We start from the raw sequence: 57,671 nt of genomic DNA, 5'->3' as shown, positions 1-57,671 counted from the left end.
GCTTTCTCACCCTCACCCTTTTGAGCCATTGGGTAGCCATCAAAGGTGGTAGTAATGGAAGAGGGGGTACCGGGAATATTGAGCAGCACAGCGGGTACCATCCCGCCAGATATACCGCCCACATAGAGGCCAAGCAGCAGCGCTAAGCCATGATGTAAACCAAGGGCGTAAGTCAGCGGCAGGCAAACAGCGACTGCCATGGTGGCGGTCATGCCGGGGATAGCACCGAAGATGATGCCGACCAGAGCACCGAACCCGGCGAGTAAAAAGAAGGTTATATCGAGAAGGGAGAGGAATTCCATGGTGGCACTCGCTCCGGTCACGGTAAGGTGATAGTGAACAGCTTGGCGAGAACGAACCAGGCCAGACTAGGGGCGACGATGGCATTGACCACGACGATGGTAAGCGCCTTTTTCGTCCAGTCATGCAGATAGAGCAGTGACATCAGGAGAACGAAAACCATCGAAACCAGCAGGAAGCCATAGCCTGTGTAAGGGAACATATCGCCCACCACGGCCATGAAGTAAAAATACGCTGCGATCAAAACGAGCGTGCCAAAGAAGCGGAAATTATCCCTGGCCTCACCCAAAATGGGCATGGTGCGCTCTCCCCGTTTCACAGATGCCATGAAGGGAGCTACCTTCGTCACCAGAATCAGGGCAAACAGACCTGCCATGATCCAATGGATAATCCTCGGGAAGAACAGGTGGGAGGTCTCGAAATCGATAGAGACACTGAGCAGACTTGAAAGACCTGATTCCATAACAGCTCCGGGCATTAGCAGCAGATACCCTGCTGACTATTGTTCTTTCTATAGCGGTTCTATAGCGACTCATGCATAGGTGAGACACCCGCCGCCCACGCAGCGAGTGTCATACCCGTTACTGGATGTTGCTGATGATTTCTTCGTAGCGAGCCATTTTATCGGCAAGATACTCAGAGGCTTCATCAGAAGGCTTGAAGTTGGGGATAAAGAAGGCGTTTTTCTGAATTTCCTGTATTTCACCCTCTTCGTAGATCTCCGCTAGCGCTTCATCGATTTGCTCAACAATCGCCGGATCCATGTCTTTGTTGTAGAGGAAGAAGAACTCCTTATCGAACGTGAAGCTCTCGTCGTCTCCCATGGTGACGTGCACGTTCGGCTCTACATACTCCAGCAACTGCTCACGAGATGTCTGCCCAAGCCCCTCTTCCGGCGCCTGTTCAATAGTGTCTTGACGGGCCGTTAACCAGACAAAACGCATTGCTTTCTGGTCATCTTCAGGTAACCGCGTGTACTGCTCGTTAGCCTGCACGGTGCCATTAATCACGTCGGCTTGACCGTCAAACAGTTGCTGGTTCTTGTCGGATTGGGAGCCGGTGTTAACAGCTACCAGGTTATCCTCCTGTCCGGGATGCTCAATGGCGATGGCATTCTTCAGCGCACTGAAACCAATCTCAGAGACGCCGCCCGGCTGGATCGCCACACGCACGGTCTCGCCACTGCCTACTGCAGCGATGATGTCGTCAAGGGTCTCGTAGGGCGAATCTTTAGGCACCAGATAGGCATTGCCGGGGTTGATAGCAAGGGTTGGGCCAACGGTATATTTCTCAAAAATATCGTCGTAACCTTCTACACCATACAGATGACCAAGGTAGGACTGATCGTGGAAGATCATCAACGTATTGCCGCGAGAGTCCCGGTCGAGGGTGCGAAAAGCAGAGCTTGCGCCTACCGCGTCCACCTTCATGTTGAGATCCAGCTTTTCAGCTAGTTGATCCACCACAATGGTAGAGTTTTGATAAGTGTCGCCGCCGGTGGACGTTGAGCCGATGACCACGCGAATATTACCCCGCAACGGGCCATCCTGGGCCATTGCCACACCAGCGCTGATGCTCAACGTTGCCATCAGCGCTGCGGATCCAACACTTGTCATTATTTTTTTAGAAACGATCATACTTTCACCTCTTTCGCTCGTTGTTAAATTGTTATAGCTCAGTGGTTTAATGACTTAGTGAGTTGGCGCTTTATTACTATTTAACGCGATCGATCAGCTTTTTAAGCTCCTGACATTCCGCCTGGGTTGGCATTGACAGCGGCGCGCGAACACTGCCGGCGGGACGGCCAACAATGTCAGCGCCTGCTTTGATCAGGCTAACGGCATAGCCCGCTTTTCGATCCCGGAGATCCACGAAGGGAATAAAAAAGTCGTTAGTGATCTGTTTGACGACCTCTTTATTGCCCTTACGCAGCTCCTTGTAGAATTTCACCGCCATTTCCGGCACAAAGTTGAACACGGCCGACGAGTAGGTGTTCACGCCAATGGAGACATAAGCCTCGGCAAAAATTTCAGCTGTAGGCACGCCGCCGATATAGACCAAACGGTCACCGACGGTTTTGACAATTTTGTTGAGCGCCTGAATATCGCCTTTGCCATCTTTTAGCCCCACCAAGTTAGGGCAATGGTCGGCCAACTGCTGAACCGAGGAGGCGTTTAAAATGCCGTTGCCGCGGTTGTAATAAATCACGTTGACGGCGGTGGCATCACAAATCTGACGGGCATACTCCACCAGGCCATCCTGCGGGCACTCGGTAAGGTACGGCGGCATCAGCAGAATGCCATCAGCGCCCGATTCTTCGGCCGCTTTTGCAAAGGCCTTTCCGGCTTCAACGCTTAAGCCCGCGCTGGCAATGACGGGCAAGCGACCGTCGATTACTTCGACAGCGACGCGAACAATCTCGCGATACTCATCGAGTGACAGGTTAAAAAACTCCCCCGTGCCACCCGCGACGAAGACCGCCGAGATCTCGTGGCTGATGAACCACTCAAGCCGCTTGCGGTAGCTCGCTTCATCGAAACGACCTTGGCTATCGAAATCCGTAATCGGGAACGATAGCAGGCCATCGCCGATGGCTTTTGTTACAGCTTCTCTTGAAAACGTCACTTTGCGCCCTCTTTTAAAATGTGTTGGTCACAGGGTGAGCAGTCACCATTCGTTAGCCAACGACCTTATGTCATACATCATACAACCTAAAAGATAAGTATCCAGCTCATAGGGTGCAAGCAGAACCATCAAAACTTAAACCAAAGTAGCAGCCAAGCTCTATAAACCTGTTGAAGGTTAAAGGGCTTTAACTAGTCCCCAGCGAGCTCACAAACAGAACGCCAGAGCATGTCATCAAGCATAATCGTCCCCTCTCCGTATCGCTTGTCGGCGGTCGATTCGCCCGGCCAGCGCACTCTACGCCCCGGCTCGGCAGGCGTAGTAGCGGCCAGATGCGTCTGGATACCTTCGACAATGCTATCGCAGGCTTCTCGACCACCGAGTTGTTCAGGGTCAAAGACCATAAACACCTGACTACAACCGCCGCCACTGCCGCGCTGAACCTTATCAATGGTATGGCTAGGGCGTCCTTGAGCAAGTAGTGCCGCCAACGCATCCAATAGAATCGCCAACCCAGAGCCTTTCCAGTACCCGGTCGGCAGCAAGCGACGCGTCGCAGCGATCGCCGCAGGATCACGGCTCAACGCTCCACGCTCATCAAAACCACCGTCAACGGGCAAATGCTCGCCCTTCAACTGAGTCGTCTGTAGCTTCCCATAGGAAAACTGAGACATCGCCATATCGAGCACCAGAGGCCCGGTGCTATGCGGTACGGCCATCACCAACGGATTATTGCCAATCGATTGGGAAGCACCGCCCCAGGCAGGCATGCAAGACTCGGTATTGGTCCACATAATCGTAGCGAACCCTTGCTCAACCGCATGCCAACCATAGCTTCCGCCACGCATCCAGTGGGTTGTATCACGTAACGCCACCAGCCCCATACCGTGTTCACGCGCCAGTGCAATGGCCCGTTCTGTGGCATGGAGTGCGTTGACCACGCCTATTCCAAACCCTCCATCCAGCACCTCAATCGCCCCCAGCCGCTGGACAAGGCTTGGCTTAGCGTCGATATCGACCCAGCCCTTCCCAACGTACTCAATGAAACGCGGAACCCGCCCGATGCCATGCGAATGCACGCCGTCGCGGGTACTTTCAGCATGGATTCGCGCGCAGGTCTCAGCATCAGCGGGCTTTAGCCCCGCCTTCAAGAGTGATTTTTCAATCGTACTGCGCAACGTCTCAAAATCGATGTTAGCCATCACTTACCTCCACCATTAAAAAAGCCCACTCCGCGAGTGGGCTTCAACACCCCAGCCGCCTCGAATGGCGGTCATAGACTTCAAGCAGCGCCAGACGCCGTGCTTTGCTGTCGAGTACGGTAGTTCTGCCACAGTGTCAGCGCCAGTAACCCTAAGGCAATAACTAAAAAGGTAACGCTGATGGGCCGGGTAAAAAACGGTGTCCAATCACCACCGAAGGTCTGCAGCCCCCGCCTCAGATTAGATTCCGCTATCGGCCCCAGAATTAAACCCAGTATTACCGGAGCGGTTCCAAAGCCATATCGGTTGAGAAAATAGCCGAGCAAACCAAAAGCCAGCATTATGTAGAGGTTAAACACATCCCCATCAACTCCGTAAACACCGATAAAACAGAAAACAATGATAGACGATATCAACTGTTTTCTTGGCACTAGCAGTACACGAACAAACAACTTTATACCTAAACACATGATGATAAGCATGAAGAAGTTAGCGACTAAGTACGCTAAAAATATCCCGTAAATAATGCCACTCTGGCTTTCAAATAGCATCGGTCCCGGCGTAACGCCTTGAATCATTAGACCACCCAATAGAACAGCCGTCGCGGCCTCGCCAGGGATGCCCAGCGCAAGCGTAGGAATTAACGCCCCACCCAGCAAAGCATTGTTCGCGCTCTCAACAGAGACAATGCCAGCACCATGACCCTTACCAAACTTTTCAGGTGCTTTAGAAAAGCGTCGTGCTTGGTCATAGGCCACCAGTGAGGCGATACTGCCCCCAGCGCCAGGCACTGGGCCCACGACAGATCCAGACACGATACCGACGAGAAGGGCGCGCCAATTGCGCAGCGTTTCAATAAACCGCGGGCGTGCAATATCGATCTTATGGGGGCTATTCTGAAGTTTATTGGAGGGGTCATATTCGAAGGCATCTTTCAGCACTTGTGACACAGCAAATAACCCAATCAGCGCCGGTAAAAGGTTAATCCCGGTCAATAAAGAAAGCTGTCCAAACGTAAAACGGTCGACCCCCGCAATAGGATCTGTACCGATGGTAGAACAGAAGAAACCTATTAGGCCTGCAATCAAACCTTTAAGGAGGGACTTGCCCGCAACAGAAGCAATAATGACTAGCCCGAAAATGCTCAGCGAGAAATACTCCGCAGCACCAAATCGCAATGCAAACTCAGCGATGGGGGGTGCGAGAAGACTTAACACCACCATACTGGCGACACCGCCAAAGAAAGAGGCAACAATGGCCAGCCCCAGGGCTCTCCCCGCTTCCCCTTTTTGAGCCATTGGAAAGCCATCGAACGTCGTCGCGACCGAGGATGGCGTCCCTGGAATATTCAACAAGATGGCGGGTATCGAGCCACTGGCACCGGCACCACACAGGGTACCCAGCAGCATACCAATACCCATCACAGGCGGCATTCCAAAGGTTACCGGCAACAACAGAGCTATCGCCATGGCCGATGTTAGGCCAGGCAGCACCCCCATGATGATGCCAAGAAAGGTTCCCCCAGCGATTGCCAGTAATGTTCCGAATTGAAAGACTAATCCCAAACCTTCCATATATCCCATCAGCATCACACTTCTCCTTCATCAATTCGGTAGCGGGATATTGAACAGTTCGGTAAATACATAATAAATAACCAATGACAATATGATCGAGAAAATTGCATAAGCTGCCAAGTTTCGCAGTTTACGACTATTGCTTAACTTCTGGAATTCACCACTAACTACAACAAGGAAAACGACATTAAAGAAGCAAAATAGCGCTGTGCTTACGAGATACCCCAGCCGCTCGAACAAATTGATATAAACAATAATCAAAGCCACGATGGTCAACCATTGCAAAATGCCTTTCTTTGAAGCAGTGGCATTAAGTGCTGTTTCGGCTTTCCGCACTCGCCTTGCAACAAGCCATTCGTAAGCATCACGTATTAAGCAAGGCACCGCACATACAAAAATCAAACCAGAGATCAACTTTGGAAAAGTAGCGGGGGTAAGCCCCCCCGCCATGCTGACTGCTGGCAGCGTAGTGGCCATATAAAACCCAATTGCCGATGCCACCACAAGAAACAGATCAAAGATCGGTTTACCTATATCCTTTACCATCAGTCATTAACTCCTCAATTCTCTTCAACTGCCAAATCTCCAGCACTTTCTTTCATCACTTCAGCAGATTCAGCGATAAACGCCTCTAGCTCATCTCCATACAGCGGTACAATATCCAAGCCCAGATTCGAGGCAGTCTCTTCGAAGGAGCCTTCCTCGACAATTTCTTTAATGGCGTTGATCCACGCTTCTTTAGCCTCTTCCGGTAGGCCATCAGGGCCCGCGATGCCGCGCCATACTGTCAGAGACAGGTCGTAGCCTTCCTCTTGGAAAGTAGGGACATCGGGCAGTGACTCGCTACGCTCTTCATAAGACATACCCAAGGCTTTCAGACGACCTGACGCTAACGCCGAGCGAAGTTCCGCTCCACCTAGCACCACGGCATCCACGTGCCCGCCCATAGCCGCGGAAATGGTCTCAGAACCGCCGGGATAGGGAATGAAGTTGAAATCGACTTCTGCGGTATCAGCAAATGCCACCGCCGCGATGTGAGCTGATGACCCTACACCCGAAACGCCAACTTGCACCGAGGTGCCTTCCTTCGCAGCCTCGACCATAGCGTCCAAGTCGGCGTATTCACTGTCTTCACCGACAGCGATGACATAGGGCTCTTCAAGAATCTTGGCGACAAAATCAAAATCTTCGTAGGTAAAGTCGACATTGCCCAACGCCTCCAAGGTCAGCAGTGCGTTACTGGCGGCAGCTAAGGTGTAGCCATCGGCATCTGATGCCTGAGCACGCGTCAGCCCCACAGCGCCGCCGCCGCCCGAGATATTGCGGATAACCAAGTTGGTATCGAGCTTTTCTTCCAGTAGCGGCTGTAGTGCGCGAACGAAGGTATCGTTACCGCCGCCGGCTGAGAAAGGCACGATCATGTCGATGTTTTTCTCAGGATATTCGGCAAATGCACCGCCGCTGGCCAGCATCGCTGACGCAATAGATAAATTGAGTACTAGTTTATTCATTGTAATGTCCTTATTTGTCACATTTAGGGGATTCGCTCAGCGCACCAACGCTGGCTTTTTCGGATCAAACTTCCAGTTATCTATCAAATACTGCATTGCCATTGCATCATCCCGAGCACCAGCAGGCAGTGAACGATAAAGCTCATTGGCCTTCTCGATTTGCACCATATCGATCTCTACGCCCAGCCCCGGCGCATCAGTGACGGCTACCTTGCCACCCGCAATCTCCGGCGGATTGCGAGTCAGGCGCGCGTCGCCCTCCTGCCATATCCAGTGGGTATCAAGCGCGGTGGTGCGCCCCACGGCGGCGGCCCCCACCTGGGCGAACATGGCCAAAGAAATATCAAAATGGTTGTTGGAGTGGGAGCCCCAGGTCATACCATGATCCTGGCAGAGCTGGGAGACACGTACGGCACCGGAAAGTGTCCAGAAGTGCGGGTCGGCTAATGGAATATCGACTGAGCGCAGCATCAGCGCGTGGGCCATTTCCCGCCAATTGGTGGCTACCATGTTGGTGGCGACAGGCAACCCGGTGGCATGGCGAAACTCAGCTAAAATCTCGCGACCGGAGAAACCTTGTTCCGCCCCACAAGGATCTTCGGCGTAGGCGATTACACCGTGAAGATCCTTGCATAATCGGATCGCCTCTTCGAGCGACCAGGCGCCGTTGGGGTCAATGGTCGTGCGCGCATCCGGAAACGCCTTGTGCAGCGCCGTGACGGCCGCTATTTCTTGCTCACCAGCCAGCGCCCCGCCTTTTAGCTTAAAGTCTTTAAAGCCGTAGCGATCATGCGCCGCCAGAGCGAGCTCAACAATGTGCTGAGGGGTCATGGCCGCCTCGTCGCGCAAACGGTACCAGTCGTGATCCAAGCCCTCGGTGCCCCGGCGGAAATCCAACGGCGTGGCGTGCCCATCGCCGATAAAGAACAAGTACCCCAGCACATCAACGCTGTCACGCTGCTTGCCGTTGCCTAGGAGTTCTGCCACCGGCACTCCCAGAAATTTCCCCATCAAATCAAGTAACGCAGCCTCAAGCGCGGCAACCGCATTGATACGCAGCTCGAAGGTCCAGGAGCCTTTACCGAAGTCTTCAAAATCGGCACTCCTGCCGGCATTGTGCAGCGAAGCAATCATGGAGCGCATTTTTCCAATTGATTGCCCAATTACCCGCTCTCGCGACTGCTCAAGAGACGTTTGAATCGTCTCACCACCGGGAGCTTCGCCCACCCCCACATTACCGTGGCTATCTTTGAGAATAACCAGGTTGCGGGTAAAATACGGCGAGTGCGCTCCACCGATATTGAGTAACATGCTATCGCGCCCTGCCACGGGAATGACCTGCATCTCGGTTATCGTGGGAGTGTCGTGGCTCGACATAAACAATTCTCCAGTAAGCAGCCTTAGCGCGTAGATCAGCATCCCGTTCATGACTACATAAATATTTTATGCAGCCTTATATGTCATACATCATACAAGCAAGAAGATAAGTAGCGTGGCTTTAAGACGCAAGCAGAAGAGGTGGAATTTAAACCAAAGTAGCACTCACCGGTTTGACTGCCAGCGATTTACGAACAATCTATTAAAAACCATAAGCCACTGATTTTAAATGTCTTTAAATTTCAACCACCCAGTCTGGCTTAAACAGCTCTGGCGTAAACTCATAAGGGTATCCACCGGGGTTAGCAATAATACGCGTTCCGTTAAGCAGAATATCCACGGGCTCGTGGACATGCCCATGCACCCATACATCCATCTTTCCCATAAGATGAGGCAAATTGGAGGCAAACGCGGGGGATAACGCGTCGCCCAGATATTGATCAGGAATACAGTCGTGTAGCGGGGCGTGGTGGCTAACTACCACTTTTGGGCCATCAAATGGCTGGGACAGTTCGCCTTCAAGCCAAGCGAGTGCTTCAGCGTGCACCTGCTGACTTGCCTGGGGTGTGAACGTTACCCCGGGCGAAGTTTGAACGATTTTAAAATCGGGCATGTAGCGTAGCGCCTTGGACTCCGTATCGGCGGGGTTTTGAGTTGGATCACCGGCGTATAACGCAAAATCAGTCCATAGCGTAGTGCCGTAAAAGCGTACGCCATTGAGGGTAACGGCACGATTATCCAGCAGTTCAATATCGAGCCGCTCGGCTTCGAGCGCCAGCTCCTCACGTAAAAGCGGTATGCAGGTACCGTAAAATTCATGGTTACCGGGCACATAGATAATAGGCGTGTCTGTAAACTGGTGGCGCGCCCAGGCAAGCCCTTCGCTCTTACGGTGAATATCCCCTGCCAGAACCACGACATCGGCCTCCACCTCAGGCAGCTCGCGGTCACCGTCAAAAAACTCCAGGTGCAGATCAGACAAAATACGCAAACGCATAGGGCTCTCCATAGCAAATCCCTAATTAAACTACCCTAACCAATCCTACTCAGCCTAAGACACTTTGTCGCACAACGACGGTGTTATACCAAGAAATGCTGCACCGCAACAAAAATAAGCTATAATGGAGGTGTAGTCCCAATAGGAGGACCGCACAATGACTTTTTTAATAACCCCCCCTGCACGCGATAATGAAGTTCTAGAGTTCTGGAGCTTGCATGCTCAATGGCATCGTGCCGCAGTCGAAGCGCTGAAAGCCTATTTAGGCTAATTCAGGTCTTTTGCACCCTTTTAGACCAAAGATAATCACCGAAGCCGGAATAATTTCCGGCTTTTTTATGACTATGAAAACCTTTTCCATTCAAAGACCTAATATCGTTATAACGCCATTTGTAAGCCACAGCTTACGGAAAATGGCAAATCACCTACATCGTTAGGACTAGCCCTTCGCAAATAAAGCTCTTAATATCTCACCACAGCTTCATTGCTGCTTTGCACAACACAAGCTGTGTACAACATGCGCTTTTTACGGCATGAGCTTTTACAACATCATTTTTACAACAAGGTCTCACCACATTCTCTGATCCCCTGAAAGAGGAATAAACGCCATGCAACACTTAGTCAACCCAGCACAAGCGTTAGCAGCTGATGTTATGGAAGTGTGGGCGAAACGCGCTTTGCAGCAGCGCGCGGCACTTGACGCCATTAAGGCTTATCTGCGTTAAACATATAGAACCCGCATGCTGCTTCAGCTCCATACAACGCCTCGTTTACAAGAGGCGTTTTTTTAGCCTTACAGCCAGCTGATTTGGCAATTTCGGCTTTCAATTAAGCGACGCTCCTCGTAAAGATGCATCGCTTTAATGTTCCCTACCGCTACGATTAATAACACTTTGTGCATTTTTAAAGCGGTAACAATCCGCGCAATGTCTAGCGGAGTATTGACTTTAAGTGCAGCGTTTCGATGTTCGTAGTCAATCCCTATAAGCTAATTTTCGATAAAGTATGGAGTTATATAAAGGATTAGGCTAATATTAGTTCGGCTAATAAAGGCGCAATACTCAACGTGCAGACTCTTCTTGTTATGCACGCACATTGACGAAGGAACGGACGATGCAAACACCTTTTTTGGTTCGCAAAACATCTTATGCATTAGGTTTAGCGGCGACACTCGCTCTTAGCGGCTGTCAATCCGGCGCTGATCTCGGCGGCCTAATGTCTGCGGGCTCCAGTTTCGCTGGTGCTGCCACGATGTCGGATCAGCAAATGCAACAACTCGGCGATCAAACCATTGCTCAGCTTGATTCCCAAAACCACCTTGTTGCAGATGATAGCCAGTATGCACAACGTTTAGCGAAGCTAACCCAAGGCTTGGAAACCGTCGACGGCCATACGCTTGACTACAACGTTTATCAACTAGACGAAGTGAACGCTTTTGCAGTTCCCAATGGCTCCATTCGGCTGCATAGCGGGCTGATGGATGAAATGACCGACGATGAAGTGCGTTACGTTATTGCCCACGAGATCGGCCACGTGGCGTTAGGGCACTCCAAGCGTGCGTTCCAGGTTGCCTATGCGGCTTCCGCTGCACGTGAAGCCGCGGCGGCCAGCGGCAGCAACACCGCCGCCGCACTGTCAAGCTCTGAGCTGGGTGAGCTGGGCGAAAAGCTTGTCAATGCTCAGTTCTCGCAACGCCAGGAGAATGAAGCCGATGATTATGCCATTGAGCTACTGCAGCGCCACGACTTGAATGCAGAGGCTTCCGTTGCAGCTCTACGCAAGATAGAAGCCAAATACGGCAACGACAGTAGCCTCTTCTCCAGCCACCCAGCAGCGGGTGACCGTGCAGCGCGCCTAGAAGCTTCGTTCCAGTAAGATTAAGACCCTCTGGTACTCCTGCCAAGTTAACCAAAGTGTTGGCTGGCAGGAGTATTGAAAGATTTTTTCCTTAACACCACTAAGCCCACTCGCCATTCTCTTCTTGCTGTTCGGACAGTTGCGCCAGGTAGGTATCCTGCAGGATATACATTCGCTTTACATCGCGGTATTTGCCGTTGATAAAGAACTCCTGCACCAAGTGGCCCTCTTCTATAAAGCCACTCTCCTCGTAAAGATGAATCGCTTTGACATTATCTACTGCCACGATGAGATACACCTTGTGCAAATTTAAGATCGTGAACGAGTAGTGCAGTGCTTGGCGAATTAACGTGCGGGCAAATCCTTTCCCCTGATGTTCCGGGGTAATAATGATTTGAAACTCGCCACTACGATGGATGTAGTCGATCTCAATCAGCTCTACCAGGCCAATGGCATGGCCCTGGCTATCTTCCGCCACAAATCGCCGCTCGGCGTTGTCATGGATATGCTTGTTATACAACTCCTCCAGCTCGTCAAATGACTCGTAAGGCTCTTCAAACCAATACGACATAATGCTCTGGTTATTATTTAGTTCATGAACAAAGCGCAGGTCGTTGCGCTCCAGTGCACGTAAATAAAGTATGTGACCCATTGTCCGCTATCCTTATGAGTATCCGTTAAGAATACGCGATTTACACTTGCTCGCTACTGTTTCCAACCCCGGCTGCCGCAGTTAGGTCACGTCATTTTAGCTAGGCGTCTAAACGAAAACAGCTCCGCCAAGGGGTGTTCTCTTCCTTCAATAAGCGCTCGCAGCAGCTTGGCGCCAATCATGCTATAGCTGATCCCATTACCGCCGTAGGCCATGGCAAAATGAATGCGGCTGCCCAGAACCTCATGAGGGCCGAAGAACGGCAGGCCATCGTCGGTTTCAGCAAAGGTTCCGCCCCAGGAGAAGGTAGGATTGATATCGAGCTTCGGCCATAGCGCCTCTATTTTAGCTGCCAGCCCTTCCGCCTTCTCCTCTACCCGCGCGTCGCGGCGCTTGGGAATATCTTCGTCGTCATCGTCGCCGCCCACGAGGAGTCGTCCATCACGGGTAGTGCGCATATAGAGGTAAGGCCGGGCCGACTCCCATACCATGGTGTGGCGTAGTTTACCCAATGCCTCTGGCGGTAACGGGTCAGTGATCAGCGCATAGCTACTGCGGTTGATGGCCACCTTTTCTGGCAGCCAAGATTGCGACTCATACCCCGCCGCCATCACGACGTTCTGACAACGCAGCCTGGCGCCATTAGCCAACGTGAGCGTCACGCCTTCAGCATCCGGCACCATCGTCTCCATTTGTGTGCGGTCATACACCTCCCCTCCCCGCTCAACCACCCTGGAAAACAGTTGATACGCCATACGGTAAGGGTCAACAGAGGCGGCTAGCTGCGTAAGAATAGCGCCGGGTGCCACGAAGCCGTACTCGGCCAAAATAGCCTCGCGCTCCATCCATTCGGCTTCAAATCCGTGTGCTTGGCGCAGCGCCAACTCTTCTTTGAGGGGCGCAACATCCTCTTCGCTACTGGCATAGTAAAGGCTTTGCTGACGTTCAAAATCCACATTGCCCAGCCCTGCCGCCAAGGACTCAAGCTCACCAATGGCCTCAGCACAAGCGCGGTAAGCACGCACAGCGTCGGCCTCCCCATAGCGTTCGGCTAACGCTGTCATATGGGTGTCGATTTCGTACTGCAGCAATGCGGTGCTGGCAGCGGAACTGCCCCACCCCACATCCCGGCGCTCAAGCACCACCACGTGGTGGCCATGCTTACTCAGCTCATCAGCAATCAATGCCCCCGTGATCCCCCCACCAATCACAACAACTTCGCATTGATGATCGCGAGTCAGTTGAGGGAAGGTTTTCAACAATCCGTTCTTTACCGCCCAAAAGGGATAGCCACTTTTTAGATCCATCGGGTTGCCTATGCTAGAGAGACTTGCAGTATGCTGTTAACCATAGATGGTTCCTGACAACTTGCTCGATAAAGCGTGCCTAAGTGGCTGCCCTTATTCGTTGAATTAAGGCTCAAAAAGGAGTTCGCATGATTGATCTACGCAGTGACACGGTGACTCGCCCCTCCCCCGCTATGAAAGACGCCATGCTAACTGCACCGGTAGGTGACGATGTTTGGGGCGATGACCCAACGGTCAACGCTTTTCAAGAAAACCTAGCCGCGCAGACTGGCAAAGAGGCAGCGCTGCTGTTCCCAAGCGGCACGCAAAGTAACCTGGTGGCACTTATGGCCCACTGCGAGCGGGGTGATGAGTACATTGTGGGGCAATCAGCTCACACCTACCGCTATGAGGGCGGCGGTGCAGCGGTTTTGGGCAGCATTCAGCCCCAGCCGATTGAAAACGCCGCCGATGGCACGCTGCCGCTGGAAAAAATCAGTGCTGCCATTAAAGCCGACGACTTTCACTTTGCGCGTACTAAGTTGCTGGCACTGGAAAACACCATTGGCGGCAAAGTGCTGCCTGCAGAGTACGTATTGAGCGCCACCGAACTAGCTCGCGAGCGAGGCTTAGCAACCCACCTGGACGGAGCAAGACTGTTTAATGCGGTAGTCGCTACCGATACTTCGCCCAAGCAGTTGTGCCTGCCGTTTGATAGCGTGTCGCTATGCTTCTCAAAAGGCCTGGGCACGCCCATGGGCTCGGCACTGGTGGGCTCGCAAGCATTGATCGACCGTGCCCGGCGTTGGCGCAAGGTGGTGGGCGGTGGCATGCGCCAATCAGGTATTATCGCTGCCGCCTGCCAGCATGCGTTAGACCATCACGTGGCCGATCTAGCCGACGATCACCGCCGTGCAGCGCGGCTGGCAGAGGGCCTAGCGAAGCTGCCTGGCGTCGAAATCACCTCACAAGCGACCAATATGGTATTCGCACACTTCCCCGATGAACACGTTCAGCCGCTCTCCACTTGGCTAAAAGAGCACGGCATTTTGATCGAGCTGCTTTATACCACGCGTTTCGTAACTCACCGCGATATTAATGACGCGGATATCGACAAGGTCATCGCGGTGATGGAGGCGTATTTCAGCCGGCATTAAAGGCGAGACCTGTGGGTGAAAGGCAACTGAATATGCCTATTAGCCCACGCTGTAAACCATTAACGGTTTATCTTCAGATGTTGATTCAACCGCCTCGTTTGAATCGAAGCGCACGCTCAACACCACGAATTTCCGCCATGCCGCGCAACCGCCCGATGGCGGGGTAGCCAGGTTTAAAGCCGCTACGCAAATCGCTCAACATTGCGTGGCCATGGTCTGGGCGAAAAGGAAGTTGCTCCCCTCTTTTTTCTTCAATATCCAAAATGACATCTATCAGACGAACCATATCGGTATCGCCATCTAAATGCGCATCCTCGTGAAAACTGGCGCCATCGGCTTCCAGTGTGGTATTTCGTAAGTGTAAAAAGTGAACTTTATCCGCCTGTTCTTGCAATATCGCAATGACATCGTTATCAGCTCGCACACCCAGTGATCCAGAGCAGAGCGTGAAACCATTTAGCGGCGACGCAACCATAGTCGCAATGTCTCTTAAGTCCTGAGCGGTTGAGACCACTCGCGGCAGCCCGAACAGAGAATACGGTGGATCGTCTGGGTGAATCGCTAATCGAACGCCGGTATGCGCTATCTTTGGAATGACTCTTGAGAGAAACGAAGCGAGGTTTTCTCTCAAAACCTCGGCGGTAATGCCTTTGTAGGCAGCGAGCCGCTCGCTGAAGCTATCGAGGCTGTAGCTTTCTTCCGCGCCGGGTAGGCCAGCAATAATAGTATTCGTTAGCTCCTCAACCTGATCTGCGTTCATTTCAGATAGGCGAGCCCGGGCTAATTCCTGCGTTTTCTCGTCATAATCTGATGCTGCGCCGGGGCGCTGCAGTATCAACAAATCAAAAACGACGACGCTAAGCGCGTCATACCTTAAGCATAAGGCCCCATCCGGTAACTCATGGCGCAAGGAGGTTCTGGTCCAATCCAGGACGGGCATAAAGTTGTAACAGATGGTTTTTATGCCAGCCTCGGCAAGATTAATGGCACTTTCTGCCCAGGCATCCGCCAGTGTTTCCCAGCCATGGGCGTGAGTCTTTATATCCTCATGTATCGGAATGCTTTCTACCACTGTCCACTCAAGCCCAGCAGCTTCGATGATAGCCTTACGCTCCATGATTTCATTCAAGGGCCACACACAACCGTTCGGTAAGTGGTGCAGAGCCGTCACAACACCAGTCGAGCCCGCTTGTCGTACATCCGACAAGCTGATTGGATCGTCCGGCCCAAACCAGCGCCATGTATGTTTCATCCACCTTCTCCCTTATATGCTTATTAGATCGTGCTCTTGTTAAACAGATAACCGTCAAAATTCGGGTCTTCCACGTCGGAGAGCTCCATTAGCGTGTCTCGGACGTTATCTAAATGAACCCACATCGCCTTACGCGCCCCTTCGGCATCTTTTAGCTGCAGTGCAGAGAGGATATCCTGATGATCCTTTAGCCATTTTTCCCGGTAGTTGGTATCAAATATCCGCTCATGCAGTCTCGCCCACATCAAGCTCTGGTCTCTTTTAGCCCACAGTTCAGAGACCATATCGACCAGCACACTGTTTTGCGTCGCCTCTGCTATCAGACGATGGAATAGCTCATCACTGGAGTAGTCGTTATTCTTCTCTTCAATGCCCTTGCGCTCCATATCAAGCGCTTCCCGCATGCGCACAATATCGTTTTTGGTAACTGACACTGCGGCAAAACCGGCAATGCTACTTTCCAACAGTTGCCTTGCCTGTAACAGTTCAAATGGCCCCACATCATCAACCACAGGCTTTGCTACCGAGCGGCTGTCGGAAAGCAAATAGATGCCAGACCCTTTTCTCACTTCAACCAGCTCTTCAATTTCAAGCATGAGTATGGCTTCGCGTGCTGCGGATCTGCCCACGTTCAAAGCCTCTGAAATCTGACGCTCAGTCATAATACGATCGCCGACTTTATACCCTTTCTGCTGAATCAAAATCTTTAAGTCGCGAGCCAGCTCTTGGTAACGCCGTAAACCTTTATGCATTAGATTTCATTTCCATTTTTAATCTTTTATAGAGTGGTAAAAAGAAGCTAGAACATTAAATGCTTCTTTTTTGTAGATTTATCAGCGGCAATCAATCCTTTACGGTTGAATCCTCTCTGGAAAATATTTTGTCTTCGCTCAACTCTAAAATCGTATAAAATCCAAGGCGACATACCTTTGATATACGCTAATTTTTGCAGCGTATCGATCTGCCGCCGGTAAACATCCGCCATATACTTTTCGCTGAACAGGCCTTCAGATGGGCCTTGAGACGAGTTATCGCCATCTGCCCCCGTTTCAGAAATGACGACAGGGCGTTCCGGGTCGGAGTTTTTGCCGATGGCGTACAGGTCGTCGAAGTTTTCATCGTACCAACCGTAATACTCATTAATGCCGATAACATCTAAATGGTCGACTAACCGATCCTCAATTTTCAATTTTGCATGATTAATCAGACACGCTGCGGCGATTAAGCGCGTGGGGTCATATAGGCGCGCAGTTTCAGCCAGGTCACGCATAAAAGAGAGACGGCTATCCGTATCTGGGTTCTCGTTGCCAATCGACCAAATGATAACGCTAGCTCTATTGCGATCACGCTTTATTAACTCAATGAGTTGGTTTTTAGCATCTTTAAGCGTGTTGGGATTATCAAAGTCAATGGCCCAGTAAACGGGAATTTCTTGCCATAGTAAAAAGCCCATCTCATCGGCTAGTTCAGCTGCGCGTTCATGATGGGGGTAGTGCGCGAGGCGAAGAAAATTACACCCAAGCTCTTTCGCATGTGCGAGCCGTCTGCGAATGTCTTCATCGGACGTCACTTTCCCGAGGATGTCATCGTCTTCATGAACAGAAATGCCACGTAGCCAAATAAGCTCCCCGTTTAGGAGGATATCGACCCCCTGGCGAACGATAGAACGGAAGCCGACATTGTCAGTGATGCTATCTTCGCCAGCAGTCAGCACCACTTTATATAGGCGTGGTTTTTCAGGCGACCATCGCTCTGGTTCTGCTACTATTCGGCAAGTGCCTTTGCCCTGTTCAAGGCTAATCTTTTGAGCAATGCCTAATTCAGGTATCTCAAGATGAGCATGGTGAATACTGGTGCCATCGACAGCTCTATCAACAACTACATCAACCTCTATCGCCCTTCCATCCTGAGAAAGGCGAATGAACATATCGCGAATGAATTCTCTGGGTAAGCTAAATAGCTCGACCTCGCGGTAAACGCCACCGTAATTAAACCAGTCTGTATTGCGCATCGGTACGCGATCCAGCGTACGAGTATTATTGACACACAGCATCAGCCAATTGGTTTCTTCGGCCAGGTCATCCGTCAGCTCAACGTAGAAGGGAGTCGAGCCGCCATAGTGATTGCCTAGGAATTTTCCGTTAAGAAATACTTTACAGTCGTACTGAGCCGCACCGACCCTAAGGATGTAGCGTTGGTCTGATTCTGCGTCACTATCCCGCTTTTTAAAAAGCTCTGGGGGCAGCTTTTTGGTGTACCAGGCACTGCCCTCAAAGAAGTACCATTTCTCCTTTAACATGGCCCAGTTTGAGGGCACCGGGATGGACTCACCCATAAATGGGTCGTAGTCCCAGGGTTCAACGCGATCGACAGGGTTGGCCGGCTGCATTTCATACCATTTTTGACGCAGACCTGTATCAAGCAAATCCACGCAAAAATTCCAATTGCCGTTCAGCGACGTCGATGTGCGGCCTTTCGTGAACACCATGGTGGAGTGGTTCAGATTTTGCAGATTCAATGGCACATCGTACTCTTCGTCATGTAACGACGTTAGGGCATTCTCAGCCAAGGATGATCGCTCTAGCATCGCCCACCTCCCCTGCAGCGGTTTTAGATAGCCTCTGCCTTGATACGGCTGATTAGGTCGGCCAATTCAGCAGATTGGTTAGCCACTTCATCGTGCATAGGCATGACCGCTTCAATAAAGGGCGCTTTATCTACTTCATTAATCTCAACCCCCATCTCAGTCTCAGCGGTTTCCAATGCTGCCATTGCCGCTTTATTCCAGGACTCGGAATGGAACGCCTGAGCTTCTGATGCCGCCTGTCTCATCGCCGCTTGCTGATCCTCCGACATACGATCCCAGGCGCAGCTGGAGATGACGACCACAGAAGGAATGATGGTATGTTCATCAAGCGAAAAATGGCTGACTACCTCACCATGACGTGCGTTAGTCAGGGCCGTTGGGTTGTTTTCTGCCATCTCGACCACCCCCTGCTGCAGCGCGCTGTAGAGTTCCCCCCAGTCAATGGGAGTCGGGCTACCTCCCAGCAACTCCACCATTCTGATAGCAGATGGGCTCGGCTGCACACGCACGTTCAGACCTTCCAGGTCTGACGGCGAGTGAATAGCCCGATCACCATAAAAGGAGCGAGCTCCCTCGGTTAAAAAGGCAACCCCTATGAATCCTTTATCACGTGAGGCGTTAAGAATATCTTGGCCAATATCTCCGTTAATGACCTGTTCAAAATGCTCTTCACTTTCAAAAATGAAAGGTAAATTCATGGCGCTGTACATTGGCTCGAACGCTTCCAGCTCGGCGGTATTGCTGCGCGCCATATCCAATGTACAGTTTTGCACCAACTCCATGGATTCACGCTGCGAGCCAAGCTGTGCGTTGGCATAAATACGGATATTCAGCTCACCATCGGTGAGCTCTGAAAGACGCTCGCTCATGTACTGCATGCTGACATGAGTAGGATGATCCTCAGGATTATTGTGGTTCAGCCGAAGTGTCTGGGCTTGAGCTGAGGCCGCTGACATGAACAGCGCCGCACTGATTAGAGCCGTATGCCGCAAGGCTTTTGTTGTCATCAGCTGTTTCTCCTGCTTGTTGTTGTGATTGTTATCGTGAAAGCCGATTGTCATCGAGGCACTCACTTTCTAGGTAACAGATGCAAGATGGCTTACCGACCATATCATGTCAACCAATAAGACAAATTGGTTGACATCTTTTAGAGTAGAAGCGACGCTCTGCATAATGACTAGGGAGTAAGTAGCTAGTCACCACTACACAAAAATAAAACCAGAGGTCTTACGTATGAAACGCGCAATGGACTATGTGCTTGGCACGTCTGTGTTTTTAATACTATTGATCATCGTCGTCAGTGTGACGTGGCAAGTGTTATCCCGGTACTTATTAGGCACCCCAAGCACAGCGACCAGTGAAATCGCACGCTTGTTGTTCATGTGGTTAGCGCTACTTGGAGGTGCTTACACCTTTGGCCAAGCTCGACATCTCGCCATCGACATATTGCCTCTTACCTTAAACGGCCGCTCACGTCAGTTACTTAATACACTCATACTGTTAATCGTGGCTGGCTTTGCCTTCTTTGTAATGGTGTGGGGCGGTTGGCAGATGGTCTCCCGAACGCTGGCATCAGGCCAAATCACCCCCACGTTGAGACTCCCCATGGGCTATGTATATGGCCCCATTCCAGCTTCCGGGCTAATCATCATTTTTTACTGTTTTATCTTTTTAGGCCGGGTTTGGCTTAACCCCAAGTCGGAGGGCGGCTTCACCATCGACCCGCAACAAGCACCTGCCCCACAAGAGAGAGATTGATATGAACATAACCGTTCTGGTGCTTTTTGGGTCGTTCGCGCTTTTAATGGTCTTAGGTATACCCATTGCGTTCGCGATTGGCGTATCTGCGACACTCACCTTCCTGCTATTCATGAGCGTCGACCAATCCCTCAGCATTGTTGCCCAGCAAATAGCGTCGGGGCTTGATAGCTTTACGTTAATCGCCATCCCCTTCTTCATTCTGGCTGGCAACATCATGAATCGAGGCGGCATCGCACTTCGCCTGATCGATTTAGCAAAAGTGCTTGCCGGAAGACTCCCCGGCTCGCTTGCCCACGTCAATATCATTTCCAATATGCTGTTCGGCGCTTTATCCGGCTCAGCCGTTGCGTCGGCGGCGGCCGTTGGGGGCGTGATGGCGCCCATCCAGAAGCGGGAGGGTTATGATCCTGCTTTTTCGACAGCCGTTAACGTCACCTCTTGTCCTACGGGTCTGTTGATTCCTCCCAGCACAACACTCATTGTTTACTCGCTGATTACTGGCGGCACGTCGATAGCCGCGCTTTTTTTGGCGGGTTATATCCCCGGCATCATCATGGGCTTATCCCTGATGGTGGTGGCAGGGATCATAGCTAAAAGAAAGGGCTACCCCGTCGCGGAGAAACCCTCCCTTGCTGAAGTTAAATCAGCAGTACGCCGGGCGTTATTGCCTTTAGGCCTTATTGTGGTGGTGATTGGCGGGATTATTAGTGGCGTCTTTACGGCGACCGAAGCCTCGGCGATCGCCGTTGCTTATTCACTGTTCCTATCTTTATGCTGGTACAGAGAAATAGGGGTAACGGATCTTCCCAAGATCTTTATCGACTCGGTCGTCACAACGTCTATCGTATTGTTTTTAATCGGCTGTTCCATTGCCATGTCCCGCGCCATGTCGTTCGGAGACATACCTTTAACGATCTCTTCTTTTATGATTGGTATATCCGATAATCCGGTCATCATTCTGCTGTGCATTACCGCTGTGCTGCTGGTGATTGGTACCTTTATGGATATGACACCGGCACTGCTTATCTTCACCCCTATCCTTATGCCAGTGATGCAGGATATCGGTATAGACCCGGTTCACTTCGGCATCATCATGACGATCAATCTCTGCGTCGGCATTTGTACCCCGCCAGTGGGCTCAGCACTGTTTGTCGGCTGCTCTATCAGTGGAGTGAGTATTGGTCAAGTGATGAAGCCCATCCTGCCATTCTATTTAGTCTTGATAGCCATTGTTCTACTGGTGACCTTCGTTCCACAAATCAGCTTATTTTTGCCCCAGCTTATTTTAGGTTATTAACGGGTTGGTTCCAGGTGATGACCACCGTTCAATCCTGAATTCAGGAATCAAAGGATAAACAATGAAAACCTTAAAAGACTGGCGCCTGGAGCACCACGACGACACCACAGTGCAACTGAGAGTGCACGATAGACATTTAATCTGCATCAACATTCTCGACAACACATTGTTTCGAGTGCGGCTGCTAAAGGATGGTGCATGGCGTCTTAACCGCTCATGGACGGTAAACCCGGATGGCAACACCTTACCAAAGGGCCGCTCAAGTGATTCGCTGACGGGGTTCAGTTGTCCCCCGTACAAGCTTGGGTGGTTGGATGGACAGCTGCAGATCGAGACCAGTGCCTTACGGCTCACCGTCTCCCAGCCGCTGCAGTTTAGGTGGGAAGCCTTTGTGGATGAGAGCTGGAAATATTTAACTGAAGACAGACCCACCGGCGCTTATATGTTGGGCGTTAAAAACCATGCCCATGCCCACTATTTACGCCGACACCCCAATGAGCGGGTTTATGGCTTGGGCGAAAAAGCCGGGCTGTTGGAACGGACAGGGCGGCGTTTCGAAATGCGCAGTTTAGACGCCATGGGATATGACGCAGAGTGCACCGATCCGCTGTATAAACATCTGCCGTTCACCCTGACCCAAACCGCGTCCACCGGCAGTTTTAGTCTCTTCTACGACACCTTGAACACCTGTGTGTTGAACATAGGGCAGGAGCTCGATAACTACCACGCCCCTTATCGCTCCTTTACCGCCGATGATGGCGACCTGGATTACTATTTCCGCTGGTCTCCACAGCTTCTAGACCTGGTGAAGAGCCAGTTGGCATTAACCGGGGGGATGGCATTTCCGCCGCGCTGGTCGCTGGGCTATTCCGGTTCAACCATGGCCTATACGGATGCACCCGACGCTCAGGATCAGCTCATCGGCTTTTTGCGCAAGCTGGAGAACGAGGCGATCCCCTGCGACAGCTTTCATCTTTCGTCGGGTTACACCTCCATTGAAGATAAGCGTTATGTATTTCATTGGAATAACGACAAAGTTCCTGACCCCGCCGCATTGACCAAAGCCTTTAATGATGCCGGGGTGCGATTGATCGCCAACATCAAGCCCTGCTTGTTAAGGAACCACCCGCGCTACGCAGAAGTGGCAAACAATAAATTATTTATCCAAGACAGTGAATCCGACACGCCGGAGCTTTCCAGCTTCTGGGACGATGAAGGTTCTCACCTTGATTTCACCAACCCCGACACGCTCAGCTGGTGGAAAGAGAACGTCACGCAACAACTGCTGAACCTCGGCATCACTTCCACCTGGAATGATAACAACGAATTTGAAGTGTGGGATCATGGTGCCCGTTGCGTTGGCTTTGGTGAAGAGATCGAAGTGGGGCTGATACGGCCTTTGCATTCGCTGTTAATGGTTCATGCCTCTTGGGAAGCGCAGTCTCAACACGCGCCACAAAAGCGCCCCTACGTAGTGACCCGGTCAGGCTGTGCTGGCCTGCAACAGTTTGCCCAGACCTGGACGGGAGACAACAAAACCAGTTGGGAGAGCTTGCGCTGGAATATCCGCATGGGGCTGGGCCTGTCGCTGTCGGGCATTTACAACATTGGGCATGATGTAGGCGGGTTTGCTGGCCCCCAGCCTGGCCCGGAGCTTTTACTCCGCTGGGTTCAGAACGGCATATTTCATCCCCGGTTCTCCATTCACAGTTGGAACAACGATGGCTCTGTGACCGAGCCTTGGACGCACCCCAGCGCTGCCGAAGGCATCCGTGCTGCTATCCAGTTTCGCTACCGCTTGTTGCCTTATTTTTATACCTGCCTTTGGCAGGCGGTCAACAACCACGAACCCATGCTAAGGCCCACCTTTCTCGACCATGAGAATGACGCACAGACCTATGCAGACACCGACGATTTCCTTCTAGGTCGAGACCTACTTGTAGCGTCTGTGGTGGAGCAAGGTGCAGATAAGCGGCGCATCTATCTGCCCGACAACCATGCAGGCTGGTGGGACTACTGGACAGGCCAACTGCATGCCCCTGGAACCTGGTTCGAGAAGCCAGTTTCATTGGCGGATATGCCGCTGTTTGTAAAGGCTGGATCAATACTACCGCTTGCTAATGAAGCCATGAAAGCAACGCCGGAGGCGCAAGTTGGCCGAACCTTGGCACTGTTTCCCCAGCCTGGATCGTTTTCCTGCACCTCACTGATTTACGATGATGACGGCGAGTCCAAAGATGGCCCGCACTGCATCACTACTTTGCTGCTTACCGGCAATGAGCATAGCTTGGGACTGCAAATCAGCCATACTGGCGATATGCCTGTTCCTTTTCCACAGCTCAAGATAGTGCTACCGGCAGGAGAAAATCGCCCCTTGAACTACGGTGGTCGCGTTATAGAGCATGGCGGGCTCATCACCGTGGGAGAAGCGTCGTGAGCAGTGATAACACATTACTTTGGCGCTTTTGCACGAGCCGCTATCGCTGAAACGTTAAACCAGAAGGCTTTTCTATGAATAACTACCTACACACTGATTTCTTGCTGGATACAGAAACAGCACGTCGCCTCTACCATGATGTGGCCGCGGACTTGCCGATTATTGACTACCACAACCATCTTCCGCCCGAAGAAGTGGCTAACAATCGCAGCTGGGACAACCTGGGCGATCTATGGCTGAGTCATGACCATTACAAGTGGCGTGTCATGCGCTGGGCGGGCGTCCCTGAATCTCACATTACCGGTAGCGCAACAGACAAAGAGAAGTTTCTGGCGTTTGCCCAGATTCTGCCCAAGGCAATTGGCAACCCTATGCACCACTGGAGTCACCTCGAACTGTGGCGCTACTTTGGTGATGAGGGCAAGTTGATCAACGGCGACAGCGCAGAGGAGATTTGGCAAACCACGCAAGCAATGCTGAGCCAGCCTGAGTTCCGCGCCCAGGGCTTGCTAAGGAAAATGAAGGTCGAACTCATTGGTACCACCGATGACCCGCTCGACAGCCTTGAGCATCACCAAGCGTTTGCTGCCTCGCCGCACAAAGATGGGCTTACCATGGTGCCTACGTTTCGCCCGGATCGCGCGCTGGCCATCGAAGGCGCAGGGTTCAGTGCCTACATCGAAAAACTGGAGAGTCTGACCGGACAGTCCATCAACACTTTCGAGCAACTGGTCAGCGCACTCCAGGATCGCTTGGAGTACTTCATTGCCAACGGCTGCCGTGCCGCTGACCACGGTATTGGGCAGCTAGAACAGGCCGATGAGCTAAGCGCTAGCCAACTTGATGCCATTTTGGAAAAAGGCCGCCAGGGTAAAGCCTTAGCGCCAAACGAAGCCGAGAGCTTCCGTATGGCCGTCTTGGTAGAACTAGGCCGCGCATACTCCCGGGCAGACCTTGTTATGCAGTTGCACATCGGGCCGCTGCGCAATAACAGTACGCAAATATTCCGCTCAGCTGGCAGCGACTCAGGGGCTGATTCCATTCAAGATAAGCCCATCGCCGAGCCGCTAAACAAATTGCTGGATCGCATGGATAGCACCAACGAGCTGCCGCGCACCATCCTTTATGCACTGGATCCCAGTAAAAACCCCATCATCGTCACCACGGCGGGTAACTTTCAAAGCGGTGGCATAGCAGGCAAGGTACAGGCGGGGACTGCATGGTGGTTCAATGACCAACTTGACGGCATGGAAAATCAGATGAACCATTTGGCGCAAATGGGCCTGTTGTCTACCTTCACCGGCATGCTAACGGACAGCCGCTCCTTTTTGTCCTTTCCCCGGCATGAGTATTTCAGAAGGCTGCTTTGCCGTATCGTCGGGCGTTGGGTGACTGATGGACTTGCACCGAATGATCACAAACTGCTTGATGAGATCATTGCGGATATCTGTTACCACAACGCCCGCCGCTGGTTCACTGAGTAAAGGCCTAAGAAGATGCGCGTCTCGATACGACCGTCGCGGTAATAGAGAGCTATTTCAGCCGGCATTAAAGGCGAGATGAATGGAGATGCCCGCCATCATCAAGCCAATCAGGCCATCGATAGTGCGCCACGCGATAGGTTTTGAAAGCCAAGGCGAGAGCGCGGCGCCCCCCCAGGCCAGCAGGCTAAACCAAAGAATGGACGCGGTAGAAGCCCCTGCCACAAACACACTGGCGCTCTCCTGCTGGGCGCCAATGGCGGGTATCAGCAGCAGCGTATCCAGATACACCTGAGGATTGAGCACGGTGACGGCAAGGGTGGCCAAAATCACTTTGGTTAAACTACGCGCCTTGCCCGCTTCAGCGCTTAACCCCTGCCGCCCGCTAACGGCTCTAAACAACGCCTGCGCCGCCAGCCAGCTTAAAAACACCACGCCCACCCAACGCATGACTTCCATAGCGCTGGGCATCGTCAGCAGGAAGGCGCTCACACCAAACATACCCGCCGTGAGCAGAATAATATCCGCGCTTATGCAAAGGCCCGCCGACCACCAATGATACTCCCGGCGAATAGCCAGCCCCAGAATGTAGGCGTTCTGCGCGCCAATTGCCATGATAATGCCGCCGCACACCACCAGTCCGGTGATATAACTTTCCCACATTGCTTAGCTCCCAGTGTCAGGATAACCGTCGTGTTGATCAATCGTGGCACTAAGATAACGGGCGGCCAGGATAACTAAAAATCATCCTGCTAATGGGGTATTAGTTTTTCTTATGACTAAAATTTGAAAAATAGTGTCGAATGCTAAGATCGGTAATTACTCTGTTGTGTTCTCTCAACGAGCTCACCGCTGAAGCAAAGGTCTCACAACTGACTATGCCACAACACTATAGTTAATCATTTACCCACTCACCCTCGCCACCGCATCGCGGCTGGCCGCCTCCCGCTGCTCACCGGTGAGCTCCACCAGCTGCCCGCCACGCATTTCCAGCAGCCGGTCGGCCTGGTCGAAGTAGTGGTCATCGTGGCTGATCACCACCAGCGTCTTGCCCAGCGCTCGCAACTGCGGCAAGAGCTCGCGGTAAAAGACCCGGCGGAACTGCGGGTCTTGATCGGCGGCCCATTCGTCAAGCAGCAGTAGGTCGCGCTGTTCAGCGACCGCCAGCAGCATCGCCAGGCGTTTGCGCTGGCCCTGGGAGAGGTTGACGTTGGTGATGCGATCGCCGTCGAAGTCGAGCTTGCTGCGCATGCCCAGCGCGGCAAGCCACTCCTCCACCAGCCCCGAGTCCGGTGACTCGCCCGCAGGGCCCATCAAACGATCAAAAAGATGCAGATCGGTGTAAATGGCGGAGAAGTGCTGGCGATAGCGTGTCCAGTCCTCTTCCCGCAGCGGCATGCCATCGACTCGTACACAGCCGCTTTGGGGCTGGTAGAGCCCGGTCAGCAGTCTCGCCAAGGTGGATTTGCCACTGCCGTTACCGCCGATCAGAAACACTACCTCGCCGCGCTTCAAGGTCAGGTCGATAGGGCCGATGGCAAAGCCTGATCGAGCCTCCTCATCCGGGTAGCGATAACTGACCTGCTCCAGGGTTAGTTCCTGCCAGTCGTGGCGCAGCGCAGAGTGGCCGAACGCTTCACGGTGTTCGGCCAGGTCTAAACTGCTGATCTTTTCGAATGCCACCCGGGCATTAATCAGCGTCGGAAAGGCCCCTATCGCCTGCATCAGCGGCGCACGCAGAAACAGCAGCGTGAGTGAGAAAGTCGTGGCTACCTGTACGGATGCCCAGCCCAGGCCGTTGGCCAAAAAGAACGCTACGCCGATGGCTCCCAGCATCATAATATTGAACCAGTTCACCGCGCTGAGATGGTAGGTATCGCCAAGAATAAAATGACGCCGACACTCCTTTGCGTTAGGCGTGTAGACATCACGATACAGCCATTCGGCTCGGTCACGGTTGAGCGCCAGCTCCTTGCGCCCCTCGATCACCGACTGGTAATCCGCGTAAAGACGATCCTGTATTTCGCGCAGCTTGGCCATATGCCCATAGACCCGAGCCACCAAACGCATGCCAATCAACACCGTCACGATTACCCAGAGCGCGGTGACGCCCAACATGGCAGGCGAAAGCCACGCCAGATAAAGGGTAGCGCCTATCGTCAGCACCCCACCCTGCACCAGTTCCGGCAAGCGTATAAAAGCAACGGTCACTGAACTCACATCGGTGGAGAGACTCGCCAGCAAACGCGCACTGCCAATCTGTTCAGCGCGTTCGATATCGGTATCCAGAATTCGTTTGATCAACTGCCCCCGCAGCCGGTAGACGAAATGGTGACCCAGCGTGGTCAGCGCCAACTGTGATGTCAGGGTAATGACCAGTAGCAGCGCGATCAGCCCCAGGAATTCGGGCAGGATACGCCAGGGGTCGGTGAAGGTGCCCAGCAACCGTTGATTGATAAAGGCGATAACACCGATGCCCAAGCCAGCGCTTGTCAGGCTAAGCAGTACTACGGCCACAAACGGCCAACGATAATCACGCCATACAATCCTCAACAGCTCCATAACCACAACTCCCTGGCATTCTGTTTTCTGTAACCGCTAAAAGCGCTGGTGATTACAACCGCCGCAGCCCCCACATAAAGTAGGCACCGCCTATCAGTGAAGCGACCAAGCCCGCCGGTATCTCATAGGGGAAGATAATCTGACGCCCCACCCAGTCGGCCAGCACCATCAGTAGCATGCCGATCAACGCAGCACCCAGCAGGTGCTGCCCTGCACGGGAGAAGCCCACCAAGCGCGCCATATGTGGCGCCAGCAGGCCAATAAACGAAAGCGGCCCCACCACTAGAGTGGCGCAGGCGGTTAGCAGCGCCACCAGTAGCAGCAACGCCAAGCGGGCACGGTTAAGCGTTACCCCAAGCGCCTTGGCCGTCGGCGCGCCTAAGGGCAAGATATCCAGCCAGCGAGTGAAGGGTAGCGTGATCAGCGCCAGCACGGCAGCAATGCCCCCGACCACCACCGCATTGGTGATATCCACGTAATAGGTAGAGCCAGCCAGCCAGGCAATCACCTGCTGGCCACGAGGGTCGCCGCCTGCCAGCATTACGCTGCGCACCGCATCAAACAGCGCACTGACCGCCACCCCGGTGAGCAGCAGGCGCTCGGGGAGATAACCGCTCTTGCGGTTGATACCCACCAACACCAGCAGCGTCGCGAAAGCCCCCAGGGTACCCACGCCAATCAGCATCATATTGGTAGGCGCAGGCAGCAGGAAAATCCCCAGAATCAGCGCAATGGCACAGCCACCGCTGATACCCAATACTTCCGGGCTAGCCATGGGGTTGGCGGAAAGGCGCTGAAGAATCGTCCCGGCAATCGCCAGCATCAACCCGCTGGCGGCGGCCGCCATCACCCGGGGCATGCGCCACTGCATGACGTTCCAGTTATCCGGCGACAGCAAGTACCAGCCATCAACGCCCTGTCCAACGAGCAGCCCAAGCAGTGTGGCGCCCAGTAGCGCAAGGATTAAACCGGTGGCCAAGCGGGAAGGCGCTGGATGACGACGGGCGAAAACACCCGCCCCTTTCGGCGGCTGGTCGCCCTGCAGTTTCAGGCGCGGAATCAGCCACATTAACAGCGGCGCCCCCAGGGCACCGGTAATCGCCCCGGTGGGAATAAAGGCTGCCACCATGCCACCGAACTGCTGCAGCAGCAGATCCGTGGTCGCCAGCAGCACGGCCCCTAATAGCGTCGACCAGATTAGCCGCGGCCCTAAGCGGCGCGCACCGGCCATGCGAACAATATTGGGTGCTGCCAAACCAATAAAGCCGATAATACCCACCACACTGACAATGCTGCCGGTAATGAAAACCGCCAGCCCCATGCCCGCAAAGCGCAAATAGGCAAGCGATACCCCCAGGCTCTTGGCGCTGGCATCATCCAGCTCCAGCACTGCTAGCGGGCGCAGCAAAAACCAGGCGGCAACACAGCTAATCGCCAGCCGTGGCCAGAGAATAGCCACGCCGTCCCAGCCATTTTGCGCCAGCGAGCCCGCGCCCCAAATCAGCAGCCCTGAGAGTGCCTCGTGGTTAAACAGCAGCAGCGCCGTAGAAAGCGCCCCCAGGTACAGATTGACCACCAAGCCTGCCAGCACCACCACGATCGGCGCCAACCCGCGCCGCCACGAAAGCAGGAAAACTAGCCCAACCGCCAGCGCGCCACCCAGCAAAGCCACCCACTCACGCCCTACAACAAGAAGCCCTGGTGCCAGTAAAGTGGCCGTCATCAGCGCCAGATTAGCGCCCGATGCCACCCCCAGGGTGGTGGGCGAGGCCAACGGGTTGCGCAGCACCTGTTGCATCAGCACGCCTGCCAACCCCAAGCCGCCCCCGGCTAACAGCGCAATCGAGAGGCGCGGCCACCACGCGTAATAAAGCAGCAACTCGTCAACGTTTTCAAAAGAGGGCGCCACTAACGCCTGCAATCCCAGAGTAAAACCACCCTGCCCCTGCAGGCCCACCCAAAACAGCACGACCATCGGCAGGCTCAGCAACAGGCAGGCTTTCGCGGGCGACATTCCTCCCACTCGTTGGACAACTTGTGAGGCGCCTAGCATAGCGAGCACCTTTTTGTGATCACCGAACAGCTCGCCACGCGTGCGTAATAGGCAGCAGCGTCATTGTCTAAGCCTTAATCGTTCTGGAGGTTAATAGTTAAATTATTGACAACGATTCTAAATGATAATAATTAGCACTACAATTGACTCCTTAATTGATGCATAAGTAACGGAGCCTCCTTATGGCAGCCAAACCGAGCTACCAGCTTTTTGATATCACCCTCGCCCGGCGCACCCAAGTCAGCGCCTCATTAGTCAGGTTTACTTTCACTGGCCCGGAAGTCAGCCAAATGGCGACCTACGCCCCGGATCAGCGCGTCAAGCTGTTCTTCCCCGAAGGCGGTGGCAGTCTCGAACCGCTGTTTGAGATTGCAAAGCTGGAAGAGCACGACTGGTACGGCGCCTACCGCGCACTGCCGGATGCGCAGCGCCCCTCTGCGCGCACCTACACCATCCGTGCCCTGCGCCCGGAGAAGGCCGAGGTGGACGTAGAATTTGTACTCCACGGCGACAATGGCCCCGCATCGCGCTGGGCAATGCGTGCCCGCCCTGGTGACCGGCTAGCCATGACAGCCCCCGACGCCAGTGCGGAAGGCCCAAAGCTGGGCTACGAGTGGAAGCCGCCCCAAGGCGTGCGCCGTATTCTGATCATCGCCGATGAAACCGCCCTCCCCGCTGCTGCCGGTATTCTGGAAACCCTTGATGTCTTGCCGCTCAAACCCAAGGTCGAAGCGCTATTCGAAGTGCCTCGTGGCGACGACGTTCAGCCGCTGCCCCAGGCCGCCAAACTGCGCTGGCTGGCCCGCGACGCTGAACCCGGCTGCCAACACGGTGAGCTGCTGATGAGAGCAGTGCGCGATATTGATTTGCATAAGGAAATTCAAGCGCTAGGCGGCGTGCCTACGGCAGCCACTAGCAACGACGAAAGCGACGATGAGGACGGCCCACTCTGGGAACCCGCCACCCTGGATGACAGCGCGCCCTTCTACGCTTGGATAGCTGCTGAAACCAAGGTCGCCATGAAGCTGCGTCGCTATTTGGTCAACGAGTGCGGACTACCCAAGCAGTACGTCACCAGCATGGGCTACTGGCGCCAGGGCAAGACCAATGGTTAAAGGAACGGCAAACAACACGGCGTTAAACAGTGATCTCACACGCAAGCCAGCTCAAACGCCTATTGGCTGGCGAGACAGCCCTGACAGCTATGGGCGGGTCAGCCGTGCGCTTCACTGGCTGACCGCCGCGCTGGTCACGCTGCAATTTACCGTGTTGCTGGCCTGGAGAGGAATGGGCGAAAACGCTATCACGCTGTTCTTGTCGAGCATCGGGCCCCACGGCTCATTAGGATTTATGATTCTGATAGTGACCCTGGCGCGCCTTGGCTGGGCATGGAACAACCGCAAGCAACGCCCGCCCCTATCACCTGATCTAGGCGGGCGCATGGCGCGCTTTGTCCATATCACGTTTTATGGGCTGCTGCTGTGGCTGCCCGCTTTCGCTATTTTGCGCCAGATCGGCCGCGGTGGAGCGCTACGCTTTTATTGCATTGAGCTGCTACCCGAAGCGGAACGCGACATCCCCTGGATGGTCGCCCCCGCCGAGCTCCTTCACGGCCCGCTTTCGTGGCTGTTATGTGGATTAGTCATCGGCCACATCATGATGGCGCTGATTCACCGCTTCTGGCTCAAAGACCGGGTACTGGCGCGTATGGTGGGGTCAAGTGGTCGATGAGGGCTCGCTAGCGGCTCTTCGGCAGTCTCAGACTCAGCAGTCAACAGCTTGCCACTCTCTAGCCGCACCAATCGATCTGCGAGGTGGAAATAGCGGTCATCGTGGGTGATCACCAGCACCGCTTTACCCATGCGTTTTAGCTCGGGCAACACCTCGCAGTAAAACACCTCTTTGAATAACGGATCCTGATCCGCCGCCCACTCGTCAAACACCAAGAAGGGCCGATCCTCAAGGTAGGCAACCACCAGCGCCAGACGCTTACGCTGGCCCTGGGAGAGTGCTTGGGTGGTGAACGCACCGTTTTCAACCCGTACCTTGTGCTGCAGGTGCAACTTGGCCAGCAGGCGATTACCCTCTTCGTCCAGGCCATCACGCGGTGCCTCTAACAGGCGCTCAAAGAGATGGAAGTCAGAGAACACCACCGAGAAGAGCTGCCGGTAGGCATCCCAGCCATCCGCCTCGACCTGCTCGCCATTGAGCAATACCTCGCCACCTTCCGGCGGATAGAGCCCCACTACCACTTTGGCCAGCGTGGTCTTACCGCTACCGTTGCCCCCCACCAGAAACACCACTTCCCCCGGCGTAAAGCTCAGATTAATCGGCCCCAACTCAAAGAAGTCATCGCTCTGCTCGTGGTAGTACTGATGGGTGACGTCGCGCAACTCAAGACGCTGCAAAGCAGGCACCTGAGGTGACGCCTGCCTCTCCTGCCCCTGGGGCATCTCTCGTGTGATGTCATCAATTCGGCTAGCGGCTACCCGAGCCATATTGATCCGCGGGATATTGATCAGCAAGCCTTCAAGGGGGGTCACCATAAATACAAACACCAGGGCAAAACCGGTCATTACCTGGGTTTGATTAGGCCCATCGCCCGCCAACACAAACAATACCAGACCGATAAAGGCGTACATCAGGAACTGCCCCCAACTGGTCGATATCACGAACAGCGACATGCCATAGGTACGCAGCCGCCGCACGCCTTCAACCGACTCCCCCAGTATCTGATCCATAAAGACCCGGCTCTTGCGTTGGTGTAGCCGCAACTCTTTTGCACCATCGGTCAGCGCGCGGAAATGTCCAAACAAGCGATCCTGCTCTGACGAGGCATCCTGGAGGTAGTGAATAGCGCGTAAGTGCACCAGGTGGTAACCGACAGCGCCCAGCCCAATCACCCCCAGTGCAAACAAAAACACCTGCCATGAAAGTATTGCCAGATAGCCCAAGCACCCCACCACGATGACCGTATTGGTCAAAATCACCGGCAAGCTAACGAACAGTACCGCCACGTTATTGCTGTGTTCGGTGAGCGCCGACTGGATCCGTGCACTGCCCACACGCTCGAAGTGAGCAAAGGGGGTCTCGGCCACACACTGGGCGACAAAACTGCGTAACTCGGCCAGCGCACGCTGCCCCAACCGCTCAAACAGCGCCGTCGACACCATCCGACAGAGCATTAGCGCCACGGCAATGCCCGCAAAGGCCCAGGCAGCACTAGCTCGACTGGCGGCATCGCTGGTTAACGCCACATTGATCTGGGCAATCAGCAGCACGCTGAAAAGCCCCGAGAGAATGCTGGCCAGCGCAGCAGCGGTCATCAACCCGCGAGTTCGACGAATCAGATAGGGAAGCACATACACCTCATTGGAAAGCCATTAGAAAAAGCGACTGGAAATCGGCACCTACCCCTAATGACGAACCGCTCGCGTAAAAAGTTAACCAATTTCATGTAAACAAGCCTCATTCTCATTCGTCATTAAATAAGGAAGTCAGTAACGCCGCCCTCCGGCGGGGTGATTTTAATTCGTTTCTTTGATTCGTTCTTATTGATAGGAGCTTAGCGGTGTCCAGTTCTGTCCAGGCACAACCACAGGTACACGTACCCTCTGAAAGCCACGCGGTGGCCTCGCTGATCTCACGCCCCGAGGGCTACGCCTATCAAGTCAGCTACGAGGTCATCACGCAGTCGCTTTATGTGAAGGGTGATCAAGAGCGCCTTGAGTGGGCACTGGTGGATGACAACCACTGCTTGACGCTGCGCTGGCCGCAGCGCTCAGCACCACCGCTCCCGGCACTGCTTGCCGCTATCGAAGGCGCTTTTGCCTTTTACCCAGGCACTGTTGCATTACGCCTTCAGCTACCTAGTGCTTTGCACGCCAACCTTTGTGTCGCCGGCATCGCGGTTAAAGATAGCCATGGAGAGCTCTGGGCCTATGCAGAGCTCTTTTGGCAGTTACCCACGCTTTGGCTTAACTCGCCCCCCACGCGCCCTTACCCGCAGCAACCCATTATGGTGAGTGGAAAACGACACCCGCGCCGCCCGCCACGCCCCAGGGGCACGGTCTATCAGCGTCATATTGCCTGGCTGGATGCCACCCTGAGTTTCCGAGTGCTTGACCTGGAACTTGACCTTGAACGCTTTAACCGCTGGATGAACGACCCGGTTGTCGCCCACTTCTGGGAAGAGCAGGGTGACTTGCAACAGCATCGCGAGCGGCTAGAAAGCACGCTCCAGAACCCCAGCGTTGTGCCATTGATCGGCTGTTTCGACGGCGAGCCCTTCGGCTATTTCGAGACCTACTGGGCAAAAGAGGATCGCATCGGCGCTTATTACGATGTCGGTGACTTTGACCGCGGCTGGCACGTACTGATCGGCGAAGCTGCTTTTCGCGGGCGGCCCTATGTCGCTGCCTGGATGCCCTCCATCTCACACTACTTGTTTCTGGATGACTGCCGCACCCAGCGCTTGGTGATCGAGCCCCGCGTGGATAACGCCAAGATGCTGCGCAACCTTGCCCAGTGCGGTTATGCCCATGTTAAGGCGTTCGATTTCCCCCATAAGCGGGCCATGCTGGGCATGCAGCTACGCGAACATTTTTTTAACGAGCGCAGCTGGATTCCGCTGCCTCCGCACCCTGGGTCTGCGCCACGACCCGACCCACGCTTCACCCCATAAATACGTCAGCCACGAGGACTCTTATGCATATTCACGACTTGATCGGCATCGGCTTCGGCCCCTCCAATATTGCCCTGGCCATTGCGCTCGACGAACAGCGTCAGGCAGGGCAAACGAAGGATGCCTTGTTTATTGAGCGTCAGCCCTGCTTTGCTTGGCACCCGCATATGCTGCTGGAAAATGCCCATATGCAGATTTCTTTCCTCAAAGACCTGGTCACGCCGCGCAACCCTGGGAGCCGTTTCAGCTTCCTCAATTACCTTCACAGCAAAGGTCGCTTGCAGGACTTTATCAATCTGCAGACCTTCTTCCCCAGCCGTCATGAGTTCAATGATTACCTAAGCTGGACTGCCAGCCACTTTGAACACCAGTGCACCTATGGAGAGGATGTGTTTGAAGTGCTGCCCGAAACTGATAACGACGAGGTCGCCTACCTCCGCGTGCGTTCACGGGATGAGAGTGGCGCGGTACAGGAAAGGCTCACCCGTTCATTGGTAATTAGCGTGGGGGGAGCGCCCAATGTACCTGAATGCTTCGCCGGGCTAAAAGACGACCCACGGGTCTTCCACTCCAGCCACTACCTCCGGGAGTTGGCGAAGCAAGACGCCCCCAAACGCATCGCGGTGATCGGTGCGGGCCAGAGCGCCGCTGAGATATTCCTGGATCTGCACGGCCGTGAAGGCATCCAGGTGGATCTTATTAGCCGGGCATGGGCCTTTAAGCCCTCAGATGATAGCCCCTTCGTCAATGAGATATTCAACCCCGAATACACCGACTACGTGTTCAACAACCCCACTGGCCAGCGGGAAGCGCTGCTGCAAGAGTACAAAAGCACCAACTACTCAGCCCCTGACTTGGCGCTGATTCAGGAGATTTACGATGTGTTCTATCAGCAAAAAGTAACCGGCCAGGCCCGCCACCGCTTCCGCCGCCGACATGAGGTTATTGGCAGCGAAGCAGGCCCTGAAGGCGTTGAGCTACTTGTGCGCGATTTGGAGAGCGGCCATACGGAGTCCACCCGCTACGACGCAGTGGTATTAGCAACAGGCTATATACGCGACACCCATAAACAGCTGTTAGCCCCCGTCGCGGACTACCTGCCTGATTTTGCCGTCAATCGCCACTATCAGCTCTATACCAAGCCTGAGTTCAAACCGGCTATTTTCCTGCAAGGTAGCTGCGAACCCACCCATGGTTTAAGCGATACCCTGCTGTCGATTTTGGCAGCACGGACAAGTGAAATCTGTGAAGTGCTTAATGAGGCACTGCCAACAACCCATTCTAGTGCATCAACTCCATCACTAGTAGGCGCGGACTAACCAAGCATTATTAACGCATGGCCGCTTTCTCAGAGCGGCCCCTAATACCGAGACTTACGCCCATTATGTCCTTACATCCTGATGTCGCCGCTTTCTTAGACCTGGTCGCCGATAGCAGCAATCCGCCTTTCCACTCGCTCTCACCACAACAGGCACGCGCTGCCTACGAGGCATCATCACAGATGCTTGATGAGCCAATATCTAACGATGCAACGGCACTGAGCATTACCTGTCGAGATGGCCACCCTCTTGAACTACGCCGCTACCAAGGCGAGCAGTCTTTAGCGCCCACCCTGCTCTACTTCCATGGTGGCGGCTACCTACTGGGCAGCCTGGATTCTCACGATTCGCTCTGCCAAAGCATCGCTCAAGCAACTGGCTACACAGTGTTGGCTGTCGACTATCGCTTGGCCCCCGAGCACAAGTTTCCGACGGCTTTTCACGATGCTGAAGATGCCTATTGCTGGCTGCTGAAGCATGGCGAAGCGATGGGCATCGATACCTCACGTATCGCCGTGGGTGGTGACAGTGTAGGTGGCACCCTGGCCACGGCTCTTTGCATGTCAGCGCGTGATAATGGTTGGCACCTTCCACGCTGCCAGATTTTGCTCTACCCCTGTACCAGTGCCTGGCAGGACAGCGAGTCTCACCGCCGATACGCACAAGGCTACCTACTGGAAGCAGACACCCTGCAGTGGATGTTTGGCCACTATCTAAATAGCGATAAGGAACGCCACGACTGGCGTTTTGCGCCGTTGGAGGCTGCGGATCTCAAAAGCCTACCACCTGCATTTATCGCCCTGGCCGAACACGACCCCCTGGTCGATGAAGGCATCGCCTACGTGAACCGCTTACAGGAAGCGAACGTGAATACCCAACTGACCATATACCCCGGCATGGTGCACGACTTCGCACGCCTGGGCAGCATTACGCCCGATGCCACCGGTCAAGTACGCGCGGATATCGTCAAAGCACTTCAGCACCATCTTAGTAAGCACCCCAGCCCTGTTGATTTTTAATTTCCTCCCATGGGGCACGTCATGATTGGTACCTGTGGCGCCTCTTGCCCCAGGTACCATTTTGGGCACCAGAGTGTTGCAAGACAGCACAAATTCAGAACATAATACTAATAATAACAATTACCATTAACAGATAAATATCATTCAAGGGGATTATCATGCACCAATTTCGTACCGGCCTGCGCAGGAAACTGCTCTCCGTGGCCATTGCTAATGCCTGCGCTGCGACGCTATTCGTGGCACCAGCTGCTCTCGCTCAAGACACTAATCTACAGCCAAATGAAAGCAGCGATACAAGCACCACACTACCGACCCTACAAGTAACCGAAAGCCGCCTCTATGAAGAAGCAACGGGACCAGTTGATGGCTATGTGGCCACACGTAGCGCGACTGGCACAAAAACTGACACTCCTCTTAACGAAGTGCCACAGTCAATATCTGTTATTACCCGCGATGAGGTTGAAGCGCGGGGAGCTCAGTCCATCGGTGACACCTTGAGTTATACCGCAGGCGTTATTGGTAACTCTAATGGGCTAGACCCAAGACGTGACTTTGTTTCCATACGTGGTTTCAGTGCTACAGAGCTTTTTTATCGCGACGGATTGAGGCTCACTGCGTTCAACAACCAGGGAAGAACCGTCTCAGAACCTTATGGTTTAGAGAGAATTGAAGTTCTCAGGGGGCCTTCCTCGGTTCTTTATGGACAAGGCGGCCCAGGGGGAATCGTCAATCTCGTTAGTAAAAAACCCACCGACATACCCCAAGGCGAAGTTCGAGTTTCTACAGGAAGTAACGATCTCAATCAGATCGCTACCGATGTTAGTAGTTACCTAGATGACCAGGGAGCACTGAAGTATCGTTTTGTAGGTTTACTAAGAGATGCGAATGCAGAAATTGACTATACAAAAAATGACCGTACTTATCTTGCACCAAGCCTCTCCTGGACACCGAATGATAGGACTTCTCTCACCTTATTAGCAGAATATAAAGAACTGGATACTGTTGGATCTTACTATGCACTCCCTCAGGCAGGTACATTGGATAGTAACCCCAATGGTGAAATCCCTCGCTCGCGTTTCATCGGTGAGCCTGGCACTGACAACTTCGAACAAACTTATTTTTCAGTGGCAAGTTTATTCGAGCATAAGTTCAATGACACAGTAACCGTTCGGCAAAATACCCGCTATCGTGAAGCAGAAACAGATATTACAAACATTTATGTTGGTCAATTGATGGATGACCTTCGTACAGTACCACGATATGGGTTGAGACGAGATGAAAATGTTGACGCTATCACGACGGATAACCAGCTACAATTTGATATAAATACGCAAGGAGTTGATCATAAAATTCTGGTAGGTGTGGATTGGCAAAAAGCCAATAACGATTTCACTGTGGACTTACCTCAAGGCCTCACACCGTTAGATGTCTTCAATCCCGTTTATGGTACTAGCAGCCTCACGTGGACGACCCAAGGCAGCGCTTCACAAGAGTTAGAGCAGACAGGTTTATATCTTCAGGATCAAATAAAAATTGATGACCGCTGGGCTTTAACACTTGCTGGTCGTCATGACTGGAGCAGTCAAACTGATCGTAATCGTCTAACAAATACAGAAAATAAAGCAAGTGACAAAGAATTCACATATCGAGCAGGACTAGCTTACACTGCAGATAATGGATTAACACCCTACATTGGCTACTCTACCTCTTTTTTGCCAGTGGTAGGCCAAGGTGCTGATGGTGCAACTTTTGAACCAGAAACAGCCCAGCAATATGAGACTGGCATAAAATACCTTTCTAATGACGGCAATCTTTCAATCACTGGTTCAATATTCGACCTGACTCGCCAAAATGTTACGACTTCCGATTTAAACAACCCAGGTTTCAATCAGCAGACCGGAGAGTGGCGCTCTAGAGGTCTTGAGCTTGAAGGAAGAGCAAGTTTACCAGTTGGTTTAGACCTAGTAGCCAGCTATACTTACTTGGATCTAGAAGTCACTGAAAGCAATACTGACAACCTAGGAAAAAGACCAACAGGACAACCTGAAAATATGGCGAACCTATGGGCCAACTACCACTTTAATAGTGGAACATTGAACGGTTTAGGTCTGGGTGCCGGTGTTCGCTACATAGGCTCAAGTTTCTATGATAGCGCCAATGAAAACTCACTACCTTCTACGACACTTTTTGATGCATCCATGAGCTATGATTTTTCAAGTATCGATGCTAGCTTTGAAGGCTGGCGTGTACAGGTTAATGCAAACAACGTTACAGATAAGGAGTACGTAAGTGACTGTGGATATTTCGGAAACTCGTGTAAGTATGGCGTAGGCAGGAGCGTAATAGGATCTATATCCTACGCTTGGTAAAACAAAGCCCCGAATTTAAATTCGGGGCTTTTTTATTTAACCTATTCAATGTCAAAAACATGCTAAAAAAACTTCTACTTACTTTTATTGTTTGCCTATTCTCAAGCTACTCTGCTGGTTCTGAAAGACTGGCAATTGTCACTTCCGATTGGGCTACTGCTGAAACACTTAGCATGCTAGGAGTAACGCCTATAGCAATCACTCAGCTTAGAGGCTATCACATATGGACTGGCAATGAGACCCCATTAGGCGACTCTATCGACATAGGCTTAAAACCTATGCCCAACTTAGAGTTAGTAGCAGACTATAACCCTACGTTTATATTTGGTGATAATTCGATTTTATTACAACATATTTCAGAGATGGCACAAACTTCTAATATCTCTCTTTACCCATTTAAGGAAAACCCATGGGAATCTATTATTAATTTTACTTTCGATATTGCAGCACAACTTAATCTCTTGCAAGAAGCTGAGAGGGTTACTGCGCAAGCAAGCCAAAAAATGGCGATTTTAAGGGAAAAAATAGAAGATAAAGCCACTCCAGTTCTGATTGCTCAATTCAGAGATGATCGCCATGCTTGGGTTTACGGGAAAAACAGCTTACTACAAGGTGTTATTGATGAGCTAGGGTTAACCAATGCTTGGGATCAGCCCACAAGTGATATAGGGATTTCACTTGTGTCTATCGACCAATTGGCAAGAACAGGAGGTCACCTACTTATTATTGAGAGCCCTGCTTTTCAGGCAACTATCCGTAATCGCCTTGAAAATAGCGGCATCTGGCGAGTACTTATTAGCCAACGCGAAGGAAAAATCACTTATCTTCCCGCCAAGTATTGGCCAATAGGAGCTCTTCCATCCGCTCTTCGGTTTGCAGACTCTTTGACCACCGCACTGACAGATGGTGGTAATGGCTCATAAATAATTGACTCTTCCCAGCATGAAGCTGGGAAGAGAGTTGCATGGTATAACAGCTACTTAGGCTAGGCCTTTATTAGCAATAGGCATATAACGTGAAGCTTCTCTTTCCTGTAATAACTCCACTAATTGCGAAAGTAATGTTTTACCAATGACGATTGAGTAATGATCATCAAAAGTGTTGATTGTGCGCCTCAATAGCTGGCCCAACTGATACTCTAGAGCTTGTCGCTGCTCCTTCGGTCGTCCATCTGCCCACCAGCAGTCTGCTGTACAGCGTAGTTTTGGCAAAGTACTAGTTTTTAATGAAAGAAACTTCAAGTGCCGCGCTACACAAAATATCCGGGCTAATTCCTCGCTACCCAATGCAGCGTAACCCTCACGGCCAGATGCATCGTATGATGCAATCAACCTTTCCAGATTAATGGCAAACTCCTCCTCACTAGGTTCCTTCACGCACGCCTCATTACCGTCGAGCGTTTCAAGCGATACACCTGGCAATATTACTGATGCAAAGTTAACAAAATCCTTCTGCCAATCATCAGCGCTCTTCTGGCCGCTACCGGGGATATAGGGATCCACCAGCGCCAACAGGCTCACCTCCTGGCCTTGCTTTTCAAGCCGTGCCGCAATCATTGCGGCCAAGGTACCACCTAAAGACCAGCCCAATAATCGATAGGGGCCCTGAGACTGCAAGCCCCGGATAGTTGATGCATAATCATCAGCCATCGCTTCCAACGACGTATCACAATGTTGAGGGTCGGTTAGCATTCGGCACGGTAGCCCATATACCGTGCATACTCCCTGTAGACGCCGTGCCAACGGTTGATAGTCGTAAAGGGTGCCCATACCTGCATGCAAACAGAATAATGGTGACTGCCCCTGGCTTTCGCCATTGAGCTTAACCACACCATCTAGCGAAGCATCCGAGGACTCTCCCAGCCCTAACAAGCCAGCAATGGTCGGCTTCTGCATCAGGTCGCGAAGTTTGAAATCGAGCTTAGCAGACTTAAGAGCCCGCACACGGCTTAATACCTTTAGACTTAACAGGGAGTCTCCACCCAGTTCAAAGAAGTTGTCGGTTTCGCCGACTCGTTTGACCCCCAAGACCTCCTGCCAAATTTCAGCCAGCTGCCAAGCTTCTGTAGTTGAAGGTGAAATGTATTCACGGGTTTCTTCTAAATAAGTTTTTGGTAGGGCATTGCGCTCCACTTTACCATTTGCATTCAGCGGTAGTGCATCAAGCATGACCACGTATCCCGGCACCATATAATCCGGCAACTGTTTTCCCAGTCGCTCGCGTAATGCACTTGTGTCTAGATCAGTACCGGCTTGGAATACTACATAAGCCACCAGACTCGAACTACCGTTGCCTTCTTGGGCAACCACTACTGCTTCTCGAATTTCCGGCTGCGCTAGCAGTTCAGCTTCAATCTCACCTAGCTCAATGCGTAATCCTCGAATTTTTACTTGGTGATCAAGGCGGCCCAGGTACTCGAGCTGGCCATCTTCCCGCCAGCGCACCAGATCGCCGGTGCGGTAGAGGCGCTCACCCTCCGTGAATGGATCGGCGATAAAGCGCTCCGCTGTCAGATCACTGCGATTGAGATATCCACGGGCCAGGCTTACCCCGCCGAGATAGAGCTCTCCAGCGACTCCTGGCGGTGCCATGTTAAGATCACCATCCAAGACGTAGGTACGGGTACCGCTAATGGGTCGCCCAATGGGAATCTGGCGGTGAGCGTCATCACGACACCACCAGTGAGTGACATGAATAGTAGTTTCAGTAGGGCCATAGAGATCATGCAGGTGGGCACCATCAAGACACTCAGCCACATCTTGCTGTAGCGTCGCTGGAACGGCCTCGCCACCGCACATAATATGCTTGAGCCGCGTCTTGGTTTTAACATCGGGATAGGCCAGAAAGGCCTTGAGCATTGAGGGCACAAAATTGAGCGTGGTGACTCCGTGCCGCTGAATTAGCTCAATGATGCGTTCTGGATCCCGGTGGTCGCCTGGCTGGGCAATCACCAAACGTGCCCCGACACTCAGCGGCCAGAAAATCTCCCATACCGAAACATCGAACCCAAACGGCGCCTTGTGCAGTACGGCATCGGTATTGGTGAGTTGATAGGTCTCCTGCATCCAGACCATGCAATTGGTCAAGGCATCATGGCGGATGGCGGCGCCCTTGGGCCGCCCGGTGGATCCTGAGGTATAAATCACATAGGCAAGATGCTCGCCGTGCAGCGTCACCGCTGGATTGGTAGAAGCATGATGCGCAACATCTAGTCGATCCAACTCAACAACGCTTAGTCCATCAGCTACCGGCAATGACGCGCGCAAGTGGTGCTGAGTCAGCAACAGTTCAATGCCACTATCTTCGGCGATGAAGGCCAGCCGCTCCGAGGGGTACTCAGGATCCAGCGGCACATAGGCGCCCCCCGACTTGAGAATAGCCAAAAGGCCCACCACCATATCAATGGAGCGTTCCATGGCGATACCCACTCGAACCTCGGGTTGCACTCCCATCCCAATCAGATAGTGAGCCAAGCGGTTTGCACGAGCATTGAGATCAGCGTAATTGAGATGCTGAGTATCAAAGATAAGAGCTGTACTCTCGGGGGTTACCGTAGCTTGACACTCAATCAGATGTTGGACTGGAGAAGGGTCGAGATACTGTTGAGCATTCTCACCCCACTTGCCCAGCAATTGACGTTCGTCTTTTCCTAACAGACTGATCTCGCTTATTGATTGCTGAGTCGCCGTTTGAAGACTCTTCACAATCCCGGCCATCGCAGCACTCATGTAATCACACAGCCGCTGGGCACCGATTACACGACTAACTTGCCCTTCCAGTTGGAAGCCATTACCCAGGTCATCCACCGACATAGTGATCGGGTAGTTAGTACGCTCTTGACCACCTAACATTTCCATACCTTCCCAGGTATGAGCGGGACGTCCCTCTCGTTGAGGGGCGCTATAACGGTAATTTAGCAAACTGGTAAACAGTGGAGTCCCTCCAGGTAAACCACTGCAGCGCTGTGCCAGTCCCAGGCTGGCATGCTCATGATGGAGTAGTTCAGACAGAACGTCATGAGTGTGGCGAAGACACTTACCGATACTTTGAGGCCCCATTTTAATACGCACCGGTAGCGTATTGATAAACATACCCAACGCCCGTTCGGCTCCTTCCACGCCTTGCATGCGTCCGAATAGCACGGTACCGAATACCACATCGTCATGCCCCGTGATTTTGCTCAGAACCAACGCCCAGGCTAAGTGGAACAGGCTGGCCGTGCTGACACCATGCCGCTGCGCCTGTCGCCGCACATGCTGGGCTAGCTCTGTTTCCACAGGAACGCGCACTTCTTCAATATCCCCACCATCGCCGAGTACGTCCAGCAATCCGAAAGGCGCTGTTGGCTCATCTATATCGCCCAGCCGCGCACGGAAAAAGGCCTCATGCTCTGCTAGGCTCACCCCTAACCGGGCCTGAGCTACAAAGTTGCGGAATGGGATCGGTCTAGGCAACTCGTCTTCACGGCCTTGTTGAATCAGAGCGATCTCATCTACCAATAGCTCAAGGGTGGTGTGATCCATCACCAAGTGGTGGCTAGGTAACTGCAAGAGCCAGCGGTTTTGCTCGGCATCGTATGCAGCAACCGCTCTTAGCATGGGTGCTCGGCGCACATCCAGGCGGTGATATTGGGGATCCACCTCGACGTTCAGCTGTTCGGCAATATTGAGAGAGGAATCTTGACTCACTTCCAGCCACTCAAGCTCCAGGGCAGCATGCTGGTACACCACCTGCACCGGCTCACGAAGTCCCTCCCAGAGTACGGCGGTGCGAAGAATATCGTGGCGCGCAATGAGCTGATTGAAACTAGCAATAAACTGTTCCAACCGTTCCTGACTATCAAAGCCCAACAGCCGAGGGGTCACATAGGCATCTCCCTTCTCCTGCAGCCGATGGTGGAAGAGAATTCCCTCCTGTAGTGGTGCTAGTGGGTAGATATCCTGGATGTTAGCAGCGCCGCTCGGCACTAGCGCTTCAATTGCGCTGATTTCTTCAATATTGAGTTCAATTAGCGTCAACATCTCAGGCTGCAGCGCTTGGCAGTCATAAGGAATCCGGTTGATGGGGATGACGACCTCGGCTTGCTGTGGCGCTTGTATCAGCGCTTGAGCGAAAGCCTCCAACTCCGGGTATTGGAACAAAGAGCGCACCTGGGCCTTCAGACCTCGATACCGCATTTTCTCCAGCACTTTCAGAGCCAGCAGCGAATGTCCGCCTAACTCGAAGAAGTTATCGTATCGGCCAACACGCTCTACGCTCAACACTTCAGACCAGATCTCTGCTAAGACTTCTTCCACTCCGCCCAGAGGCGGCTCGTACTGCGAGCCACTGTCTAAATCAGGCTCAGGCAATGCTTTACGGTCTACTTTGCCATTGGCATTCAACGGCAGCGCCTCCAGTGTGACCACAACTCCCGGCACCATGTAGTCCGGCAACCGTTGCCCTAGCGCCTCACGTAGTAAATTGGTGTCGAGTTCAAGGTCGGCCTGGGGAACCACGTAGGCCACCAGTCTCGAACCAGTGGAGCTTTCCTGCGCTACCACCACCGCCTCGCGAACCTTCGGCTGCGATAGCAGTTCAGCTTCGATCTCACCTAGTTCAATACGCAGGCCGCGTATTTTCACCTGGTGATCGAGTCGGCCCAGGTACTCGAGCTGGCCATCTTCCCGCCAGCGCACCAGATCGCCGGTGCGGTAGAGGCGCTCGCCCTCCATGAACGGATCGGCGATAAAGCGCTCCGCTGTCAGATCACTGCGATTGAGATATCCACGGGCAAGGCTTATCCCGCCGAGATAGAGCTCTCCCTCAACGCCCTGTGGTACTAGGTTCAGCTCACCATCCAAGACGTAGGTGCGGGTACCGCTAATGGGTCGCCCAATGGGAATCTGGCGGTGAGCGTCATCACGACACCACCAGTGAGTGACATGAATAGTAGTTTCGGTGGGGCCATAGAGATCATGCAGGTGGGCACCGTCGAGGCACTCAGCCACATCCTGCTGTAGCGTGGCTGGAACGGCCTCGCCACCGCACATGATATGTTTGAGCCGCGTCTTGGGTTTAACATCGGGATAGGCCAGGAAGGCCTTGAGCATGGAGGGCACAAAATTAAGCGTGGTGACGCCGTGCCGCTGAATCAGCTCAATGATGCGTTCTGGATCCCGGTGGTCGCCTGGTTGGGCGATCACCAAGCGTGCCCCAACACTCAGCGGCCAGAAAATCTCCCATACCGACACGTCGAACCCGAACGGCGCCTTGTGCAATACGGCATCGGTGTCGGTGAGTTGATAGGTTTCCTGCATCCAGACCATGCAGTTAGTCAAGGCATTATGGCGGATGGCGGCGCCCTTGGGCCGCCCGGTGGATCCCGACGTATAAATCACATAGGCAAGATTTTCGCCGTGCAGCGTCACCGCTGGATTGGTAGAAGCATGATGCGCAACATCCAGCCGATCCAACTCAACAACGCTTAGGCCATCAGCTACCGGCAATGACGCGCGTAAGTGGTGCTGAGTCAGCAATAGTTCAATGCCACTATCTTCGGCGATGAAGGCCAGCCGCTCTGCGGGATACTCGGGATCTAACGGCACATAGGCTCCACCCGCCTTTAGGATAGCCAGTAGCCCCACCACCATCTCGATGGAGCGCTCCATGGCGATACCCACTCGGGTCTCAGGTTTTACGCCTAGGCCGATAAGGTAGTGGGCCAACTGGTTGGCGCGGGTATTGAGTTGGGCGTAGCCAACTGACTGATCTGCAAATATTAATGCAGTAGACTCTGGCGTTAACGCGACTTTGTGCTCAATCAGTCGATGGATTGGCTGAGCAGCAAGATACTGGTATGAATTCACCCCCCATTCACTTAACAACCGCCGCTCTGCTTCTCCTAACAGGCTGATCTCACTTATCGCTTGCTGCGGTGCCGTTCGAAGCCTTTCTACGATGCCGACCACAGCCGAACGCATGTAACCACACAGCCGATGGGCACCAATCGAACGACTCACCTGGCCCACTAGCTGAAAGCCCTCTCCCAGATCGTCTACCGCCATGCCAAGAGGATAATTGGTACGCTCCTGGACGCCCAACACTTCCATGCCCTCCCAGGTATGGCTGGAACTTCCTGCTTGCTGGGGAGCGCTATAACGATAGTTCAGCAAACTGGTAAACAGAGGCGCCCCCCCAGATAGACCACTACAGCGCTGCGCGAGACCAAGGCTGGCATGCTCGTGGTGCATTAGATCAGATAGAGTATCGTGGGTGTGACGCAGGCATCTATCGACACCTTGAGTGCCCATTTTGATACGCACAGGGAGCGTATTGATAAACATCCCCAGTGCCCGCTCAGCACCTTCGATGCCCTGCATGCGCCCGAACAGCACGGTGCCGAACACCACATCGTCCCTCCCAGTGGTCTTGCTCAGCACCAAGGCCCAAGCCAGGTGGAACAGGCTAGCAGTGCTCACACCATAGCGCTGAGCCTGTTGCCTCACCTGCTGGGCCAGTGCCGTTTCCAAAGTAACGCGAAATTCCTCGATCTCGCCGCCATCTCCTCGAATATCTAGCATCCCGAAGGGCGCGGTTGGTTCTTCAACATCGCCCAACTGCTCACGGAAGAAGGCCTCATGCTCTTCTTGGTTTATCCCTAGTCGGGTCTGGGCAACGAAATTGCGGAATGGGAGTGGTTTGGGTAGCTCATCTTCACGACCTTGCTGGATCAGGGAAATTTCTTCCACCAATAGCTCGAGGGTAGTGTGATCCATGACCAGGTGGTGGCTAGGTAGCTGCAGCAGCCAGCGTTTTTGCTCAGGATAATGAGCTGCTACTGCTCGCAGCATGGGAGCTCGACGTACATTGAGGCGGTGGTGCTCAGGGTTCACCTCTGCATTCAGTTGTTCGGCAACGCTTTGTGATGAGGCACCATCCACGTTTAGCCATTCGAGAGCTAACTCGGCATACCGGTAAACCACCTGTACCGGCTCACGCAGGTTCTCCCATAACACAGCAGTTCGTAGAATATCGTGACGGGCAATAAGCTGGTTAAAACCGATAATAAAGGTTTCCAGCCGTTCTCGGCTGTCGAAGCCCAGCAGACGCGGGGTGACATAGGCATCCCCCTCTTCCTGCAAACGGTGGTGGAAGAGAATACCCTCCTGCAGTGGTGCCAGCGGGTAAATATCCTGGATATTGCGGGCCCCACCCGGCACGGCCGCTTCGATGGCGCTTATCTCTTCGCCATTGAGCTCAATCAAAGTCAGCATCTCGGGCTGGATTGCCGAGCAGCCATCGGGAATTCGGTTGGGCGGGATGATGATTTCCTGCTGCTCTGATGTCTGCGTCAATGCCCGGGCAAAGGCCGCCAGTTCTGGGCATTGGAACAGCGTGCGTACCTGCGCCGTCAGTCCCTGATGCCGCATTTGCTCCAACACCTTCAGAGCCAATAATGAATGGCCACCCAGCTCGAAGAAATTATCGTGTCGACCCACCCGCTCGATGCCAAGTATCTCCGACCAGATTTCCGCCAACGCTTCTTCTACATCTCCGTGAGGCGCGTCATACTGCGAGCCACTAGCTAAGTCCGGCTCTGGTAGCGTCTTGCGATCTACTTTGCCGTTGGCATTCAACGGAAGTGCATCAAGCGAGACCACAACGCCCGGCACCATATAATCTGGTAGCTTTTGACCTAGCGCTTCACGTAGTGAGCTAGTGTCGAGTTCACTATCGACTTGGGGAACCACATAAGCGACCAACCTAGAACCACCGGGGCCTTCTTGAGCGACCACTACTGACTCGCGAACTTCTGGCTGAGCTAATAGTTCGGCTTCGATCTCGCCTAGTTCGATACGCAGGCCGCGGATCTTTACCTGGTGATCAAGACGGCCCAGGTATTCGAGCTGACCGTCCTCCCGCCAGCGCACCAAGTCGCCGGTGCGGTAGAGGCGTTCTCCCTGCACAAAGGGATCAGCGACGAATCGTTCCGCCGTTAAGCCTTCGCGATTCAAGTAACCCCGTGCTAAGCCCACGCCACCGAGATAGAGTTCACCCGCGACCGTGGGCGGCACCATGTTGAGATCACTATCCAGTACGTAGGTGCGGATACCGGCGATCGGTCGACCTATAGCGACTTGGTTGAGTCCATCGTCTTGGCATGTCCAGTGAGTAACGTCGATTGCCGCCTCGGTAGGGCCATAGAGGTTGTAGAGTCCCGTGTGAGGCAGTCGTGCAAACACTTGGTTCTGCAACTCCGCCGGCAGCGCTTCGCCGCTGCATACCACGCGCATCAGACTCGTACAGGCTTCTTCTATCTCACCCACACCACCGCCATGCGCCAGGAAGGCCTGCAGCATCGACGGGACAAAGTGTAGCGTGGTGATCTTGTGGGTACGGATCAGCTCGACCAGTTGTGCCGGTTCGCGATGGGCACCTGGTGGCGCCATCACCAGTCGCGCCCCCTGCATCAGCGGCCAGAAGAACTCCCACACCGAGACGTCGAAGCTGAACGGCGTTTTCTGTAACACCACATCGTTGGCCGTTAGACCATAGGCCTCCTGCATCCACTGCAAGCGATTAGTCAACGCGTGATGGCGATTGGCCGCGCCCTTGGGTCGCCCAGTAGAGCCCGAGGTGTAGATCACATAGGCAAGGTGCTCGCTATGCAGCGCCACCGCTGGATTGGTAAAAGCATGATGAGCAACGTCCAGCCGATCCAACTCAACAACTCTCAGAGCATTGGTTACCGGCAATGATTCACGCAAGTGGTGCTGGGTGAGCAGCAGTTCGATGCCGCTGTCCTCGACCATATAGGCCAATCGCTCGGCGGGGTAATCCGGATCCAACGGTACATAGGCGCCCCCCGCCTTGAGAATACCCAACAGCCCCACCACCATCTCAATGGAGCGCTCCATCGCAATGCCCACTCGAGTTTCGGGACATACGCCTAGATCGATTAGATAGTGCCCGAGGCGATTGGCGCGAGTATTAAGCTCGCTATAGCTAAGCGACTGATCTTCAAATACTAGCGCTGTGGCCTCTGGATTTTCCGTAGTCTGCCGCTCAATCAGGTGCTGGATCGTACCAATTCCTGTGAAGCGCGGAGAGTTATCCCCCCACTCGGCCAACTCTCGTCTCTCACTGGCGCCGAGAATATCAAGCTCTCCCAGGCGACTATTGTAATTCTCGCAAAGTGTCGTCAAGACCTGCTGGTAGCGCTCGAGCAGCTTTTCAGCAGTCCCCTGATCGAAGAGATCGGTACGATACTCCAGATCGCATTGAACGCCTTCCTTTCCAATCACACAATTGAGGGAAAGCTCGAATTTAGTCGTGCCATTTTCTGCCCTCATTGGCTCAGCAATGACGCCATCAAATTCCAGTTGCTCGGCGTCACCATCCATCTGTACGCCAAACATAACCTGGAACAGAGGATTGCGTGACGGATCGCGCTGCTCACTACGAGCTTCCAATAGTATCTCTAGGGGCAGATCCGCATGATTCATCAACCCGAGAGCATCTTTCCTAACCTGCTGGACGATATCGCGAAGCGTCATAGCAGGCGATAAGTTGGCGCGAAACACTTGAGTAGATACAAAGTAGCCCATCAGGTCTTGCAGCTCATCGAACGGCCGACCAGCATGAGGCACTCCAACAGCGAACTCCATCTGATCGCTATAGCGCGCCAGTAGGGCTTGCCATGCCGCTAATAGGATCATGAATGGCGTACACTTTTCTTTCCGACAGAGTTGTCGCAGCGCATCAACAAGGTCAGCAGGCAGAGCTATAGAAGAACGGGCACCTGAAAACTTCTGCACCCCAGGGCGCTTATAGTCAGTGGGGAGCTCGATGTCTGGTACTTGGTCACCCAGATAACTATTCCAATACGCTAAACTTTTCTCAAACTCACCACGCTCATATCTCTCGCGTTGCCAGGCTGCATAGTCTGTATATTGGATATTCAGTTCTGGTAGAAAGGCCTCATCCTGGGATGCCACTGCCAAGCAGTAAGCTGTTTTCAAATCCTTGGCGAGAATAGGGTTCGACCAAGCATCGGAAACGATGTGGTGCATACACACAGCAAGCACTTGCTCTTGCTCACCCACTTTTATCCATCTCGCCACTAAGGCCGGTGATACGGTAAGGTCAAAGACATGGCTTGTAACTTCATTAATGGATACAGCCAGCCGAGCTTCTCGCTCTGACGGCGTTAGTATTGATAAATCCTCGCACTGCAGTTCGAACTTTGCACCGGTGGTAACCACTTGCATCGGTTCGCCGTTTCGTTCGACGAAATGAGTACGCAGTACGGCATGTCGTGCAATAACAGCCTTAAAAGCTCGCTCCAGTGCCTCAGGATTTACTTCCCCCTTTAGGCGAAAGACCCGTGGAAGATTGTAGGCACTCAACCCTGGCTCCATGTTCTGCAGTAGCCATAACTGATGCTGAGAGAAAGAGAGGGGAACGTGCTCTCCTACCTGGGTGCTCGCTACGATACTCTCTTGATACCGCCCACTCTGATTAGCGGCTAGAGATTCCTGACTCATACCATTCATTGATGAATCCTTAACTAGAAGCTGTTATTCGATTAACAAGGAAGGATGTGTCTCTTCCTGTATCCCATGCTCACTCTCGCGTAGAGCGGCACCCAGCTCAGCGACGGTGGGATGATCGAACACCACACCGGGGGCTATCTCGATCCCGAACTGCTTACGAATGCGTGCCACCAGCTTGATCACCAGCAAGGAGTGCCCACCCAGCTCGAAGAAGTCGTCATCAATGCCTACCTCATCGCGACCAAGCAGCTCAGCCATGGCCTGACACAGGTTGGCTTCCACGGCATCCCGGGGCTTCACCAAGGTTTTTCTTTCCGCTGTTTTTTGGGCCAAGGCTTCCAGCGCGGAGGTGTCTACCTTGCCGTTACCTAGGCGCGGGAAATGCTCAACAGGGATAAAACGAGAAGGAAGCATGGACTCAGGCAGTAGCACAGCCAGCTGCTCGCGAAGCTGGGCTTGGCCCTCAACGGACGTTACCTCGGCGTCAGCGATCAGGAACGCTACGAGTTCCTGGGTATCACCGCCCCGACCCATCAGGCGAACCAGGCTCTGTTTAACCCCTGGCTGTGCTTGCAACATGCTTTCGATTTCCGCCGGTTCGATCCGGAAACCACGCAGCTTGACCTGATCGTCGGCTCGCCCAATAAGGCGTACGCCACCCTCGGGCAGCACGCACGCCAGATCGCCTGTGCGATAGAGACGTTCACCGGCAATAAAGGGATCTTCGACAAACGCGGAAGCATCGCTATTGAGATAGCCGCGCGCCAGTTGGGCGCCGCCCAGATACAGCTCACCTACGGCACCGGTGGGGGTCGCGTGCAAGTTATCGTCAAGTACTCGATAGCGGCAATTCGGTAGCAGCTGGGTTAGTGGCAACGGGCCTGCAATATCTTGCGCCAGCGATACTGGATGCACCATAACGCCCACCGTGGCTTCTGTGGGGCCATAGTGGTTGTATAGCTGGCACTCGGGGGAGATCCGCGCGATGCTCGAAAGTAAGGCAGATGAAGTTGCCTCACCGCCTAAAATCAGTGTTTTCGGCAACCGGGGAGCTTCGCACTCCAGCAGGGCCTCCAGATGGGACGGCACTATCTTGAGTGCATCGATATCGGCCGCCGACATAAAGCGCGCAAAGTGGTCGCCATCCTGCATATCGTCAGGTGCGGCGATCACTAGGCGAGCTCCATTGAACAAGGCGCCGAACAGCGCCGTATTACCCAAATCAGTAGCCAGCGACCCGGTCAATGCCCAGCGCTGGCATGCCGATAGACCCATGGCCTTTGTGGCCCCGGCGACGTAATTAAGCAGTTGACCATGCTCAATTACCACGCCTTTTGGCGTGCCAGTGGAGCCAGAGGTATAGAGAAGGTAAGCCACTTCGCCGAGGTCTGGCTCTGGAAACGACAACTTACTACCCGCTTCATCCACTTCTTGTGGCAGCCCCACACTGCGGATGCCGGGAAGGGCCAGTGCAGTGGGTTCCGACTCGGCGTTTTCAGCGCTTACTACTAGTGCGGGTTGGGCATCCTCAAGCACCCGCCGTTTACGGGCTACGGGCCACTCTGGATCAAGCGGCAGGTAGGCGGCACCTGCACGCCATACTGCCAGTAGCAGCACGACCAAATCGGTGGAACGGGGCAAATTAAGCGCTACGTAATCTCCACGCTTGACGCCCTGCCCCTCCACCCAACGCGCGATATCATTAACGCGAGCTTCCAGTTGGGCGTAACTCAGCGTACGGCCCTGCTCCTCAATGGCAATGGCATCCGGCGTCGAAGCCGCCCAAGCGGCGATATGGGTAGCTACGCTCCACTCGCCCATGTCGAGCACATTGTCTTCAACCGACAGTAATCCCTGCTGTTGCTCAGGGAAAATAAGCGGCACCGAAAATAGCTTTTGTGCGGGATCGGCGAGGCCCGCCTTTAGCAGTGTCTGGTACTGCCCCAGCAGGCACTCGGCCGCCGCTCGGCTATAGCATGATGGGTCGGTATAGAGAGTTGCCACTGCGCCGCTCTCACTGCGGTCAATGTGCAAGGCAAGTTCAAATTCTGCTGATGGCCCAGGCAATGCTCGCAGACACCACTGCAAACCCGCCGACTTTAACTCACTCACTCCCTTCGAAAATGCGAACCCCGCGACTAGGTGGCGCTTATCGGGCAGCGCATCAATCGACCAATACTCTTGGGCTTGGGTATGCGCCTCTAACTGCTCCGCTAGATGGGCGATCCAACTAGAGAAATCGCTATCAACAATACCTTCAACTAGCACCGGCAGTACCTTGTCGAAGAGACCAAGCGCCCCTTGCATCACCTCGTAATCCTGGCGGCAGTCGTGTTGCCAGCCGCCCAGCACACACTCGTTGCCGCTAATCCTGGTGAGTAGCGCCCACCACGCCGCCTGCAATACTGCCTCTGCGGATACTTGAAGCTCATCTGCTAGGCTATCGATACGCGCTGCTAAGTCTGATCCGAGCGGACAGGTCACATATTCATGTTCTACCCGCACGTCATGGCGGTTAACTTGCCTGGCGGGTAAACGACATACTCCTGCCTGCTCGGCATGCTGCTGGTGGTTTTGCCAATACTCTCGGCCCTCTTCGGCGTCATCGTCGTTTTCGAGAGAAGCGCGCCACTCGATGAATTGGGAATACTGCAGCGCCGACTCATCATCGGCTCCTCCGCTCTGATCGTAAGCCTCCACCAACGCCGAGAACAGCGACTGCAGGCTGCCGCGATCCGCCACCAACGCCGAAACAGCCAGCACTAATACCCAGTTTTTTCACCAGTACGCAGCAGCGCTGGACGTAGCAGCTCGCCACTCTCGACCGCCATGGGCCGAAGCTTGAGTGCCTCGCTATAGTTTTTGAGAGCGTCATTGAGATCGCCGTCGAGCAGTGGTTCCTGGTCATCGCTACCGCATAAGTACTCATACCGCCACTCAATAGCAGGTAGTTCTTCAAGCGCTTGGTGTCGCAGCCCGCGATACCCCGTTACGCTCTTCAGAGCCGTCGAGAGGGCTTCATGCTGTTGCCTAACATTACTCAGTGCGCTCTCTAGCCGCGAGCTATCAAGCGCACCTTGGATATCAGCCACCATGACATTAGCCTGCGCCGATGCTGCCTGCTGGGTGTCACTTTCATTAGCTTCCGCAGCCATCAACACTGCGCGCTGCTCAGGGCTAAGCGGCCAATGGGCAAGGTTCTGCTGTTCCGTTATCGCATTCATTTATTGACTCCCAAACCCCGTGACTTCATTGACCGACCAACTCGGCATCGGCACTTGCTACTTGAGCCTCTTCCAGCGCCGAACGCTCATAGATGTCTCCCATCGCTACCACGATCTTGCGTGGCCCCTCGTAGGGATCCCGGGCATGGGCCGCTAACATGTTGTCGACCATCACCACATCGCCCCGGCGCCAGTCGAAGCGCACGGCACAGGCTTCGTAGGCCTCGCCGACAACCTTCATCATCTCGTCGCTAATCACGGAGCCGTCGCCGAAATAGACATTACGCGGCAGGCGCTCCTGGCCAACCATGCCAAGCAGGTCTTCTTTCACATCAGGCTCAAGGCAACTGACGTGGTGGAGCTGCACCTGATTGAAGAACACCCGGTCACCGGTCACTGGATGAGTGACTACCGCAGGGCAGCGCGTGCGTGTCTGCAGCTCATCGTCCCCAAACCACTGCCACTCGATTCCCGCTTCTTTGAGCCGCGCCTCCACTTCCTCCTTGCTATCGGTTTTGAAAAAGTCTTGCCAGCTCACGTCCAGGTTGCGGGTGAAGGTGCGCACATAAAGCAGCCCTTTACGCTCGAACTCCTCCACAACATCGACGGGCAGTTGGCGCAACATCTCCCGGCAGTCAACGATCGGGGTGGCACCTCCCACGGGAGAAGGGAATTCGCAAAAGAACAGTTGCTTGCGCGGCCAGCGCTCCAAATGCGAGCTTTCGTTGTGATAAAGAATCATCTGGCGCTCGGGATAGGGGGTTGAACGGTAGGTATTGCGCCCCCCTTCTTTCTTGGGCAGGTCACCATAATTGCCGTAAAGTCCCGGCTGGATAGCCTCGGCAAAGGCTTCAAACTCTTGCGGTGTGGTCAGACCAAAGTTACGGAACAGAATGCCTGCATGCGTGCGTAAGTGTTGCTCAATAAAGTCGCGCTGGGAGGTTGCCCACGCCACCGCATCAAGGTCAGGATCCGTCGCTTCGATCACGAGAGGAAAGACCCTTTTTTCGTCGAGCAGCGCCGTTCGTATCGGTGAGTCACTGTTGGTCGAGGGGCGCGCACCTGGCTGGGATTTCAGGCTGCCAAGCTTGTTGAGTTTGGAACCTTTTGAAAGCTTGTTTTGCATAGCGTGTTTCTCCATTTGGGGTAAGCGAAACTCCTCGACGGGCGTGTTGGGAGCTTCCACGATCTGCGCTAGTAGCGACTGCCAGGCACCGGTTAAGTGCTCAATGGTTTCGCGTCGGTACAATGCGGTGGCGTAGACCCACTCGACTGATAGTCCGGTGTCACTCTCATTGACGAATATCGCCATATCGAACTTCGACTCTTGCCGAGGCTGAGGCATTACCTCCACTTCCAAGCCCGGAATTGAGAACCGCTCGGTTGGCGTGTTTTGTAGTACGAAGAGGGTTTGTATCAGGGGGGAACGGTCGCGCTCACGACCAATCCCCGAAAGCTCGACAATTTTGTCGAAGGGAACATTTTGATGATCGAAGGCATCCAGCACGCTGGTCTGTACTTGCTCAAGCCAGTGGCCGAAATCAATCTGGCCATCAGATAAACGAGACCGCAGCGGGATTACATTGACAAAAAAGCCAATCAACGGCTCAACATCGGGATGGCTACGGCCAGCGACATCGGTTCCCACAATCAGGTCGTGTTGACGGGTCTGGCGATGCATCAACAGCTGAAAACTCGCCAATAGAAGCGTAAATAGCGTGGTGCCACGCTGTGCGGCAAGCTTGTTCAACGCTTGTGATAGGTCTGGACTCAGTGTCATGCTCAGGGCACTACCGGCATGCGATATTTGGCTGGGCCTAGCGAAATCCCCCGGTAGTGTTGAGAGCGGAGGAGCATCACTTAGATAGCGACGCCAGAAGGTTGCACTTTGCTCGAAAGCCTCTCCCGACAATGCTTTCTCATGCCAAGCGGCGTAGTCCACGTACTGGATGGGGAGATCGGTCAACACATCTTCACCTTCTCCGATAAGCGCCTGATAGGTAGTGACGAACTCCTTGATGAAGACAGCTTCTGACCAACCATCAAATACAATGTGGTGAACACAGAGCAGCAGCAGATGCGACCGTGGTGCCAACCTAATTACGGCGGCACGGAGAAGCGGCCCCGAGGAGAGATCAAATGCGCGCTGGGCATGCTCCTCCATAAGCCACCGGGCTTGATCACGCTGTTGGTCGCTCTCCAGGTTAACCAAGTCGACCCATTCAACCTCCATAGGGTTGCCGGATGCGACGACCGCAACCGGTTCACCCTCTTCGTTCTCTGGGTAACGGGTACGCAGTACTTCATGGCGATCTACAATTACGTCAAACGTTGACTTAATCGCTTCTGCATCAAGCCTCCCTGTGAGGGTTAGAGCAGCGGACATATTGTAGGCAGTTCGCTCGCGGGTAGAGCCTGCCAGCCGATCAACCATCCATAGCCGCTTTTGGGCCGGGGACAATGGCATTTCCTCACGCCGAGGGATGGAAGTTAGTGGCTCTCCACCAACCATGTCATTCATACCGGTAGAGATAAGGGGGGCCAATTCGCACAGAACCGGGGACTTAAATAATTCACGAAGAGCCAAGCTATGCAGGCCTGCCGCTCGTATGCGTGCAAGCACCTGCATTGCCAACAGAGAATGACCGCCTAGCTCAAAAAAGTTGTCGTGGCGGCCGACCCGCTCAACGCCCAACACCTCAGCCCAGATTGCCGCTAGCGTTTCTTCCGACTGCCCCTGGGGAGGCTTGTACCGTGTGCCACTGGTCAAGTCAGGCTCAGGTAGCGCCTTGCGATCCACCTTGCCGTTGGGGTTCAGTGGTAACGTATCGAGCGTGACCACGACTCCCGGCACCATATAGCGCGGCAGTCGCTGCCCCAGCGCCTCACGCAGTGAACTAGTGTCGAGTTCAGTGTCGGCCTGGGGCACCACATAGGCCACCAGCCTCAAACCACCGGGGCCTTCTTGAGCGACTACCACTGCCTCGCGAACCTCTAGATGAGAGAGTAGTTCGGCTTCGATCTCGCCAAGCTCGATACGCAGGCCGCGGATCTTCACTTGGTGATCGAGGCGGCCCAGGTACACGAGCCGACCATCTTCCCGCCAGCGCACCAGATCGCCGGTGCGGTAGAGACATTCGCCCTGCGCAAATGGATCGGCGACAAAACGTTCTGCGGTAAGGTCAGGGCGGTGCAGATAGCCCCGTGCCAACCCAATGCCTCCGAGATAGAGCTCCCCCGCAACTCCCGGTGGCACTAAGTTAAGATCTCCATCCAGCACGTAGGTGCGGATACCGGCGATGGGTTGACCGATAGCTACGTGGTTGCGCCCATCGTCTTGGCAGGCCCAGTGAGTGACATCAATGGCCGCTTCGGTGGGGCCGTAGAGGTTGTAGAGCCCCGCGTGAGGCAAACGAGTGAGTACCTGATTCTGCAGTTCGGCCGGCAGCGCCTCACCGCTGCATACCAAGCGTGTCAGACTGGTGCAGTCTTCAACCTTGCCATGAGCCAATAAGGCTTGAAGCATTGAAGGTACAAAGTGCAGTGTAGTG

The 57,671-nt window shown here is 53.7% G+C and carries 37 protein-coding genes (2 of these 37 running past the window's edge); 13 read left to right on the top strand and 24 right to left on the bottom strand.

Going from position 1 to position 57,671, the window contains the following annotated elements:
• The 10 genes from OM794_RS04810 to OM794_RS04765 all read right to left on the bottom strand — a co-directional run.
• On the bottom strand, positions 1–302 hold the 5' portion of the coding sequence (locus OM794_RS04810) for a tripartite tricarboxylate transporter permease (RefSeq protein ID WP_226248134.1). Its footprint begins 1,261 nt before the window's first position; only the first 302 of its 1,563 coding nucleotides appear in the window; its start codon is at positions 300–302; the stop codon falls past the left edge of the window.
• 17 nt (positions 303–319) lie between these two features.
• A complete protein-coding gene (locus OM794_RS04805) occupies positions 320–763 on the bottom strand; it encodes a tripartite tricarboxylate transporter TctB family protein (protein ID WP_265154313.1) in 444 nt (147 codons plus the stop codon).
• Between the two features lie 118 nt (positions 764–881).
• Positions 882–1,937 carry an ABC transporter substrate-binding protein gene (locus OM794_RS04800; protein WP_226248131.1) on the bottom strand — a complete coding sequence of 352 codons (1,056 nt, stop codon included), beginning with the start codon at positions 1,935–1,937 and terminating at the stop codon, positions 882–884.
• A gap of 76 nt (positions 1,938–2,013) precedes the next feature.
• Positions 2,014–2,925 carry a 5-dehydro-4-deoxyglucarate dehydratase gene (gene kdgD, locus OM794_RS04795; RefSeq protein ID WP_226248129.1) on the bottom strand — a complete coding sequence of 304 codons (912 nt, stop codon included), beginning with the start codon at positions 2,923–2,925 and terminating at the stop codon, positions 2,014–2,016.
• Between the two features lie 191 nt (positions 2,926–3,116).
• On the bottom strand, positions 3,117–4,127 hold the full coding sequence (yiaK, locus tag OM794_RS04790; protein WP_226248126.1) for a 3-dehydro-L-gulonate 2-dehydrogenase: 1,011 nt from the start codon (positions 4,125–4,127) through the stop codon (positions 3,117–3,119).
• Positions 4,128–4,207: 80 nt separating this feature from the next.
• The gene (locus OM794_RS04785) at positions 4,208–5,716 is read right to left on the bottom strand and encodes a tripartite tricarboxylate transporter permease (protein ID WP_226248124.1); all 1,509 of its coding nucleotides are present in this window, start codon (positions 5,714–5,716) and stop codon (positions 4,208–4,210) included.
• A 15-nt stretch (positions 5,717–5,731) separates the two neighbouring features.
• Positions 5,732–6,247, bottom strand: coding sequence for a tripartite tricarboxylate transporter TctB family protein (locus OM794_RS04780; protein ID WP_226248121.1), 516 nt, complete (start codon positions 6,245–6,247; stop codon positions 5,732–5,734).
• Between the two features lie 14 nt (positions 6,248–6,261).
• Complete coding sequence (locus tag OM794_RS04775) at positions 6,262–7,212, bottom strand: tripartite tricarboxylate transporter substrate binding protein (protein WP_226248119.1); 951 nt, start codon at positions 7,210–7,212, stop codon at positions 6,262–6,264.
• 36 nt (positions 7,213–7,248) lie between these two features.
• A complete protein-coding gene (locus OM794_RS04770; protein ID WP_226248117.1) occupies positions 7,249–8,589 on the bottom strand; it encodes a glucarate dehydratase family protein in 1,341 nt (446 codons plus the stop codon).
• Between the two features lie 235 nt (positions 8,590–8,824).
• Complete coding sequence (locus tag OM794_RS04765) at positions 8,825–9,586, bottom strand: metallophosphoesterase (RefSeq protein WP_226248115.1); 762 nt, start codon at positions 9,584–9,586, stop codon at positions 8,825–8,827.
• Positions 9,587–10,699: 1,113 nt separating this feature from the next.
• Here OM794_RS04765 and OM794_RS04760 point away from each other — a divergent pair.
• On the top strand, positions 10,700–11,461 hold the full coding sequence (locus tag OM794_RS04760; protein ID WP_226248112.1) for a M48 family metalloprotease: 762 nt from the start codon (positions 10,700–10,702) through the stop codon (positions 11,459–11,461).
• Positions 11,462–11,543: 82 nt separating this feature from the next.
• Here the strand turns inward: OM794_RS04760 and speG are convergent, their stop codons facing one another.
• Positions 11,544–12,095: a spermidine N1-acetyltransferase gene (gene speG, locus OM794_RS04755; protein ID WP_088700842.1), complete on the bottom strand. Its 552-nt coding sequence runs from the start codon at positions 12,093–12,095 to the stop codon at positions 11,544–11,546.
• 86 nt (positions 12,096–12,181) lie between these two features.
• On the bottom strand, positions 12,182–13,402 hold the full coding sequence (locus OM794_RS04750; RefSeq protein WP_226248111.1) for an NAD(P)/FAD-dependent oxidoreductase: 1,221 nt from the start codon (positions 13,400–13,402) through the stop codon (positions 12,182–12,184).
• Between the two features lie 128 nt (positions 13,403–13,530).
• Here OM794_RS04750 and ltaE point away from each other — a divergent pair, with 128 nt between their 5' ends.
• A complete protein-coding gene (gene ltaE / locus OM794_RS04745) occupies positions 13,531–14,538 on the top strand; it encodes a low-specificity L-threonine aldolase (protein ID WP_226248110.1) in 1,008 nt (335 codons plus the stop codon).
• Between the two features lie 85 nt (positions 14,539–14,623).
• On the opposite strand, the gene uxuA is transcribed toward ltaE, so the two are convergent.
• Genes uxuA through OM794_RS04725 form a run of 4 tightly spaced genes read right to left on the bottom strand, consistent with a single transcriptional unit; the run spans position 14,624 to position 19,384 of the window.
• On the bottom strand, positions 14,624–15,790 hold the full coding sequence (gene uxuA, locus OM794_RS04740; protein ID WP_226248108.1) for a mannonate dehydratase: 1,167 nt from the start codon (positions 15,788–15,790) through the stop codon (positions 14,624–14,626).
• A gap of 23 nt (positions 15,791–15,813) precedes the next feature.
• Positions 15,814–16,542: an FCD domain-containing protein gene (locus OM794_RS04735; RefSeq protein WP_226248106.1), complete on the bottom strand. Its 729-nt coding sequence runs from the start codon at positions 16,540–16,542 to the stop codon at positions 15,814–15,816.
• Positions 16,543–16,589: 47 nt separating this feature from the next.
• Complete coding sequence (locus OM794_RS04730) at positions 16,590–18,377, bottom strand: glycoside hydrolase family 2 protein (protein WP_265154305.1); 1,788 nt, start codon at positions 18,375–18,377, stop codon at positions 16,590–16,592.
• 23 nt (positions 18,378–18,400) lie between these two features.
• Entirely contained in the window at positions 18,401–19,384 is a 984-nt protein-coding gene (locus OM794_RS04725; protein ID WP_226248102.1) for a TRAP transporter substrate-binding protein, read from the bottom strand.
• 226 nt (positions 19,385–19,610) lie between these two features.
• Here OM794_RS04725 and OM794_RS04720 point away from each other — a divergent pair, with 226 nt between their 5' ends.
• The 4 genes from OM794_RS04720 to uxaC all read left to right on the top strand — a co-directional run bounded on the left by OM794_RS04720 (position 19,611) and on the right by uxaC (position 25,356).
• Positions 19,611–20,135, top strand: coding sequence for a TRAP transporter small permease (locus OM794_RS04720; RefSeq protein WP_226248099.1), 525 nt, complete (start codon positions 19,611–19,613; stop codon positions 20,133–20,135).
• A 1-nt stretch (position 20,136) separates the two neighbouring features.
• Positions 20,137–21,435 (top strand): TRAP transporter large permease, encoded by a 1,299-nt coding sequence (locus OM794_RS04715; RefSeq protein WP_226248097.1) that lies wholly within the window; start codon positions 20,137–20,139, stop codon positions 21,433–21,435.
• A 61-nt stretch (positions 21,436–21,496) separates the two neighbouring features.
• Positions 21,497–23,872, top strand: a complete 2,376-nt coding sequence (locus OM794_RS04710) for a TIM-barrel domain-containing protein (protein ID WP_226248094.1) — start codon at positions 21,497–21,499, stop codon at positions 23,870–23,872.
• 74 nt (positions 23,873–23,946) lie between these two features.
• Positions 23,947–25,356 carry a glucuronate isomerase gene (gene uxaC / locus OM794_RS04705; RefSeq protein ID WP_226248092.1) on the top strand — a complete coding sequence of 470 codons (1,410 nt, stop codon included), beginning with the start codon at positions 23,947–23,949 and terminating at the stop codon, positions 25,354–25,356.
• A 54-nt stretch (positions 25,357–25,410) separates the two neighbouring features.
• Here uxaC and OM794_RS04700 read toward each other — a convergent pair whose 3' ends face one another.
• The 3 genes from OM794_RS04700 to fhuB form a co-directional block, all read right to left on the bottom strand.
• Positions 25,411–26,016: a LysE/ArgO family amino acid transporter gene (locus OM794_RS04700; RefSeq protein ID WP_226248089.1), complete on the bottom strand. Its 606-nt coding sequence runs from the start codon at positions 26,014–26,016 to the stop codon at positions 25,411–25,413.
• 240 nt (positions 26,017–26,256) lie between these two features.
• Positions 26,257–27,915, bottom strand: a complete 1,659-nt coding sequence (locus OM794_RS04695; protein ID WP_226248087.1) for a multidrug ABC transporter permease/ATP-binding protein — start codon at positions 27,913–27,915, stop codon at positions 26,257–26,259.
• Positions 27,916–27,967: 52 nt separating this feature from the next.
• Positions 27,968–29,968 (bottom strand): Fe(3+)-hydroxamate ABC transporter permease FhuB, encoded by a 2,001-nt coding sequence (gene fhuB, locus OM794_RS04690; protein WP_265154303.1) that lies wholly within the window; start codon positions 29,966–29,968, stop codon positions 27,968–27,970.
• 182 nt (positions 29,969–30,150) lie between these two features.
• On the opposite strand from fhuB, the gene OM794_RS04685 reads away from it, so the two are divergent.
• Complete coding sequence (locus tag OM794_RS04685; protein ID WP_226248085.1) at positions 30,151–31,083, top strand: siderophore-interacting protein; 933 nt, start codon at positions 30,151–30,153, stop codon at positions 31,081–31,083.
• Positions 31,076–31,699: a cytochrome b gene (locus tag OM794_RS04680; protein ID WP_226248083.1), complete on the top strand. Its 624-nt coding sequence runs from the start codon at positions 31,076–31,078 to the stop codon at positions 31,697–31,699. The genes OM794_RS04685 and OM794_RS04680 overlap by 8 nt, the downstream gene beginning before the upstream one ends.
• Here the strand turns inward: OM794_RS04680 and OM794_RS04675 are convergent.
• Positions 31,639–33,330 carry a cyclic peptide export ABC transporter gene (locus tag OM794_RS04675; RefSeq protein ID WP_265154302.1) on the bottom strand — a complete coding sequence of 564 codons (1,692 nt, stop codon included), beginning with the start codon at positions 33,328–33,330 and terminating at the stop codon, positions 31,639–31,641. The genes OM794_RS04680 and OM794_RS04675 overlap by 61 nt on opposite strands.
• A 209-nt stretch (positions 33,331–33,539) precedes the next feature.
• Here OM794_RS04675 and OM794_RS04670 point away from each other — a divergent pair, with 209 nt between their 5' ends.
• From OM794_RS04670 to OM794_RS04650, 5 genes are all read left to right on the top strand, one after another.
• Positions 33,540–34,652, top strand: a complete 1,113-nt coding sequence (locus OM794_RS04670) for a GNAT family N-acetyltransferase (RefSeq protein WP_226248079.1) — start codon at positions 33,540–33,542, stop codon at positions 34,650–34,652.
• A gap of 23 nt (positions 34,653–34,675) precedes the next feature.
• Positions 34,676–35,971: a lysine N(6)-hydroxylase/L-ornithine N(5)-oxygenase family protein gene (locus OM794_RS04665; RefSeq protein ID WP_226248077.1), complete on the top strand. Its 1,296-nt coding sequence runs from the start codon at positions 34,676–34,678 to the stop codon at positions 35,969–35,971.
• Positions 35,972–36,036: 65 nt separating this feature from the next.
• Positions 36,037–36,990 (top strand): alpha/beta hydrolase, encoded by a 954-nt coding sequence (locus OM794_RS04660; RefSeq protein ID WP_226248075.1) that lies wholly within the window; start codon positions 36,037–36,039, stop codon positions 36,988–36,990.
• A gap of 158 nt (positions 36,991–37,148) precedes the next feature.
• Positions 37,149–39,359 (top strand): TonB-dependent siderophore receptor, encoded by a 2,211-nt coding sequence (locus OM794_RS04655; RefSeq protein ID WP_226248073.1) that lies wholly within the window; start codon positions 37,149–37,151, stop codon positions 39,357–39,359.
• Complete coding sequence (locus tag OM794_RS04650; RefSeq protein ID WP_226248071.1) at positions 39,353–40,282, top strand: ABC transporter substrate-binding protein; 930 nt, start codon at positions 39,353–39,355, stop codon at positions 40,280–40,282. Before OM794_RS04655 ends, OM794_RS04650 begins: the two co-directional genes overlap by 7 nt.
• Before the next feature lie 57 nt (positions 40,283–40,339).
• Here the strand turns inward: OM794_RS04650 and OM794_RS04645 are convergent, their stop codons facing one another.
• The 4 genes in view from OM794_RS04645 to OM794_RS04630 are tightly spaced (at most 25 nt apart) and all read right to left on the bottom strand, a layout consistent with a single transcriptional unit that may run on beyond the window.
• Positions 40,340–50,896 carry a non-ribosomal peptide synthetase gene (locus OM794_RS04645; RefSeq protein ID WP_265154300.1) on the bottom strand — a complete coding sequence of 3,519 codons (10,557 nt, stop codon included), beginning with the start codon at positions 50,894–50,896 and terminating at the stop codon, positions 40,340–40,342.
• A 24-nt stretch (positions 50,897–50,920) separates the two neighbouring features.
• Positions 50,921–53,659 (bottom strand): non-ribosomal peptide synthetase, encoded by a 2,739-nt coding sequence (locus OM794_RS04640; RefSeq protein WP_265154299.1) that lies wholly within the window; start codon positions 53,657–53,659, stop codon positions 50,921–50,923.
• Positions 53,659–54,120, bottom strand: coding sequence for a hypothetical protein (locus OM794_RS04635; protein ID WP_265154298.1), 462 nt, complete (start codon positions 54,118–54,120; stop codon positions 53,659–53,661). Before OM794_RS04635 ends, OM794_RS04640 begins: the two co-directional genes overlap by 1 nt.
• 25 nt (positions 54,121–54,145) lie before the next feature.
• Positions 54,146–57,671: the end of a non-ribosomal peptide synthetase gene (locus OM794_RS04630; RefSeq protein WP_226248065.1), read on the bottom strand. 8,705 nt of this gene lie beyond the right edge of the window; 3,526 of the gene's 12,231 nt are visible here — the last part of the coding sequence; its start codon lies beyond the right edge, outside the window — the gene reads right to left on this strand; its stop codon occupies positions 54,146–54,148.

The sequence above is a fragment of the Halomonas sp. BDJS001 genome (assembly GCF_026104355.1).
Lineage (GTDB): Bacteria > Pseudomonadota > Gammaproteobacteria > Pseudomonadales > Halomonadaceae > Vreelandella.
This window is presented reverse-complemented; position numbering and strand designations above follow the sequence as displayed.

Excerpts from the sequence above, each read along its gene's own strand:
- OM794_RS04715 (WP_226248097.1), top strand. The coding sequence starts at position 20,137 with ATGAACATAACCGTTCTGGTGCTTTTTGGGTCGTTCGCGCTTTTAATG.
- OM794_RS04780 (WP_226248121.1), bottom strand. The coding sequence starts at position 6,247 with ATGGTAAAGGATATAGGTAAACCGATCTTTGATCTGTTTCTTGTGGTG.
- OM794_RS04760 (WP_226248112.1), top strand. The coding sequence starts at position 10,700 with ATGCAAACACCTTTTTTGGTTCGCAAAACATCTTATGCATTAGGTTTA.
- OM794_RS04750 (WP_226248111.1), bottom strand. The coding sequence starts at position 13,402 with ATGGATCTAAAAAGTGGCTATCCCTTTTGGGCGGTAAAGAACGGATTG.
- OM794_RS04765 (WP_226248115.1), bottom strand. The coding sequence starts at position 9,586 with ATGCGTTTGCGTATTTTGTCTGATCTGCACCTGGAGTTTTTTGACGGT.
- OM794_RS04680 (WP_226248083.1), top strand. The coding sequence starts at position 31,076 with ATGGTTAAAGGAACGGCAAACAACACGGCGTTAAACAGTGATCTCACA.
- ltaE (WP_226248110.1), top strand. The coding sequence starts at position 13,531 with ATGATTGATCTACGCAGTGACACGGTGACTCGCCCCTCCCCCGCTATG.
- speG (WP_088700842.1), bottom strand. The coding sequence starts at position 12,095 with ATGGGTCACATACTTTATTTACGTGCACTGGAGCGCAACGACCTGCGC.
- OM794_RS04725 (WP_226248102.1), bottom strand. The coding sequence starts at position 19,384 with ATGACAACAAAAGCCTTGCGGCATACGGCTCTAATCAGTGCGGCGCTG.
- OM794_RS04785 (WP_226248124.1), bottom strand. The coding sequence starts at position 5,716 with ATGCTGATGGGATATATGGAAGGTTTGGGATTAGTCTTTCAATTCGGA.
- OM794_RS04720 (WP_226248099.1), top strand. The coding sequence starts at position 19,611 with ATGAAACGCGCAATGGACTATGTGCTTGGCACGTCTGTGTTTTTAATA.
- uxaC (WP_226248092.1), top strand. The coding sequence starts at position 23,947 with ATGAATAACTACCTACACACTGATTTCTTGCTGGATACAGAAACAGCA.
- OM794_RS04655 (WP_226248073.1), top strand. The coding sequence starts at position 37,149 with ATGCACCAATTTCGTACCGGCCTGCGCAGGAAACTGCTCTCCGTGGCC.
- OM794_RS04770 (WP_226248117.1), bottom strand. The coding sequence starts at position 8,589 with ATGTCGAGCCACGACACTCCCACGATAACCGAGATGCAGGTCATTCCC.
- OM794_RS04800 (WP_226248131.1), bottom strand. The coding sequence starts at position 1,937 with ATGATCGTTTCTAAAAAAATAATGACAAGTGTTGGATCCGCAGCGCTG.
- OM794_RS04695 (WP_226248087.1), bottom strand. The coding sequence starts at position 27,915 with ATGGAGCTGTTGAGGATTGTATGGCGTGATTATCGTTGGCCGTTTGTG.
- OM794_RS04775 (WP_226248119.1), bottom strand. The coding sequence starts at position 7,212 with ATGAATAAACTAGTACTCAATTTATCTATTGCGTCAGCGATGCTGGCC.
- OM794_RS04805 (WP_265154313.1), bottom strand. The coding sequence starts at position 763 with ATGGAATCAGGTCTTTCAAGTCTGCTCAGTGTCTCTATCGATTTCGAG.
- OM794_RS04710 (WP_226248094.1), top strand. The coding sequence starts at position 21,497 with ATGAAAACCTTAAAAGACTGGCGCCTGGAGCACCACGACGACACCACA.
- OM794_RS04685 (WP_226248085.1), top strand. The coding sequence starts at position 30,151 with ATGGCAGCCAAACCGAGCTACCAGCTTTTTGATATCACCCTCGCCCGG.
- fhuB (WP_265154303.1), bottom strand. The coding sequence starts at position 29,968 with ATGCTAGGCGCCTCACAAGTTGTCCAACGAGTGGGAGGAATGTCGCCC.
- OM794_RS04635 (WP_265154298.1), bottom strand. The coding sequence starts at position 54,120 with ATGAATGCGATAACGGAACAGCAGAACCTTGCCCATTGGCCGCTTAGC.
- OM794_RS04700 (WP_226248089.1), bottom strand. The coding sequence starts at position 26,016 with ATGTGGGAAAGTTATATCACCGGACTGGTGGTGTGCGGCGGCATTATC.
- uxuA (WP_226248108.1), bottom strand. The coding sequence starts at position 15,790 with ATGAAACATACATGGCGCTGGTTTGGGCCGGACGATCCAATCAGCTTG.
- OM794_RS04645 (WP_265154300.1), bottom strand. The coding sequence starts at position 50,896 with ATGAATGGTATGAGTCAGGAATCTCTAGCCGCTAATCAGAGTGGGCGG.
- OM794_RS04660 (WP_226248075.1), top strand. The coding sequence starts at position 36,037 with ATGTCCTTACATCCTGATGTCGCCGCTTTCTTAGACCTGGTCGCCGAT.
- OM794_RS04665 (WP_226248077.1), top strand. The coding sequence starts at position 34,676 with ATGCATATTCACGACTTGATCGGCATCGGCTTCGGCCCCTCCAATATT.
- yiaK (WP_226248126.1), bottom strand. The coding sequence starts at position 4,127 with ATGGCTAACATCGATTTTGAGACGTTGCGCAGTACGATTGAAAAATCA.
- OM794_RS04730 (WP_265154305.1), bottom strand. The coding sequence starts at position 18,377 with ATGCTAGAGCGATCATCCTTGGCTGAGAATGCCCTAACGTCGTTACAT.
- OM794_RS04735 (WP_226248106.1), bottom strand. The coding sequence starts at position 16,542 with ATGCATAAAGGTTTACGGCGTTACCAAGAGCTGGCTCGCGACTTAAAG.